The organism is Dyadobacter tibetensis Y620-1 (genome assembly GCF_000566685.1).
Classification (GTDB): Bacteria; Bacteroidota; Bacteroidia; order Cytophagales; family Spirosomataceae; genus Dyadobacter; species Dyadobacter tibetensis.
The window spans coordinates 1-57,671 of the sequence record NZ_AZQN01000005.1 but is presented as its reverse complement, the minus strand read 5'-3'; the positions used below and the strand labels follow the sequence as shown (position 1 = coordinate 57,671).

Annotated in this window: 48 protein-coding genes (1 of these 48 running past the window's edge); 25 read left to right on the top strand and 23 right to left on the bottom strand. The window is 44.6% G+C overall.

The window, feature by feature from the left end:
* The 3 genes from X939_RS0114690 to X939_RS0114680 all read right to left on the bottom strand — a co-directional run.
* Positions 1-498, bottom strand: the start of a protein-coding gene (locus tag X939_RS0114690) for a DUF1553 domain-containing protein (protein WP_025764048.1). Its footprint begins 2,259 nt before the window's first position; only the first 498 of its 2,757 coding nucleotides appear in the window; it begins with the start codon at positions 496-498; its stop codon lies off the left edge, out of view.
* Between the two features lie 134 nt (positions 499-632).
* Positions 633-2,924 carry a glycosyl hydrolase family 95 catalytic domain-containing protein gene (locus tag X939_RS0114685; protein ID WP_025764047.1) on the bottom strand — a complete coding sequence of 764 codons (2,292 nt, stop codon included), beginning with the start codon at positions 2,922-2,924 and terminating at the stop codon, positions 633-635.
* 92 nt (positions 2,925-3,016) lie between these two features.
* Positions 3,017-3,373, bottom strand: coding sequence for a YraN family protein (locus tag X939_RS0114680; protein WP_025764045.1), 357 nt, complete (start codon positions 3,371-3,373; stop codon positions 3,017-3,019).
* Between the two features lie 106 nt (positions 3,374-3,479).
* On the opposite strand from X939_RS0114680, the gene lipB reads away from it, so the two are divergent.
* A complete protein-coding gene (lipB, locus tag X939_RS0114675) occupies positions 3,480-4,217 on the top strand; it encodes a lipoyl(octanoyl) transferase LipB (RefSeq protein WP_025764044.1) in 738 nt (245 codons plus the stop codon).
* Positions 4,214-4,627, top strand: a complete 414-nt coding sequence (locus tag X939_RS0114670) for a hypothetical protein (protein WP_025764043.1) — start codon at positions 4,214-4,216, stop codon at positions 4,625-4,627. Before lipB ends, X939_RS0114670 begins: the two co-directional genes overlap by 4 nt.
* Before the next feature lie 66 nt (positions 4,628-4,693).
* Here the strand turns inward: X939_RS0114670 and nadD are convergent, their stop codons facing one another.
* From nadD to X939_RS0114635, 7 genes are all read right to left on the bottom strand, one after another.
* Positions 4,694-5,266, bottom strand: a complete 573-nt coding sequence (gene nadD, locus X939_RS0114665; RefSeq protein WP_025764042.1) for a nicotinate (nicotinamide) nucleotide adenylyltransferase — start codon at positions 5,264-5,266, stop codon at positions 4,694-4,696.
* Positions 5,267-5,278: 12 nt separating this feature from the next.
* Positions 5,279-5,860 (bottom strand): guanylate kinase, encoded by a 582-nt coding sequence (gene gmk / locus X939_RS0114660; RefSeq protein ID WP_025764041.1) that lies wholly within the window; start codon positions 5,858-5,860, stop codon positions 5,279-5,281.
* Between the two features lie 10 nt (positions 5,861-5,870).
* Positions 5,871-6,161: a phosphohydrolase gene (locus tag X939_RS0114655; RefSeq protein WP_052353474.1), complete on the bottom strand. Its 291-nt coding sequence runs from the start codon at positions 6,159-6,161 to the stop codon at positions 5,871-5,873.
* Between the two features lie 78 nt (positions 6,162-6,239).
* Positions 6,240-6,827, bottom strand: a complete 588-nt coding sequence (locus tag X939_RS0114650) for a sigma-70 family RNA polymerase sigma factor (protein WP_229236068.1) — start codon at positions 6,825-6,827, stop codon at positions 6,240-6,242.
* A gap of 200 nt (positions 6,828-7,027) precedes the next feature.
* A complete protein-coding gene (locus tag X939_RS0114645) occupies positions 7,028-7,531 on the bottom strand; it encodes a hypothetical protein (protein WP_025764038.1) in 504 nt (167 codons plus the stop codon).
* Entirely contained in the window at positions 7,528-8,367 is an 840-nt protein-coding gene (gene mreC / locus X939_RS0114640; protein WP_025764037.1) for a rod shape-determining protein MreC, read from the bottom strand. Before mreC ends, X939_RS0114645 begins: the two co-directional genes overlap by 4 nt.
* Positions 8,368-8,436: 69 nt before the next feature.
* Positions 8,437-9,462 (bottom strand): rod shape-determining protein, encoded by a 1,026-nt coding sequence (locus X939_RS0114635; protein WP_025764035.1) that lies wholly within the window; start codon positions 9,460-9,462, stop codon positions 8,437-8,439.
* Between the two features lie 177 nt (positions 9,463-9,639).
* On the opposite strand from X939_RS0114635, the gene X939_RS0114630 reads away from it, so the two are divergent.
* The 3 genes from X939_RS0114630 (at position 9,640) to X939_RS0114620 (ending at position 12,836) form a co-directional block, all read left to right on the top strand.
* Positions 9,640-11,145: a GH3 auxin-responsive promoter family protein gene (locus X939_RS0114630; RefSeq protein WP_025764034.1), complete on the top strand. Its 1,506-nt coding sequence runs from the start codon at positions 9,640-9,642 to the stop codon at positions 11,143-11,145.
* Between the two features lie 74 nt (positions 11,146-11,219).
* Positions 11,220-12,377 (top strand): 1-deoxy-D-xylulose-5-phosphate reductoisomerase, encoded by a 1,158-nt coding sequence (locus X939_RS0114625; protein ID WP_025764032.1) that lies wholly within the window; start codon positions 11,220-11,222, stop codon positions 12,375-12,377.
* 9 nt (positions 12,378-12,386) lie between these two features.
* Positions 12,387-12,836 carry a hypothetical protein gene (locus X939_RS0114620; protein ID WP_025764031.1) on the top strand — a complete coding sequence of 150 codons (450 nt, stop codon included), beginning with the start codon at positions 12,387-12,389 and terminating at the stop codon, positions 12,834-12,836.
* 83 nt (positions 12,837-12,919) lie between these two features.
* Here X939_RS0114620 and tpiA read toward each other — a convergent pair whose 3' ends face one another.
* Positions 12,920-13,681: a triose-phosphate isomerase gene (gene tpiA, locus X939_RS0114615; RefSeq protein WP_025764030.1), complete on the bottom strand. Its 762-nt coding sequence runs from the start codon at positions 13,679-13,681 to the stop codon at positions 12,920-12,922.
* 277 nt (positions 13,682-13,958) lie between these two features.
* Here tpiA and X939_RS0114605 point away from each other — a divergent pair, with 277 nt between their 5' ends.
* The 5 genes from X939_RS0114605 to X939_RS0114585 all read left to right on the top strand — a co-directional run bounded on the left by X939_RS0114605 (position 13,959) and on the right by X939_RS0114585 (position 20,980).
* On the top strand, positions 13,959-15,227 hold the full coding sequence (locus X939_RS0114605) for an aspartyl protease family protein (protein ID WP_025764029.1): 1,269 nt from the start codon (positions 13,959-13,961) through the stop codon (positions 15,225-15,227).
* Between the two features lie 30 nt (positions 15,228-15,257).
* Positions 15,258-15,911, top strand: coding sequence for a tRNA (5-methylaminomethyl-2-thiouridine)(34)-methyltransferase MnmC2 (mnmC2, locus tag X939_RS0114600; RefSeq protein ID WP_025764028.1), 654 nt, complete (start codon positions 15,258-15,260; stop codon positions 15,909-15,911).
* 12 nt (positions 15,912-15,923) lie between these two features.
* On the top strand, positions 15,924-16,514 hold the full coding sequence (gene lpcA, locus X939_RS0114595; protein ID WP_044199615.1) for a D-sedoheptulose 7-phosphate isomerase: 591 nt from the start codon (positions 15,924-15,926) through the stop codon (positions 16,512-16,514).
* A gap of 43 nt (positions 16,515-16,557) precedes the next feature.
* A complete protein-coding gene (locus X939_RS0114590) occupies positions 16,558-17,001 on the top strand; it encodes an NUDIX domain-containing protein (protein WP_025764026.1) in 444 nt (147 codons plus the stop codon).
* Positions 17,002-17,188: 187 nt separating this feature from the next.
* On the top strand, positions 17,189-20,980 hold the full coding sequence (locus X939_RS0114585; protein ID WP_025764025.1) for an SNF2-related protein: 3,792 nt from the start codon (positions 17,189-17,191) through the stop codon (positions 20,978-20,980).
* Between the two features lie 106 nt (positions 20,981-21,086).
* Here the strand turns inward: X939_RS0114585 and X939_RS0114580 are convergent, their stop codons facing one another.
* On the bottom strand, positions 21,087-21,281 hold the full coding sequence (locus X939_RS0114580) for a hypothetical protein (protein WP_025764024.1): 195 nt from the start codon (positions 21,279-21,281) through the stop codon (positions 21,087-21,089).
* A gap of 451 nt (positions 21,282-21,732) precedes the next feature.
* Positions 21,733-22,134, bottom strand: a complete 402-nt coding sequence (locus X939_RS0114575) for a hypothetical protein (protein ID WP_229236067.1) — start codon at positions 22,132-22,134, stop codon at positions 21,733-21,735.
* Between the two features lie 156 nt (positions 22,135-22,290).
* Here X939_RS0114575 and X939_RS0114570 point away from each other — a divergent pair, with 156 nt between their 5' ends.
* Positions 22,291-22,716 (top strand): nuclear transport factor 2 family protein, encoded by a 426-nt coding sequence (locus X939_RS0114570; RefSeq protein ID WP_025764022.1) that lies wholly within the window; start codon positions 22,291-22,293, stop codon positions 22,714-22,716.
* Positions 22,717-22,798: 82 nt separating this feature from the next.
* Here X939_RS0114570 and X939_RS0114565 read toward each other — a convergent pair whose 3' ends face one another.
* Together X939_RS0114565 and X939_RS0114560 are read right to left on the bottom strand one after the other, a co-directional pair.
* Positions 22,799-23,728 carry a helix-turn-helix domain-containing protein gene (locus X939_RS0114565; RefSeq protein ID WP_025764021.1) on the bottom strand — a complete coding sequence of 310 codons (930 nt, stop codon included), beginning with the start codon at positions 23,726-23,728 and terminating at the stop codon, positions 22,799-22,801.
* A gap of 174 nt (positions 23,729-23,902) precedes the next feature.
* Positions 23,903-25,042, bottom strand: a complete 1,140-nt coding sequence (locus X939_RS0114560) for an acyl-CoA dehydrogenase family protein (RefSeq protein WP_025764020.1) — start codon at positions 25,040-25,042, stop codon at positions 23,903-23,905.
* Between the two features lie 193 nt (positions 25,043-25,235).
* Here X939_RS0114560 and X939_RS0114555 point away from each other — a divergent pair, with 193 nt between their 5' ends.
* Together X939_RS0114555 and X939_RS0114550 are read left to right on the top strand one after the other, a co-directional pair.
* On the top strand, positions 25,236-26,507 hold the full coding sequence (locus X939_RS0114555) for a hypothetical protein (RefSeq protein ID WP_025764019.1): 1,272 nt from the start codon (positions 25,236-25,238) through the stop codon (positions 26,505-26,507).
* Positions 26,504-27,760, top strand: coding sequence for a hypothetical protein (locus X939_RS0114550; RefSeq protein ID WP_025764018.1), 1,257 nt, complete (start codon positions 26,504-26,506; stop codon positions 27,758-27,760). The genes X939_RS0114555 and X939_RS0114550 overlap by 4 nt, the downstream gene beginning before the upstream one ends.
* A gap of 720 nt (positions 27,761-28,480) precedes the next feature.
* Here the strand turns inward: X939_RS0114550 and serS are convergent.
* From serS to glyA, 5 genes are all read right to left on the bottom strand, one after another.
* On the bottom strand, positions 28,481-29,773 hold the full coding sequence (gene serS / locus X939_RS0114535) for a serine--tRNA ligase (protein WP_025764017.1): 1,293 nt from the start codon (positions 29,771-29,773) through the stop codon (positions 28,481-28,483).
* 73 nt (positions 29,774-29,846) lie between these two features.
* Positions 29,847-31,205: an aspartate kinase gene (locus tag X939_RS0114530; protein WP_025764016.1), complete on the bottom strand. Its 1,359-nt coding sequence runs from the start codon at positions 31,203-31,205 to the stop codon at positions 29,847-29,849.
* A 51-nt stretch (positions 31,206-31,256) separates the two neighbouring features.
* Positions 31,257-31,751 (bottom strand): 6,7-dimethyl-8-ribityllumazine synthase, encoded by a 495-nt coding sequence (gene ribH, locus X939_RS0114525; protein ID WP_025764015.1) that lies wholly within the window; start codon positions 31,749-31,751, stop codon positions 31,257-31,259.
* A 97-nt stretch (positions 31,752-31,848) separates the two neighbouring features.
* Positions 31,849-32,550: a tetratricopeptide repeat protein gene (locus tag X939_RS0114520; protein WP_025764014.1), complete on the bottom strand. Its 702-nt coding sequence runs from the start codon at positions 32,548-32,550 to the stop codon at positions 31,849-31,851.
* A gap of 239 nt (positions 32,551-32,789) precedes the next feature.
* Positions 32,790-34,094 (bottom strand): serine hydroxymethyltransferase, encoded by a 1,305-nt coding sequence (gene glyA / locus X939_RS0114515; RefSeq protein WP_025764013.1) that lies wholly within the window; start codon positions 34,092-34,094, stop codon positions 32,790-32,792.
* 374 nt (positions 34,095-34,468) lie between these two features.
* Between glyA and nagB the strand changes: the two genes are divergently transcribed.
* The 11 genes from nagB (at position 34,469) to X939_RS0114450 (ending at position 51,350) form a co-directional block, all read left to right on the top strand.
* Positions 34,469-36,412, top strand: a complete 1,944-nt coding sequence (gene nagB, locus X939_RS0114510) for a glucosamine-6-phosphate deaminase (protein WP_044199649.1) — start codon at positions 34,469-34,471, stop codon at positions 36,410-36,412.
* 516 nt (positions 36,413-36,928) lie between these two features.
* Positions 36,929-38,815 carry a DNA mismatch repair endonuclease MutL gene (gene mutL / locus X939_RS0114500; RefSeq protein WP_025764011.1) on the top strand — a complete coding sequence of 629 codons (1,887 nt, stop codon included), beginning with the start codon at positions 36,929-36,931 and terminating at the stop codon, positions 38,813-38,815.
* Positions 38,816-38,926: 111 nt separating this feature from the next.
* Positions 38,927-39,712, top strand: coding sequence for a rhomboid family intramembrane serine protease (locus X939_RS0114495; RefSeq protein WP_025764010.1), 786 nt, complete (start codon positions 38,927-38,929; stop codon positions 39,710-39,712).
* 3 nt (positions 39,713-39,715) lie between these two features.
* Positions 39,716-40,633: a rhomboid family intramembrane serine protease gene (locus tag X939_RS0114490; RefSeq protein WP_025764009.1), complete on the top strand. Its 918-nt coding sequence runs from the start codon at positions 39,716-39,718 to the stop codon at positions 40,631-40,633.
* A 91-nt stretch (positions 40,634-40,724) separates the two neighbouring features.
* Positions 40,725-42,659, top strand: a complete 1,935-nt coding sequence (gene dxs, locus X939_RS0114485) for a 1-deoxy-D-xylulose-5-phosphate synthase (protein WP_025764008.1) — start codon at positions 40,725-40,727, stop codon at positions 42,657-42,659.
* 74 nt (positions 42,660-42,733) lie between these two features.
* Complete coding sequence (locus X939_RS0114480) at positions 42,734-43,471, top strand: 3'-5' exonuclease (protein ID WP_025764007.1); 738 nt, start codon at positions 42,734-42,736, stop codon at positions 43,469-43,471.
* A gap of 102 nt (positions 43,472-43,573) precedes the next feature.
* Positions 43,574-45,922 (top strand): ribonuclease R, encoded by a 2,349-nt coding sequence (gene rnr / locus X939_RS0114475; RefSeq protein ID WP_025764006.1) that lies wholly within the window; start codon positions 43,574-43,576, stop codon positions 45,920-45,922.
* 235 nt (positions 45,923-46,157) lie between these two features.
* Entirely contained in the window at positions 46,158-47,018 is an 861-nt protein-coding gene (locus X939_RS0114470) for a 3-keto-disaccharide hydrolase (protein WP_044199647.1), read from the top strand.
* A 931-nt stretch (positions 47,019-47,949) separates the two neighbouring features.
* The gene (gene gldG, locus X939_RS0114460) at positions 47,950-49,602 is read left to right on the top strand and encodes a gliding motility-associated ABC transporter substrate-binding protein GldG (protein WP_025764004.1); all 1,653 of its coding nucleotides are present in this window, start codon (positions 47,950-47,952) and stop codon (positions 49,600-49,602) included.
* Between the two features lie 110 nt (positions 49,603-49,712).
* The gene (dnaN, locus tag X939_RS0114455) at positions 49,713-50,840 is read left to right on the top strand and encodes a DNA polymerase III subunit beta (protein WP_025764003.1); all 1,128 of its coding nucleotides are present in this window, start codon (positions 49,713-49,715) and stop codon (positions 50,838-50,840) included.
* Positions 50,841-50,969: 129 nt separating this feature from the next.
* The gene (locus tag X939_RS0114450; RefSeq protein WP_044199613.1) at positions 50,970-51,350 is read left to right on the top strand and encodes a BlaI/MecI/CopY family transcriptional regulator; all 381 of its coding nucleotides are present in this window, start codon (positions 50,970-50,972) and stop codon (positions 51,348-51,350) included.
* Between the two features lie 25 nt (positions 51,351-51,375).
* Here the strand turns inward: X939_RS0114450 and X939_RS0114445 are convergent, their stop codons facing one another.
* The 3 genes from X939_RS0114445 to X939_RS0114430 all read right to left on the bottom strand — a co-directional run bounded on the left by X939_RS0114445 (position 51,376) and on the right by X939_RS0114430 (position 55,785).
* A complete protein-coding gene (locus X939_RS0114445; RefSeq protein ID WP_025764001.1) occupies positions 51,376-52,437 on the bottom strand; it encodes a ferredoxin--NADP reductase in 1,062 nt (353 codons plus the stop codon).
* A gap of 177 nt (positions 52,438-52,614) precedes the next feature.
* Positions 52,615-53,829: a pyridoxal phosphate-dependent aminotransferase gene (locus X939_RS0114440; protein ID WP_025764000.1), complete on the bottom strand. Its 1,215-nt coding sequence runs from the start codon at positions 53,827-53,829 to the stop codon at positions 52,615-52,617.
* 744 nt (positions 53,830-54,573) lie between these two features.
* Complete coding sequence (locus X939_RS0114430; RefSeq protein ID WP_025763998.1) at positions 54,574-55,785, bottom strand: NADP-dependent isocitrate dehydrogenase; 1,212 nt, start codon at positions 55,783-55,785, stop codon at positions 54,574-54,576.
* A 138-nt stretch (positions 55,786-55,923) separates the two neighbouring features.
* Here X939_RS0114430 and X939_RS0114425 point away from each other — a divergent pair, with 138 nt between their 5' ends.
* Complete coding sequence (locus tag X939_RS0114425) at positions 55,924-56,520, top strand: 5-formyltetrahydrofolate cyclo-ligase (protein WP_052353473.1); 597 nt, start codon at positions 55,924-55,926, stop codon at positions 56,518-56,520.
* The last annotated feature ends 1,151 nt before the right edge of the window (positions 56,521-57,671 follow it).

Here is a 57,671-nt window from a genome sequence, read left to right as displayed (position 1 = left end):
GATAAAATTATCAATCGAATTATTGGGCCATGTCGTCTCACCCCGGTTCAATAGTCCGACCAAATTGCCCCAGTAACGAAGCCCAGGCACTTCTGGCCGTTCCACCCATTTATCTGCCCAGTGAGTCTCCCATTCAGCCCCTTCATTGATCCACTGTTTCAAGGTAGCCACCTCATCCTGATTTAAGGGAGGCGCATTTTTGGGCATGCGCTCGTCGGGGTCATGGGTTTCTATTCGGCGAATCATCTCGCTGGCATGGGCGTCTCCTCTTACTACCGCTGGCTTCCCCGATTTGCCGGGCTGAAGCATTTCCTGCTCGAACAAAAAGCTAACTTCCCCAGCCTTTTTGACACCGCCATGGCAACCAATACAATGCTTGTTAATGATGGGTTTCACATCGGCATTATAATCGATAGGATCATTGAAGCCACCTCGCCAGGTCCAGGCAGAAATGGCTAAGATTATGAGTCCTATGCCAATTACTATTTGTTTTTTCATAAGTTATGATACCTAAAGCTTAATCACCAATTAAGAGTTTAAAGGCAAATTCTTGTACTTTAACCCAAAAGCTTTCCAGCTCACGCTTTTCCTTATGAACAACTAAATTTCTTAATTACAGCAGCTTATCAAAATCATTTCCGTACCAGCTGCGCACTTCCTCCTGCCTTAAAATTCAGCTCCAAAAATCCTTCTTCAGTGGACTGCTGCCTGACCCCTTGGGCTGCGTGCAGTTTCCATTCCTCGGGATTTAACTTCAGCATAGCTACCCCGGCCTTTTCTGCTCTGACCCCGACCTCGCTAAGTACTCCACCCTCCATCTTCGCATCCACCAGAAAAGCCCCTTCTGCCCGTAGATTCTGAAATGATACGGTGCCCCAAGTTTCTGGTATTGCTGGCAGAATATGGATATAGCCGGCATAGCTCTGTAGAAGCATCTCCTGAATACCCGCCGCAAAGGCGAAGTTACCCTCCAGGGTGAAGGGACGATAGGTCATTTTGGATAGGCCTGATTTAGATTGATCTCCGTTGGCATGAAAACTGTTTGGCAAGCAAAATGCCTCAGCGAAGGTTCGAAGGGCCTTGGCAGCCCCAGCCCCATCCTTGGCCCGGGCTTTCAGATTCCCCAGCCACGCATACGAATAGCCTGTCCAATAATCGGGTCCTACCGCATCGAGCTTCGCCAAGGTATTGGTAATAATTTTCTGGGACTCGGGACCATCCTCCCAGTTGATGAGTCCCAGAGGATGGAAGGCCATCAGGTGCGAAAAGTGCCTGTGAGAAACGTTATAATCGAGATCCTGCGCGAATTTAAGCTCCTTCTTCTCCGTAAGGGAATAGTCTCCAAACTCATTTTGAAGGTCTTTCCAATGTGCCGCCTCCTGGGCCATTCCCAACTCCAGGGCCATCAGATGCCCATATCCCAAGGCGGCCTTCATTAGTGCCAAATCATAATTGGTATTCTTAGGAAACCAGGCTTCCAGTTTGTTGTCGTTGATTTCGGGACTTGAACTTATGGGCAGTTGTCGCAGTCCATCTTCGTCCAGACTTGTAATATTTTCAATAAAAGTACAAACCTGACGTACCCAGGGATAAGCACGCTTTTTGAGGAAGCCGGCATCCATGCTATAGCGCCATTGCAGGTAATAATGCTGGGACAGCCAGGACGATACTGTAGGCGAAAGGGCATACTGAATCCATCCCCCCATTTCGGTGCCGTCCAGGGTAGTAACCCCCGGCACCGCCAGACCTTCCACCCCGAAATAGCGCTGGGTATAACGCTTATAGTTCTCCGAATTTTGATCGAGATGGTCCAGATAACCCATAGCCTCTTTAAGGTGATTACCACTATAGGCGGGCCAGTAACTAAGCTGTGTATTTAAATCATGATGAAAATCCCCTTTCCAAGGTGGGATTCGTCCGTTGTCTGCCGTCCAGACGGCCTGAAGCGAAATAGGCGGTGCCCCCGCCCTTGCCGCAGAACCAAATTTATATTGTTCTAAATACCATTGCTTTTCTAGCAAGGGGTCAGGAACCTGAATGGCGGATTGAGCCCAGAAGTCCTTCCACCAGGCCTGGTGGCTGTTCCAGTCTTGAAGATAGCCTCTGGCCAGTGCTTTATCCGACCATTGATTGGAGGTAGCCGTAGCAGGCCGATCGGGGAAATGAGACGAGACACTCCATAGCCCTTCTACCTGCCCTTTCCCCAAGGATTTCCAGGATACCGTGATGTCGTAACGGAACCCCCCATAGCCTTCCTGGGTATAGGTGATACTTCCAGGGATTTTTTTAATCACTCCCTGTTTATAGCCCAGGCGACGAAGGTCGTTCCCTACCAAGGAGTTGATAGTACCCGAAGTATCGACGTCCCCCTGATAGCGAGGCGCTATCAGTTCAGGCGTAAATTCACCCTTCAAATTTTGAAACTTAAACCATCCAACCGGCTCGGTGGCATGGACAAAGGTCTGCAAAATAAGTCCTCCCTTCCATTTAACTGTACTCAGTGCCGTAGCTAGATGGAGGTTTACGGATTCTACCTCGCCGGCCTCTGGGATCGAGAATTCGATTGCTCCTGCCGGAATTTTGGATGGTGCCGGTTCCCGGTCATAGGGAGCATCTAAGTAATCCTGCACGGGCTTGTAATCTTTTTTGGCTACCTGCTCCTGAACCCATTTAAAATTAAACTCTTCCCGATGCAGCCCCTTCATTGGTCGTTGATCCCATATATCGGCACGGTCTAATGAGAATCGCAACCTACCTTCTTTTTGCCATACCAAGGCTCCGACCATGCCATTTCCCAATGGAATGGCTTCGTCCCATACTGTAGAAAGCCTGTCAAATTGTAAGTTGTGCTGGGTTTGGGGCTGAGCGTAAAGGGCCTCATGATAAACAAGAACAAATACGATCAGGTATTTATAGAAACGCATATGGCTGTAAAATTTTTTGGAATATCTTTATTGTAAAAGGTATTTTTGGAAAATTCTACCAACTTTAGGTTTCCGGCTTATGAGAACTACCCCTAATAAAACGCGTCCTCTACATGGCGGATGTCCATATGGCCATTGGGAAGTATCAGGATGGCAATGATATCAAAGCGGATGTCATGCTGCCAATCGACCTGATAGATGTAATTTTCTGCCGCTTTTTTAATCAGCTGAGCCTTAGTATAGTTAACAAACTCTTCGGGAAGGCCAAATCCCGTTCCGCTACGGGTTTTGACTTCAACAAAAACCAGCATTTTATCTTTTGTGACAATCAGGTCAATCTCCCGATGCTGATCCTTAAAGTTTTTCTCTAATATTTGATAGCCCCGCTCTATCAGATATTCCGCGGCGCGGTCCTCTCCCCAATGCCCCGTGTCGTTATGTGTTGCCATAAGAAGGAATTAAAATTAGATATTAATGCCCCTGCCTGTTAACTTTGAAAAATTTTTATACTTTAATATCCAACTCAGAAGAGCGAATACCGCCAGTTGTCTATAAATGAATACGGTGATCAATAAAAAAGTAACATTTGATGATTTGGGCCTGATGGACTATCAACAGGCATGGGATTATCAGGAAGCTTTATTTGCCCAAACCATTGCCATAAAGACCCAAAATAGGAGTCGTGAGTCCAACGAGCAGGTACCGACACCCAATCATCTGCTATTTTGTCAGCACCCACATGTTTACACGTTGGGAAAGAGTGGTAAACCGGACCATCTTCTATTGGACCCTTTGCGCCTGGCCGAGAAAGATGCTGTTTTTTACAAAATAAACCGAGGAGGCGACATTACCTATCACGGCCCTGGCCAGTTGATTGCCTACCCCATACTGGATTTGGATAATTTCTTTACCGATATTCATCGCTACATGCGCTTCCTGGAGGAGGCGGTCATTCAGACTCTGGCGGAATATGGACTAGAAGCTGGCCGTATTCCAGGACTTACTGGTGTATGGATAGATGCCGTTGCGCAACGAAATCCCCGTAAGATCTGTGCACTGGGGGTAAAGTCCAGCAGATGGGTAACCATGCACGGTTTAGCACTTAACGTTAATACGGACCTATCTTATTTTGGCAATATTGTACCCTGCGGAATCGCCGACAAGGCAGTTACCTCCGTTCGCCAGGAATTGAATCGAGAGGTTCCTATGGCTGAAATTGCAGAAATACTTAAAACAAAACTAGCTCTACTTTTCGAAATGGAATGGGATAATTCCGACACCAACGTATCATGAAAAAAGACATACCTTTCCATCCTGTCGAGGGAATACAAGTAGCTATCGTACGAAGCTTCAATGAAGAAAACCAGGCTAACTGGGATGTGCTGCTTATCAACCAAAAAGATATTCCCATCAGCAATGTTTTCATTACCTCACAAGGATACAACAGCAGCGAATCGGGCGATCATGAACAGCAAAAAACTTCGACTTTACGGCACTACTTTCCAGAGATACTACCCGGGCAGCATGTGCTGATCGAGCCGATTATGGAAGAAGTTTTTCATATGTACAATCAGTACTGGGTCAGCTTTTTTATAGACTCACAAATTTTCGACAAGAAGTTTATATTTGTTCCTGACAGCATTATCGAGGAGCATATCATTTCGATTCCAGCTCTGGGAAAAGAAGGAATTTTGCACTTATAAAAAAATAGGAGGGGCGAAAATCCTCGTTAAAAAGGCGGTAGTTGCGGATTTCTCCGGACTAAAAGACTATAGATAAAATTTCTTTAACCGAATCAATTGTTCAACGGCCTCCGGAACTACATATCTTATGGATTTCCCTGCCTGGACCTGTTGCCTGATATATGTTGCGGAAATATCGAGTAATGGGGCCTCGACAAATTGTATGGCCGGATGATTCTTAAATTCATGCGGGCGGGAATTGGGCCGCGGGTAAACGTAGATGCCTACATACTCCAGAATTTTTTCATAGTTCTTCCATTTAGGAAGTTGGGCAAGATTGTCTTCACCCATAATAAGCCGGAACTCATGCTGGGGATACTTTTCCTGGATGCGTACCAGGGTATCGATCGTAAAGCTGGGTTTAGGCATCCGAAACTCTACATCGGAGGCTTTCAGAATGGGGTTGTCATCTATAGCCCTGGATACCAGATCGAACCGATCGAATTCATGAAGGAGTGTATTGCTTTTTTTGAAAGGATTCTGAGGACTCACTACAAACCATACCTGCTCCAGGTCAGTGGAAGTGGCCATAGTATTGGCGATAATCAAATGCCCCATATGAATGGGGTTAAAGGATCCGAAGAAAAGCCCAATTTTCATGCTTAAAAGAGATTATTGTTCTGCTGAAGCTCCGACGAAGTCCAGAACGAGCGATTCTGCCTCCTGCAAGGCCTTCTCTAAGTCGTCGTTCATCAGCACGACATCAAATTTGTCTTCGAAGCTTAATTCATAACGAACCTTTCCCAGTCGGGTTTCCAGAGATTTTTCATCTTCGGTACCTCTGCCACTGAGTCTCCTAATAATCTCTTCTTCGGAGGATACTTTCACGAAAATTGCCAGGGCATTGTCCCGATACGTTTCTTTTATTTTCAGGCCTCCTTTTACGTCTACATCGAAAAGAACATGTTTTCCTTCGGCCCAGATTCGCTCTATCTCAGCTTTGTAAGTACCATAATAATTCCCGGCATATACTTCCTCCCACTCGGCAAATTCATTCTGGCCTATCTTGGCTCTGAAATCGTGTTTTTGAATGAAATAATAGTCTTTTCCATCAATTTCATGATCGCGTTTCGGGCGTGTGGCCGCCGAAACTGAAAAGGCTAATAAGTCAGGAAACTTGTTTAATAAATGACGGACTACCGTCGTCTTTCCGGAACCGGAAGGGGCAGAAAAAATGATGAGCTTACCTTTCACGCGAACAGTCTTAGCTGTTTATTTTAGAAATAATTGTATTTAATATATTTTTCGGACAAGGTTTCTTTTGAACCTTTTCTACCAAGGAAGCCTTGATACATTTTTCCAGGTTGTAAGACTCAATACAGGGAATGCATTTATCGATATTTTCCCTGAAATGATCCTTTTCCGCCTCTGTGGCCTGATCGTCCAAAATAGCCTGTATGACTTTCATGCACTCGGCATGATGCTCACATTTGGTCTTCATCTGGGGGGTATGCGCTTCGTCTGTCACCGAAGGCGTTTTGATTGACTCGTTCATCACAATAGGATAAAAATAATGGTATATATGCACGCTTGTACCCTATAACCGAATTGCTTACACAAAAAGTTTCAAAACTTATGAATCATATCCCATGGTATTGGCATAGCTTCTCAGTTTTTCTTTCAGCAAGTTACGCGCTCGGTGTAGTCTGGAGCGCACGGTTCCTATGGGGATGTCGAGAATTTTAGCCATCTCCTCGTAGGTAAAGCCCTCAATGTCACAAAGGATGATAACGGTCCGGAAATCTACTGGCAGGGCATTTAAAGCATTCGCCACCTCATCTCCTATGAGTTCCTGCACGGCATCGGCACGCAAATCTACCGTGTAGGTGGTGTCCGAGGCCTCTTCTGAGTTGTAGGTAGTCTCCACCTCCTGGTAATCTACTTTAGAAGGCTCCTTACTTTTCTTCCGGTAATCGTTAATAAAGCTATTTTTAAGAATACGGAACAACCAAGCTTTGGCGTTGGTACCCTGTTCAAAAGACTTTATAAAACGAAATGCTTTCAGATAAGTGTCTTGCACCAAGTCGTTAGCGTCGTCTTCGTCCATGGTAAGACGAAAGGCGAAGTTATACATGGAGTCAATATGAGGCATGAATTCACGGTTGAAGATATCGTAACGTAGATCATCCGTATTTTCATTTTTCGCGAGTGTTTCTGACATGGCAACGATCATAGAAATGCTGAATTTACAAAGATTAATAACAGCTCCAAACCATACAATCTTAAAATTGATAAATGGTTCGCCTGGCGGTTTGTCCGTCGGAATTTGATGATGAGTAAGATACACCCACTTCAGCAACAATTACGTGTATATACATCAAACATCGAGCCATAGCTTACAGGCACCGCCATAATGTCATATTAACGTTTAGAAAATAGTTCCAGTATTAATATAAATACGATTGTAAGTAAGGAAGTCGCCCCTATTCGCATTAAAGAATAAAGGATCATATTGATGTTGTTCATTTCCAGCAGGAAAAGGACGCTGCTATGGATCAGGATTAAAGGAAATAAATATGCAAGGAAGGACATGAATCCTTGGGCACGAATCCCAATTTCGAGCCGATCTACCCCTTTAGCTTCCATCTGATAGTGCAGTAAAAAGGGACGTATATAGGCCACCAGCACTGTAGCTGCCGCATGCATACCAAGGGTATTGGAAAATATATCGACGGTTATACCCACCAAAAATCCGATTAGTAATACATACAGGCGATCCGTTTCTACTGGGAGTAACAGAATGATCCCAATATAAATAAAACTAAAGGCATAATTGAACAGAACCAGATTGCGCATAAAAAATATTTGCAGCACCAGATAGATCACTACCAGTTGAATGGCTTGTATGGTTTGGCGTAAATTCATTTGGCTTGTTCGATACTGTTTCTAAGTCCCTGTTGTTCCTCAAGTTGATTATTTTTTACCACATACACATATGACAAATTGGGGAAGTCCGTTGCCAGATCGAGGACAATATTGTAAAATGTCTGGTTCTGATTGACTTCTAAGGACTTTACCCGACCTACCATAATTCCTGGTGGGAATACAGCATTTTGGTCGGAAGTCACAGCAGAATCACCTTTTATGATTTTGGTGTATTTAGAAACGTCCACCAAATCTATCTCATTTGGATTTTTGCCTGGCCATTTAGCATAGCCTATCTCGTTGCTTCGCAGCAGCTTGGTGGAAACCATAAACTGGGAGTGCAGAATGGAAGTGACAATAGAATAGTTCTCTGAACATACCCTTACCTTTCCCACTACCCCCGTGGCCGATATCACCCCCATTCCCGGAGCAATACCGTCCTTAGTACCCTTATCTATAGTAATGAAGTTGTTCTGATAATGTGTTTCATTATCTACCACCTTGGCTACGCTGTATGTAAACCGCTCGGCAAAACCAGAGTCGGGCAGGTAACCCGCAGGGGCGTTAGGAGGACTCTGTTGTTGCAAGTCGGTGAGCATGGCCCTTAGCTGGGCATTTTCGTGAGCGAGGTTACTATTAATATCTCCCAGACGGGTATATTCCCGGGCATCGTTAGAGATGGTCAGGGCCTTGGCAACATAATAGTTGGCTGTATTGAAGTAGGTAGCTCCCCAATAATTATTACTGCGCACAACCAGCCACATGCTAAGAATTTCTAGCAATACGAATACCAAGAAAAACCGATTCCTAACAACGAAATCAACGAGTTGGAGCATGTGCTAATCAGATCCATGCAGGAACACAGAAGGCGATTTACCTTCTGTATTCCCCTGAACAATCCAGTATTACGATATTAAAACAGGTTTGTACAATTCAAGATTTTTCAGAACCTCTCCAGTACCACGCACAACCGCCTTTAATGGGTCTTCGGCAATATGTACCGGAAGTTTGGTTTTTTGGGCGATACGACGGTCCAAGCCGTGGATAAGGGCTCCTCCACCAGTCAGGTAGATACCATTTTTAAAAATATCTGCAGAAAGCTCAGGAGGGGCTATTTCCAATGCTTTCATCACGCCTTCTTCAATTTTGGAAATTGATTTATCTAGAGAATAGGCAATTTCGCTATAGGTAACCCGGATTTCCTTGGGAATTCCAGTCATCAAATCCCGCCCTCTGATCAGATAATCTTCCAATGGGACTTCCAGCTCTGGGGAAGCCGAACCTATGGCCATTTTAATTAATTCTGCCGATCGCTCACCAATCAACAGGTTGTGCTCCCGACGCATATAATCTACGATATCTCGGGTGAAAACATCACCGGCTATCCGAACCGACTGCTCACAAACGATTCCAGACAGGGCTATCACGGCAATCTCTGTCGTTCCCCCCCCGATATCAACGATCATGACACCGTTGGGCTGTGTAATGTCTATGCCAATACCGATCGCAGCAGCTATAGGCTCATGAACCATATACACTTCCTTGGCACCAGCATGTTCACAAGAATCCTTCACCGCACGTTTTTCAACCTCAGTAATTCCTGATGGAATACAGACAACCATACGATGTGACGGGGTAAAAAACCTGCTTCCGGTATCGATCATCTTGATCAATCCTCGGATCATCATTTCTGCAGCGGTAAAATCGGCGATAACCCCATCTTTAAGGGGGCGGATTGTTTTTATATTCTCATTGGTCTTCTCATGCATCTGCATGGCGGTGTGGCCTATTGCCAATACTTTGCCTGTGGTTTTATCCATGGCAATGATCGATGGCTCATCCACCACAACCGTATCTTTATAAATGATAAGTGTATTAGCCGTTCCAAGGTCTATTGCTATATCACTCGTCAAAAAATCAAACAATCCCATATATATAGTAAATATTTTAACTAGTCAAGATTAAAAAGTACGCAAAATTACAGATTATTACCCACAAACAAAGGCATTTAAAAAATTTAGCATCACAGGTTTGAATCACAATTTCTGACGTTCCTTCACCCCTGCATTTCTTAGAATTTGTAAAACCTGCGTACCTTTGTTTGTACTATGGGAATCAGAGCACTTTTAAGCCAGCCACTGGCTCAATATATCGTAAATCAACAGCGTAAATGGATCGCTAACAGCATTCAAGTTCAGCACGACTGGATGCAGAAACTGGTGCAAACCAGTATTAAAACGAAGTTTGGCCAAGATCATTTCCTTCGAGATGTAAAAAACTATGAGGACTTTAAGGAGGCCGTCCCCATCCACGACTATGAAGACCTAAAAGACTATATAGCGCTGATCAAAGACGGCGCTTCTGACATCCTCTGGCCAGGCAAACCCTTGTATTTTGCCAAAACCTCAGGTACCACTTCCGGAACCAAATACATCCCTATCACTCATGACTCCATTTCTAACCATATCGACTCGGCGCGAAATGCGATTCTTAACTATGTGCATGAAACGAAAAAATCGGCTTTTCTAGACAAAAAACTGATATTCCTTTCTGGAAGCCCTGTGCTGACAGACACAGGAGGCGTGCTTACGGGACGCCTGTCGGGCATTTCGAACCATCATGTCCCTGCCTACCTGAAATCGAACCAACTGCCCAGCTACGACACCAATTGTATTGAAGACTGGGAAACCAAATTAGAAAAAATTATTGATGAAACACTAGGACAGCCCCTGTCTCTGATATCGGGAATCCCACCCTGGGTGCAGATGTATTTCGATCGGATTATTGCCCGAACCGGCCGCCCTATCAAAGATGTATTTCCCGATTTTTCCTTATTTATTTATGGGGGTGTCAACTTTGAACCCTATCGGGCCAAATTGACAGAGTCCATTGGGCGGCCTATTGATTCCATAGAACTTTACCCCGCTTCTGAGGGCTTTATTGCCTATCAAGACGCTCAAAATGAGCAAGGGATGCTTCTGTTGCTGAACACGGGTATTTTCTATGAGTTTATTCCTGTGGAATCCTATTTCGACGAAAAACCCAAACGTCTCTCCATTGGAGAGGTGGAAACGGGAAAGAATTACGCCTTAGTCATCAACAGCAATGCAGGCTTATGGGGGTATTCTATTGGAGACACCGTCAAATTCGTTTCTACCGACCCATACCGCATTATCGTAACGGGACGCATCAAGCATTTCATTTCGGCCTTTGGAGAACACGTAATCGGCGAAGAAATTGAAAAAGCACTTCTTTATGCGATGGAAAGACATCCTGAAGTAGAGGTTACCGAATTTACCGTAGCCCCCATGGTTAGCCCTAAGCAAGGAGGATTGCCCTATCACGAGTGGCTTATAGAATTCGCACAAGCTCCAATTAATATGGACCAATTTTCAGCCGATCTCGACCGCCGTCTAACAGAGTTAAATGTTTATTACCAAGACCTGATTACGGGCAATATATTAAGACCATTGGTTTTACGACCATTACGGCCCCATAGCTTTATTGATTATATGCGCTCTAAGGGTAAGCTGGGTGGCCAAAACAAGGTCCCACGCCTAGCCAACGACCGCATCATTGCCGACGAACTGTCACGCATAGGCAGCATTCAATAAAACAACATCATCTTCTTTTACCGCGCAAACAAGTTTACAGCGCCTTTAATCCGGCTCTACAGCCCAGGAAAGACATGAATAAAAAAGGAATCGCCATTTTGGGATCTACCGGCTCCATTGGCACTCAAGCACTGGAAGTTATCGCTGCCAACCCCGGTCTCTTCCGGGTGGAAGTACTAACGGCTCAGGCCAATGCCCCATTGCTTATTGCCCAGGCAAGGGCATTTATGCCCAATACAGTGGTGATCGGAAAGGAAGAAGCTTATCAAACTGTTCTAAAGGGCTTGTCTGGACTGCCTGTTAAAGTGCTATGTGGAACTGAGGCACTCACAGAAGTGGTGGAATATCCTGAAGTAGATATAGTGCTCACAGCTATGGTAGGCTATGCAGGTTTGCTGCCAACCATCAAGGCCATAGAAGCGGGAAAATCCATCGCCTTGGCCAATAAGGAAACATTGGTGGTGGCCGGAGAATTAATAACCTCGTTAGCCCGGAAGAAAAAGGTGATCATATTGCCCGTGGACTCGGAGCACTCGGCCATTTTTCAATGCTTGGTAGGTGAAACTGAAAATTCAATTGAAAAAATTATACTTACCGCTTCGGGCGGACCGTTCAGAGGGAAGGATAAGGATTTTTTATCGAAGGTAACTAAAGAGCAAGCACTGAAACATCCTAATTGGACAATGGGTGCTAAAATTACGATTGACTCGGCCACGCTCATGAACAAAGGATTGGAAGTAATTGAAGCCAAATGGCTTTTTGACCTTCAAGCGGACCAAATCGACGTGGTGGTTCACCCGCAGAGTATTATTCATTCCATGGTTCAGTTCGAAGATGGGAGCATCAAAGCGCAGATGGGATTACCCGATATGAAGCTACCAATTCAGTATGCTCTAGGGTACCCCAGACGTATCAAGTCCGATTTCCCCAGATTCAATTTTATGGAGTATCCCGAACTTACCTTTGAGCAACCTGACCTAAACACCTTCCGCAACCTGGGGCTGGCTTATGAAGCCTTGCGAAAAGGAGGAAATTTAGCATGTATAGTCAATGCCGCGAACGAAATTGCTGTGGATGCGTTCTTAAAAGACAGAGTCGGATTCCTGGAAATTTCCGATCTTATCATTGAGGCAATTGCTAAGGTACCCTTTATCAAAAACCCGGCTCTGGAAGATTATATAGAGACTGATGCAGCCACAAGGCGATTGACCTTGTCGGGCATTTCTAGCTAAATTAGAGTCATGAAAAGTGAAATTGTCAAGTATCTGTCTGTAGCTTTCGCTAGTGCACTCAAATTTTTTGGCGGCCCCATTACCGGCGTGGTCTTGGAGCTCAATTGGATTGAAACGGCCCTAGCCTCGGCCACCGGCATGATGGCCATGGTGTTTTTCCTGACTTATGTTGGGAAGTGGGTGCAAAAGAAAATAAACGCTTACCGCAAAACTCCAAGCAAACGCTTTACCAAGTCGAACCGGATGGCGGTACGCATCTGGAAAAAATTTGGGATCATTGGAATCGCATTTTTAACGCCTCCTCTGTTCACCCCGATTTTTGGGCCCCTTTTGGCCGTAGGTTTTAAAGTACCCAGAAACTCCATTTTCATTTGGATGGCCATTAGCGCCATTATCTGGGGGTTTGGAATTTCCTTTTTAGCCCATAAGATGACCTATTTCCAAAACTGGATACGATAAGGCCATTTTAAATAATCAAAAACGCCGGAAGGCTCTGTTCGAGCCCCTTCCGGCGTTTTTGATATCAAGTTATCGAAGAGAACCTATCTAGCCTTAATAATTTCCGTAAATTCCCGGGATTTCAAAGAGGCTCCACCTACCAGACCACCATCGATATCGGCCGAAGCAAAAAGTTCGGGAGCACTTGCTGCCGACACACTACCTCCATAAAGAATAGAAGTTTGCTCGGCCACTTCTGCTCCATATTTGTCGGCAAGATGTGCCCGTAAGGCGGCATGCATCTCCTGAGCCTGCTCAGCTGAAGCGGTAAGTCCGGTACCAATGGCCCAGATTGGCTCATAAGCAATCACTACCGACCGCATTTGCTCAGCCGATAAATGAAAAAGGCTTTCCGTTATCTGGTTTTTTACAAAACCAATATAATCTTCATTCTGGCGTTGTTCCAGGGATTCTCCACAGCAAAAAATGGGAGCAATATCATGTGCTAGGGCCACATTTACCTTCTCGGCTAACATCGCATTGGTTTCATTAAAATACTGGCGGCGTTCACTATGCCCGATCAAGACATACTTAACCCCTATGGATTGTAGCATGGGGGCCGAAATTTCGCCTGTAAAGGCTCCCGACAGCTTGTCAGAAAGATTCTGCGCAGCTACTGCAAAATTGGGAGCATCTGCTATGTACTTCTGAATGGTGGTCAGATATAAGGCAGGGGGACAAAGAATTACCTTGGCATCGTTGCTCACTTCATCTTTAGCCATATTAACAATTTCCGATGTTAAGGCCACAGCCTCATCCATCGTCTTATTCATCTTCCAGTTTCCGGCAACTATCTTATTTCGCATATTTTAATTTTATTGTAGTAAAATCTCATTTGACACAACAAAATTATCATAATTTCATGAGATACCTTATTTAAATTTTCCATTAGAGAATTTCCTAAAAAAACTTGCACTTTTAAAGAAATTTTTGTGTTTAAAATAGAAGGAAAGGGTTAAATTTACCTTGATAACAAATTGATCAGCAATTACTCTGGAAACCCATGGTCTTAGAAGGCTTTCGACCATGTGGGGATTTGTCGAAAAGCCACCTCATGATAAATATCTTCGAAAGCAGAACGCAATGAGAACTTATTTACGATTCTGGCTGGCCATTTTATTGGGCACTTTGAGCTTTAGGGCTCTCGCTTCGGAAACGAGCCCAAAGGTTTCGGAAGAGAAATATGGTTACTTTTTGGAAAAGGATAGAAAACAGGTGCGCATTCCTTTTGAGCTGCACTCCAATTTGATATTACTCTATCTCAAAATCAATAATACTGACTCCTTACGTTTCATCTTGGATACTGGTGTAAGCTCCATTATCGTGACAGATCCTGAAATACTGAAACCCGACAGGCTTCAACTTACCCGGACGGTCAGCTTGGCGGGCGCAGGAGAAGGTGAAAGAATTTCGGCGCATGTGGCCATTGATAATAATATTGTAATGGGCAAACTCCGGGGAAATCACCAGAATATTGTCGTCCTCGAACAAGATTTCCTACGTCTATCCGAGTATGTAGGAGTTCCGATCCATGGCATCTTTGGGTATGATATATTCAATAACTTCGTGGTTACCATCGACTTTGCCAAAAGAGAACTGCTACTTACCCAACATGGCCATTACAAATACAAGCGCTCCAAAGGCGAGAAGTATCCTTTGATAGTAGAAAATACCAAGCCCTTTACCGATGCTGTCACCCTCTTTGCCGATGGCAGAGAGCGTCCCATCAGGGTCCTGATCGACACGGGCGCAGGCCATGCTCTACTGGTCAACAACAGCCCCAACGAAACCTTACGCTTGCCCGACAAAGTCATTCGAGCCCAGCTTGGCCGTGGACTTAATGGGGTAATTAATGGAAATCTGGGCCGGGTTGAGCGAATTCGTCTTGGAAAATACGAGATCGATAATATTGTGGCTTCCTTTCCGGATAGTGTGGCATTCGCCTCCAAACTTCATAACAGCGCCGATCGTCAGGGCAATATTGGCTGTGAGCTGCTTCGTAGGTTCAAAATTACCATGAACTACAAGGAGGGCTATATGGTACTAAAGCCCATCCGGAGTAAAATGAAAGAAAAGTTTGAACACGATATGAGTGGAATGGAAATCGTCGCGGAAGGCAGCAAACTTCGCAACTATTATGTACATCATGTAGCCAAAAACTCTCCCGCTTCTTCAGCAGGCCTACAACCTGGTGACCAGATCCTGTTCTTTGATGACCACTCGGCCTCGGACATTAACATAAGTGAAATTTACAAACTTATGCAGAGGGGCGATGGACGTAGTATAGACCTGCTTGTAAAACGGAACGGTGATATTTTCTTTACCAGAATGACGCTAAAAAGAATGATTTAACTACTTTTAGGCAAATCACTTTTTGAACTCTTGGAACGCCTGATTATCACTGAAGATGGTTCTCACTCCCTGATGAGCCCATTATTTCACCAACAATATCACTCCTTACAGGGAGCCATTACCGAATCGGTGCATATTTACCTTAATCTCGGTCTTAACCCCCTACTCGAGCTGGGTCTGCCTGTCTCGGTATTCGAAATGGGTTTCGGAACAGGCCTTAATGCCTTTTTGGCCTGGCAACGTGCAGAGCAAACCCAGGTGCCCGTACATTATACCAGCGTGGAAGCCTTCCCCATCTCTTTAGAAGAAGCCGCTAGTTTAAATTATCAAGAACGCATAGGGCACCCTGACTTCCTGGAACTCCACCGATGCAGCTGGGGAGAATCCATTGAAATTTCACCTTATTTTACATTTCGAAAAGAAAAGAGCACCTTGCAGGAATACCAGCATCAGCGCATATATGATGTCGTATTCTTCGATGCATTCGACCCCCGGGCTCAACCTGAGCTTTGGACGGCAGAAATTTTTTCTAAAATTGCAGCCCAAACCCGCCAAGGTGGCGTACTTGTAACCTACTCATCCAAAGGAATTGTTAAGAGAGCCCTTCGCGAAGTGGGATTTACTGTCACCAAACAACGGGGACCGGGCAAGAAATTTCATGTTTTGAAAGCATTAAAGAACTAAACACAGATTGTTATGTCATTGAAAGAAATCATTGGCCATGAGTTACAAGAGGCTCAAAATGTATTAAACGAGTTTTTGAACGACCCTGTCCAAATCCAGAAGATCGAGGCTGCGGCCCGACTCATGGCTCAGGCAATTCAGGGAGAAGGGAAAATTATTTCGGCGGGTAACGGGGGCTCTCACTGTGATGCCATGCATTTTGCTGAAGAGTTAACCGGCCGATACCGTGACAACCGCAGGGCTCTGCCTGCCATGGCCATCTCAGATGTAAGTCATATTAGCTGCGTAAGTAATGATTTCGGCTACGAATACATATTTTCCCGATATCTGGAAGGGCTGGGTCGCCCTGGAGACGTCTTCCTAGGACTAAGCACCAGTGGCAACTCTGCGAACATCATCAGAGCGGTGGAAACTGCTAAGAGAAAAGGCATGAAAACCGTCATCCTGAGTGGCAAGGATGGGGGTAAACTGGCAGGTATGGCAGATATCGAAATTAGAGTACCTCATTTCGGCTATGCCGATCGGATTCAGGAGATCCACATTAAAGTAATCCATATTTTTATGTTACTCATAGAAAAAATGGTCATAGAAGAACCTGTTTGATCACAGGAGCAGAGCAAACATATCATTCATTTCGTACAGCACTATGAAAGTAAGACCGTCGGCATTAATAATAGAAAGCAATAGGGTCTTGACCATGCATTATCAATACCAGGGCGTGGATGTTTTTGGCTTGCCAGGGGGTAATCCAGATCCAGGCGAGACATTGGAAAAAGCCCTGATCAGGGAGTTGGAAGAGGAACTGGGTGTATCGGTCCTGGTCAAAAACCTGCTCGTCGCCGGGGAAGTTATCTGGCCGGAGGTCAGCCGGGAGACCTTGCATATGGTGTTCTCAGTTGAAATTGTGGGAGGAGTGCCCAAATTAAATCCGGAGCATACCACAGCTTTAGCAATTGAATGGATTCCTGTCTCCTCCCTACCCGACCATCTCTGCTATCCCAATTTTGGGCATGAACTACTGGCCTGCTATAACAGTGGAAAAGGAGCAGGGTATGTAGGACCGGCCAACCAACCCTATTTGGCAGGATAGAAATATAATTTTCGAAATTGTACTTATTTAGGGAATTATAATAGGGTAACGGTTAAGATTTTAACTTTCTTCCTTCAGAAACGCCATTACCCGGCGTTTCTGACTTTTTTCATGGATAAATGCCCCTTCCATTTCTAAAAAACAGAAACAAGCCGTACTTTTGCATTTTTTAAAGGCAACTGTGTAAATGGAAAACGAAAAGAAGGAAAAGCTGTCGGACTTCCTTATACGGCGGGCGGATAAGGATCGGCTTTCAAGAGGTCGATCGATTTACAGTAGTGGGGCACTTAAAGTATCAAAGCTGGAATACCTTGGATCGGGTTCAGCGGAGTTTAAGATTAAAAGTGACTACTCAATTCACTACTTTATAATCCAGATAAAGGATTTTTTAACCCCTCAAATTATTGCAGAATGTACCTGTAATGACAATAGTCAGGGGCTATGTAAGCACCGCGTCGCCAGTATTCTGTATATTCTCGATAAGATGCCCATTATCAAGCAAATCGTATATGAAATGCAGGATACTGAGGTAGAAATGGCGGACCTGCGCGACTATGTACTGCGTAATCTGGTCTTGGATGAAACTTGGAAAAGCCGGGATCAAATTGGTAATGTAGAGGTGACCATTGCCAGCGAAGGGCATGCAGAATGCCAGGTGACAGTCGAAGAAAAGCCTTACCAGGTAAGTCTGATACGCCCAAAAGGCACCAAAATTCTAAAGACTTCATGTAACTGCGGCCAAGAACTCTGGGTGCCGCTTTGTGAGCACAAATTGGCCGCTCTACTCAAAATCAGAGAAGAGCTCGGAGACAGAGCATTCGAAGTGATGCGCGACTTTTCGACCGACAAAGCGAAACTTTTGGAGGAATATGGCTATGACCTTGAAGATGATATCAAGGACAAATTCGATTTTAAGATAGACGATAATGGAGACTTGGTTCTGATCAGCCTTGATCCTTCTATTCAAAAGGTCGGAAAATACCAGGATTGGGCAGAGCTCCGCTACCAGATACTCCCCTACCAAGCGGAAGAGTTTAGCGTAACCGGCTCTGACAATCATTCTGATGAAGACGATAGAATCACCTTTTTCTCTTTCTGGCCAAAGGGCATAGACAAATTGATGGACTTTGGTTTCGGAGTATTCTCCGGTAAGTTCAATGATAAAAACGAAAAAGTGACGACCATTCGCACCATTGCGGGTGGGAATAGCCAGTATTACGCCGCCGACGAGGTACCGGTTCTTTCTGAAGGAGAGGCTAGGTTGGTACGTATTGCCCGGACGCTTGAAGATGGTTTGCAAAAGTTTACTCGTAAAAAGGGCTGGACCTATAATGCCTTTTTAAACTATAATGACGTTACCCCCCTGCAAAAGACTGATGCACGGAGCTATACAGGGAAACAGGTTCAGAAAATATTTCATGATCTGGGCGATCAGAAAATATACATTACCGACAACGACAACGTTACCAATAATAATCAGTTAGAGGCTATTACGCTTCACCGTACGCCTATCAAATTATTCTTCGCCCTAACAGAAGACAGCGAATTTGTTACCCTAAAGCCATATGTAGAGATCGTTCCTGGATCCCCACAAAACCTGGAGGAAGTAACCAATTTTGACAGTTTCTGGTTAGGCGTTTACCGCAATAAATTATTATTTCGCTGGGCTAGTCTTGGTGATGCAGAAATGGTTCACTACCTGCGTACCAACGGCTATAAAATCAGGGTGCGCAAGCAGCATGCAGAAGACTTCCTGAGCGAATGGGTGATCCCGGTGGCGCAGCAGTTCGATGTGATGTTCCAGACGCGGCATGAGATTCTTAGCAAACCCCTGGAGCTCAAAAAGCCTAAGATTTACCTAAAAGAAGATGAAGCCAATCTTTTAATAGTTCCGGCTTTCGTTTACAAAAACGACCCTAACGACGAAGAACAGGACTTAGAGTTTCATTATAATGGTAGGCGCACGCAAACAGGTTTTGAAGATGGAAAAATTACCGTTTTAGAACGTGACCATAAACAGGAAAATGAAATCTGGAGTTGGATTAAAACCTTAAATCCAGATTTCGGTATTCAAGATGAAGGATCGTTTTTCTACGTTCCCTTCGACCAGGTGATGAAAGATGGCTGGCTATACAAATTCGTAGAAGCCGTCCAGGAAAAGCAATACGACCTTTTGGGCTTTAAGGAGCTTAAGAAAATGCGCTTCAATCCTAACAGGGGAAAGGTGCAGGTAACGGCGACCTCGGGTATCGACTGGTTTGACATGCAGGTACTGATCACTTTTGGTGACCAAACTGTATCCATGGGTGATGCAAAAAAAGCGCTACTTAAAAAACAGAATTTCGTTCAGCTAAAGGATGGCACCTTAGGGGTTATACCCGAAGAATGGATCAAAAAGCTGGAGCCAATTCTCAAGTTTGGCCGGGTCAATGGGAATGGCATTCATCTTTCAAAAATTCACTTCTCGCTTATTGAGGCACTTATTGCTGAAATTGACGATGAAGAAATTGCGAAAGAATTGCAGGAAAAGAAGCAAAAGCTTCTGAATTTCAAAGAAATTCCTAACGTAGCCCTTCCGGCAAATATTAACGCTACCCTGCGTCATTATCAGGAAGAAGGTTATAAATGGATGAATTTTCTCGATGAGTTTCGGTGGGGAGGCTGTCTAGCCGATGATATGGGTCTGGGAAAAACCCTTCAGATTCTTACCTTCGTGCAGCAGCAGAAGAATCTCCACCCCACAGCGACCAATCTGGTGGTAGTACCCACTACCTTGATTTTTAACTGGCAGGCGGAGGCTGAAAAATTCACTCCTGACCTGAAATTATACGTTCATCGGGGTATGACGCGTCGTAAGGATATTGATTTTTTTACCGAATACGATATCATCCTTACCACCTATGGAACCATGCGTAGCGATGTACAGTTGCTACGAAATATCGAATTTCACTACATCATTCTTGACGAGGCACAGGCTATTAAAAATCCTGACTCCCTGACGTCCAAGGCCTCCAGGCTCTTGTTGGCAGGCAACCGCCTAACCATGACCGGAACGCCGGTAGAGAATAACACCTTCGATCTTTACGCCCAATTCGAATTTCTCAATCCAGGTATGCTGGGCAGCGCCGACTTCTTCAGGTCGGAATACGCAACCCCTATCGATAAGTATCAGGACCGGGAGAAGTCCGACGAGCTCAGAAGACTCGTATATCCGTTTATGCTCAAACGCACCAAAGAAGAAGTGGCTACGGACCTACCCGATAAAACGGAAACGATCCTTTTCTGTGAAATGGGCAAGAAACAGCGGAAAGTGTATGACCAGTTCCGGGAAAAATATAGGGCAGAAATTGCGGAAAAATTAGCAACCGAAGGTCTCAATAAGAGTAGCTTCCTGATATTAGAGGCCCTCTTGAAGCTGCGACAAATTTGTGACTCTCCGGCCATTTTGTCCGGAGATGAAGATCATGGCAGCGAATCGGCGAAGTTAGAAGAGATTATACGGGAGATTGAAGAAAATGCGTCGAATCATAAGATTCTTATTTTTAGCCAATTCCTAGGTATGCTCGATCTCATCAAAACGCATTTAGAAAAAGTCCGTATTCCATATGAGTATCTGGATGGCCAGACAGCCGATCGCGCTAGCCGGGTAAACCGTTTCCAGAGTGACCAGTCCTGCCGCGTGTTTCTTATGAGCTTGAAAGCAGGTGGCGTAGGCCTGAACCTTACTGAGGCCGATTACGTGTACCTGGTAGATCCTTGGTGGAACCCCGCTGTAGAACGCCAAGCCATTGATAGAACCCACCGTATAGGTCAGCAAAAGAAAGTTTTTGCCTATAAAATGATCTGTAAAGACACGATTGAGGAGAAAATTTTGCTGCTTCAGCAGAGAAAACAAGATCTTGCAGAAGACTTAGTAGGAGGAGAATCAGGCTTTATTAAGAAGTTAACTCAGGACGATATCATGTCGCTCTTCAATTGATATGTACTGAACGTAAAAAAAGCGTGTAGCTTGGAAATTTTCCTCGCTGCACGCTTTTTTCTTGTGTGTGTATAGGTAAGGCAATAATAAAATGCTTTGAATTACATTAAAACAAATTGGCAAGAACTGGAATTCTTAACCACGAGGTAGAATCTGGTTGCTGAGGCTCCACTGTAGTATCTGCCAATGACAAAGCAGGATCTAGGGTATCGCCAACTGTATCTTTTTCCATGGCTCTTTTCTCGAGAACGCAGAGACCAAAAAGTAAAAGGGCAACTATTAAAGTATATATTGGTTTCATCGCTAATATTTTGTTTCGTGTGTAAAGCTTGGCAAAGCTAAAACTTAGAGTTAAAAAAAGACTACTTGGTTGGAATAAGAAATCTTAAAATGTTTAAAAAGTTATTTAACGGTTAGACCTTCCTCTAAAAATTTTGTGCCAATGGCTCCCTTTTGAGCCAAATAAAAAAAATACTATCCGAACCGGACTAAAATTTATATAAGTAAAATAAAAGTAAATAGCCCAGTTCAAGCAATTGTTATCTTTTTAAGTAAAACTTGCACTAATTTTACAACAGAAGCTTATTATTGAACTATCAAAAAATCCTATTTGCTAAATTTTGTCTCCGCTACTTTCTTTAGATTCAAAGAATATACTGAGGTCACAATTAATTAATAAATTTCAGGCAAAAAGAAGCTAATTCTCTTCACTCCATACCGCAATTTGCATTTATAAAACTGGATTTACTGACTTACTCCAAGGGTCGGTTCTGAAAAGTAATTTCGGTAAGGAGGCCAACTGCATTAAATTTCAGGATGGCCTTTTTTGCGTCTGATTTCACTTTGATATCGTCACAGTGGGGACCTTCCTCCAGAAAGTACACATACAGTTTGATGTTTCGCTCCCCAAGTTGATGAATATCGGGACGACCCAACAGGGTTCCGATATCGTCAATAAACTTACCTAATAATTGAGATTCCTCCTCCTTAAAGGACTCTACCAATAAACTTCGTTTATTTTCACACCCTCCACGATCGGAGCGCCAGGCTTTCAGATCTAAGCTACCCAAATTATCTGGTGCCGAAGAGCAGGCCATCGCCCCGATTAAGGCAAGGCTCAGTGCCAAATTATTTATTCCAGTTAATATTTTCATTTCAACGATTTTAAACCCTGATAAAAAGGCAGAAATTTGTCCTATGATAGTAAATCAGGTAAATACTTTTAGGAAAACCCGCCAACCCATAGCTCCTTTAAAAATTATATCTTAGCTTTGATTAGGAACAACATAACACTCTACCATTTCAAAACTATGAAATCATTATTCATTTTTTGCCTATTGATCGGAATCAATGCCGTAGCTCAGGCACCATTCAGGACTAGTGATGCTACCAATTGCACTGAAGGTTTTTTTCAGGCCATGCTTGATGAAAATACCGACCAGCTCAACAACCTTCTCGCTCCCGACTTCAGTATCATCTCCATGAATGGTCAGGTAGTGGACCGAGAAACGTTTATACAGGCAATCGCTCAGGGCTATGTAGTCATTGACTCCGGCCAAGTGTCAGGCCTGCAGACCAAGGACTATCAGGAGGTGGGCGTGGTGCATGGAAGTTGGAGAGTTAAGGGCTCACTCGAGAACAACACCTTTTCTGAAACGGTCACCTTCATGACCGTCTGTGTTCGCCAAGGGGGAACCTGGCGGCTGTCGGCTGTGCAGCTAACCCCTAGTCGCTGATCACCCGGCATCGTCCATGTTAAGAAAGGCTGACAAACATAATTTGCCAGCCTTTCTTAATTATGATATTCCCGAAACTTTCCTAAACATTCATCAAAGACTCGCGACGACGCATTTTCCCAGCTGGAATACCGAACATCATCTTGAATCGGCGACAGAAATACGCCGTATCCTTGTACCCTACATCGGAGCCGATGGCGCGTATACTTTTCTTAGAAGTCCGTAAAAGATCTACCGCCTTCTCCATCCGCTGATATTCTATATAATCCTGAGGATTAATTCCTGTCAGCATCTTAAAATACTGACCTACATAGTCCTCAGAGACATTGGCGACATTGGCCAAAACTTTATTGGATAGGTCTCCACCCAAATTATCTTTGATATAAGCAAATATATCGATCAAACGAGGATCCTTGAAATAAGTGCTATTGGTAACTAGTTGCTCTACAAATAGCTTGTTCTTAAGGATGTACCGTATTATTTCGATAACTACCTCTTCCGTTTTAATTTTGATTATACGTCCTTTACCAGGAGTATCCAGCATATCCTCAGCCAAAATCTGGTTGATGGTGGTGGCAATTTGATCGTCACGTTTGATCAAAAATGGAGGTACATCTAAAGAGGTAAAGAAGTTTACAGTATCAAAAACCTTGGCTTCGAAAGAAATCAAACCAAAGGAATTCGGCAACTTACCAATCAACGCTGGATCGTGTCCGGCTTCGATATAATTGTCCCGATTGGTCATGAAGTCCTCATTGGAAACTACTTTCGCCGCCTGACTGCTGCCATACGTAACGGTAGCATGCTTACCACCTGGGATAAAAAGCATATCTCCCTCTTCAACTTTCTGAGGTTCTTCACCGCCAAAAGATACTTCTCCGTCATACAGAATAGTTAATGAATTCTGAACATCGTAAAAGTTTTTGATGGTAATGGGCTGTAAAATCCTGATATGCCGTGCTTTGACGAATTTCACTCCCAGGGACTCAATGATCTTATTATAGTCTTCCATAGCTTAAATATATTTTATAGCGAAAATGCCTGTTTTGTCTATTTTTGTACAAATCTAATAAATTGTACAAAACTAATACAAGTACTGGAAGACAATTTTTTAAAAAAAAATGATATTTCAGTCTGATTTTAATCCAAGTTTTAAAAAATATTGGAAGATTGGCCCGAAAAGGCATTATTTAAGGATCTCCCGAGCGATCACTAACTTTTGGATTTCTGAAGTACCTTCGTATATCTGTGTTATTTTGGCGTCGCGCATATGTCGCTCAACATGATACTCCTTCACATAGCCATAGCCTCCATGAATTTGTACTGCTTCAGTGGTCACCCACATAGCCACATCGGAGGCATATAATTTCGCCATGGCAGCCTCGCCAATATAGTCTTTTCCTACATCCTTGGTATAAGCTGCTTTGTATACCAATAGTCGTGCAGCTTCAATACGTGTGGCCATTTCGGCGAGCTTAAACTGTATGGCCTGATGCTCGCTGATGGGCTTACCAAAGGTGCGGCGCTGCTTGGCGTAGGCCAGCGAAAGCTCATAGGCCCCGGCCGCTATTCCCAAGGCCTGTGCTGCAATCCCTATACGGCCCCCGTTTAGGGTATCCATTGCAAATTTAAAGCCGAACCCATCCGGGCCAATTCTGTTTCCTTTAGGGACCATGACGTCGGCGAACATAAGCGAATGCGTGTCCGATGCTCGGATGCCCATTTTATCCTCTTTCCGGCCCACCGTGAAGCCGGCTATTCCCTTTTCCACCAAAAAAACATTGATCCCCTTATGACGCTTTTCAGGATGGGTCTGCGCCATAACCAGACATATCTCCGAAAGATTTCCATTGGTAATCCAATTTTTGGTACCGTTGAGTATATAGTAATCTCCCTGATCAACAGCCGTAGTATGCTGAGAAGTAGCATCAGATCCCGCTTCTGGTTCTGACAAACAAAATGCCCCAATTTTTTGGGCCGAAGCCAAATCAGGAAGATATTTTTGTTTTTGTTCTTCCGAACCATACTGCTGAATACCCCAGCAAACCAATGAATTATTGACCGACATAATGACACCTGCAGAAGCATCGATTTTACAGATCTCCTCCATGGCTAGTACATAAGACAGCGTATCCAGCCCTCCACCACCATACTGCTCCTCCACCATCATGCCCATTAGTCCCATCTCGCCCATTTGCCGGACTAGAGAAGGGTCGAATTTCTGGGCATTATCCCGTTCTATAATACCAGGGAGTAATGTCGTTCGAGCAAAATCTCTTGTAGCTTGCTGGATTGCCTTATGCTCTTCTGTTAATTCAAAATTCATGTGTACAGTCGATTCGTGTGAAACCTGTTAATTACAGTCACAAATTAAAATATTAATAGAAAGTATGCAAGCATAACAACGAGAGTACTTGCAAAACAGGCAACGAATGACCCAATCTGGAAAAACTTGATTAAGTTTGCGTCTTAAATTCGACCATAGCGCTTAGCACACGATTAGCCAGTACGCCAATATAATGTCCATCAATACTATATTTTACATCAAGCTGATTATCAACACGGCCCTAACCCTGGGGATTCTATGGACAGTCAGCCAGTCCACACACTTTAAAACCTGGCAACAAACACGGGAAAAGCTAGTCTTCGGACTTGGCTTTGTACTGCTTCGCCTCCTTCCCTGGGTAGCTATTTTTCTGGTGCTCAACCAGGATCCTCGGGGCGACATTCCTTTTTTCTTTTATAAAGCCGAAGCCGCCAAGGCAGGCGGATTCGTTTATCGGGATTTCTGGTCCTACCATGCCCCCTTATTTGCATATATCATCAGTATTCCCGTCTGGATCTGGCATAATGCCCGGGCCATCGTGCTGTTTATGGTACTGATGGAAAGTGCCATTCTGTGGCTTACCTACCAAACCTACAAGCAGCGGTCGGAATATGCTTTGCAATACGCCATCCTCTATCTCTTGCTGCCTGCTGCATTTATGTATATCCTGGTCGACGGGCAGGAAGAGGTATGGTTTTGGGGCGCAGGACTCCTCCTTTGGCGCTATACTCTCAAACACAAAGAAAACCATGAGATAGGTCTAGGGCTACTCTATGCCCTGGCCTTACTCACTATTAAGGTAACGTTCATTTTTCTATTGCCCGCCGTACTGGTCATGGTGAAGCGCCCGGTAAAGATGTTGCTGGTGATGGCTGCTATCGGACTTCCTGCCGTTGGCTTTTTGTATTGGCAAATTGGAGATTTGTTCCTAATGCCTATCCAGCATACTGAGCAGCTGATGACTCCCAATCTGTTCTCTGTGAGCCGCCCGTTTGTCGAGCTCTTTGTGCATGTAAACGAAAAGAAATCTACCCTGATCAACTGGGTTGGACTTCTATTTACGGTATTTGTACCGGTATACTTTGCCATGAAAGGCAGAAAAAGAGGGATTAGCGAAATACTGCCCGCCGTGTTCATTTCCAGCTTTGCCTGTATGATGATCTTCCAGGCCAGTGCTATGGGCGCTTACCTGATTGCCTACCTGATGGCTGTGGTTTTTGAAATCATTGATATTCGCCAAACGCGACACTTGGTGATCCTTATTCTGCTCAACTGGCTAACTGTGGTGCAACCCTTCGTATGGGTGACGCAAGGGCAGCCCGCCTATACCTCTTTTGGCATGTTTAGTAACCTTGCATTCCTATTCGAATATATCTTACAAATCCTTAACCTGGGTTGTTTCGTATGGATCCTGATCAAGACCTATCAACATATCGATTCCCCTACTAAACCCGTGGTAGCATGAGCATCGTTTATGGAAAGTTGGCCATTAGTATGGCCTGTACCCTTTTGGCACTATTTATGCTGGTCCGTCGCCAGTCGTTTACGGCCTTGCTGGAGGGACGCTCAGCTGTAGGAACCATGTCCGTTGGCTGGATCCTTTTTCGTCTTCTGCCATTTGCTGCGGTATATCTGTTGGCCGACATGGCCCCTACCTCCGACGTCAATGGCTTTTGGGACGAAGGCAGCAAGGCCTCTATGGGACAGGTGGTATACCGTGACTTTTGGTCGCCCTACTCCCCACTCTATGCCTATTTCCTGGGCATCTGGCTCGAACTCTGGTACGACCCGAAAATGATTGTACTTACCATGACGGTGATGGATGGGCTGGCCTTGCTCCTATCGGCTGCCTTTTACAAGCAGTTTTTCTCCAATGGCCGATTCCTATTCACCGCCCTGCTCTACCTTATTCTACCGGGCTCTCTGGTGCTATGCGTCATAGGTGCACAGGAAGATGTCTGGATGTGGCTCTTTGTACTGCTGGCTTATCTTGTGCGCGAAAAAACCCGAAACGTATATTGGTATTCCCTTGTACTGGCCCTGGGCCTGCTCTTCACCAAGGCCATTTTCGTGTTGATCCTGTTCCCGCTCTTTTTACTGGAAAAAGATAAGGTCAGGTTTATGATTCCAATGATCGCAGTGGGTGTTGCTTCCCTAGCTATTCTATATCCCTTGGTAGGCTGGGAGTTTATGCAACCCCTGGACGAGGCCAAGACCCTTCGTGCCCCCAATATCCCTTCCATCATCAATCCCTGGTTTAACGACCAGATTGGGGTGGGTGAAAAATTCTGGAACTGGATAGGCTTGGTCATTTCCCTAGGCCTTGGAACCGTAGCGGCCTTTCGCTTCCAGCATAGCAGTGTGCAATTTATGCTCTCCCGCACCTGGGTGGTACTCTTTGCCACCATGATGATCGTTCAACAGAGCGCCTATAGCAATTACATTTTCCTGTTTTTGATTCCGCTTATGTTTGGGGTGGTCGACTGGACCAGCAAAAAACAAGTAGGGATACTACTGCTCTATAATATACTCTGCGTGGTTCACCCTTCCGTCTGGTGGAGGTTGGGAATGCCCAAATACCTATCGACCGCCGACATACTGGTCAATAACGCCGCCATTCTGGACTATGCCCTTCAAGTCGGGATTATCGTGCTTACGATCTATTTTGTAAACCTCGCCTTTAGAAGAGAGCCTTCCGTTTCCATAGGAGATCATTGAAGGGCTAAAAATATGCTCAGGTGTTTAGTCATGGTCTAAATCGTCTTTGGTGGTTGGAGATAGCTTCGAATCTGAAGTATTATTTACTCTGAACCTTCTTCCATTTCCATCACTTATAGCATTTTGATTGATTCGATCCTGGTCTTTAATGTCCCCCCCCTCCACCCAAGGTACTGTCGGGAAGAAACCTCCGGTTTTCTAAAATTTCCCATTTGGCATAATCCTTATCTTTCATAAGGTACATGCGTTCAAATCACCTCCTGAGACTTAACAGAAATGGGGGACTCCCCTGGTATGCAGCAGAAATATCCAAAGGCAAACCAACAAATAGTGATGTACTTAATCAGATCTTTAGCAATAACTTTTCTTTTGTTCAGAAAAATTGTTTTTTGTTAGTAGTTGATATTCAACAAACCTAATACAAAAATCAATAAAATTTATATCACAACTCTATAAAAATAAATACATTTTTATATTATGATTGACTTTATCACGACCGATATTGTATGATGAATATGCTAACCAATACTCAGTAACAATCAGCTCGAAAATAATTTCGGGAAGAATTTGACGGCCGAAAGCCGACTGCCGATTGCAATACTAAACAAGTCGTGATAAAGTCTAATATTTACGTAATATCCAAGAATGACACTAGAATATATACAAAGAGCCCTGAATTACTTCAGAGCTCTTTTTGTTCATTTTTGGAAGATCAATAGTCTACGCTATCACATCAAACCCGCAATAGGGCACCAAAACGGCCGGGATCTTTACAGTTCCGTCGGCTTGCTGGTTGTTTTCCAACATGGCAGCAAGGATACGGGGAAGGGCCAATGCCGACCCGTTCAGGGTATGCAGAGGATGCGTTTTCTTATCGGCGTTTTTGTAGCGCAACTTAAGGCGTGCAGCCTGATAAGTTTCGAAGTTAGACACGGAGCTACACTCCAGCCAGCGCTCCTGCCCCGCAGACCATACCTCAAAGTCGAGCGTAATGGCCGAGGTGAAACCCATATCCCCAGCGCAAAGGCGAAGGATCCGGTAGGGAAGCTCCAGTTTCTCGAGCAGGCTTTGTACATGCGTTACCATACCATCCAGAGCCGCATAGGAATCCTCAGGTTTGGAGATTTGCACGATCTCCACCTTGTCGAATTGGTGCAGACGGTTCAGCCCGCGCACATGGGCACCCCAGCTACCGGCTTCTCTACGAAAACAGGGCGTGTGGGCGGTCATCTTAATGGGCAGCTCGGCCTCTGTCAGTAACACGTCGCGAAAGAGGTTAGTAAGCGGTACCTCAGCAGTAGGGACCAGATACAGGTCGTCGGCTGTGGCGTGGTACATCTGCCCTTCCTTGTCGGGCAATTGCCCGGTACCAAAGCCAGAGTCCTCGTTAACCAGAATGGGAGGCTGCACCTCAGTATAACCCGCCTTAGCGGCCTCGTCCAGAAAGAAGGCGATCATGGCTCGTTGCAAACGAGCCGCTTTCCCTTTATAAACCGGAAAACCTGCGCCGGTAATTTTATTACCCAGCTCAAAATCGATCATCGGCGCCTGAGCCTGGCCAAGCTTTTTGATAAGCTCCCAGTGCGGCAGGGCACCTTCAGGTAGCACCGGCTTGGCGCCCACTTCCAGAATAGTGATATTATCATCGGCATTGCGGCCTTCAGGCACGCTCTCATGGGGCAGATTGGGAAGTTTCACCATCTCTTCGTGCAACTCCTGCTCCACCACCTTATGCTGCTCATCCAATGATTTGGATTTTTCTTTCAACTCGGCGGTTTCAGCTTTGGCAGCCTCGGCTTCGGCTTTTTTGCCCGCTTTCATGAGTCCACCGATCTCCTTGGCCTTCGCATTGGAAGCGGCCAATACATCGTCGAGCTCCTGTTGCAGCTCTCTTCTCTTTTTGTCCAGAGCCAATACCCGATCTACAGCTTGTGCTGCCTCGGGGAAGCCTCTTTTCTGTAAACCGGCAATGGTAAGATCCCTATTGTCGCGTATAAATGCTGTTTGTAACATATTAATTATTTTCAGGCATTCGCAGCCCGAAATATTAAGTGTGATTCAAATTTTAAGTCTTATTCCCTCCGACTCAGGGAGCCGTAAAGATGTCCTTCATGGTATCCTCATAAAAGAACAATCGCTCGTTAAGCACATTCAAAGCTTCGGCCTTGTACTTCGAGTGAATAAGGATCGAAAGGTTATGTTCCGAAGCACCATAGGAAATCATTCGGATGGGGATATGCTTCATGGCCTCCAGCACCTTCAGAGCAATGCCTTCCTTATCCGCACTGAAGTTACCGACTACACAGATAATATTCTGGTCGCGGTCGTGTTCCTCCAGATCGGCAAACTCGCGCAATTCTGCCGTAATGGCCTCCAGATTGGTATCGTTGTCGATCGTTACCGACACCGACACTTCGGAGGTCGTAATCATATCGACTGGAGTCTTGTATTTTTCGAAAATTTCGAAGACACGGCGCAGGAATCCATACGCATTTAGCATACGGGTCGAATGAATATATATGGCCGTGATATTGTCCTTAGCGGCTATAGCTTTGATCTCCCGGTCGCTGGACTGATTGGCAATAAGCGTGCCGGGCGCTTCTGGCTGCATGGTGTTTTTCAGACGCACGGGCACATGCCTCAGTTTGGCTGGCGTGATGGTGCTGGGATGTAGGATTTTAGCTCCGAAATAAGCTAGCTCAGCCGCCTCTTCGAAGGTAAGCTCCCGAATAGGGAAAGTACGCTTCACAATACGCGGATCGTTATTATGCATTCCATCTATGTCGGTCCAGATCTGGATTTCTTCGGCACGAATGGCGCCTCCAATCAGCGAGGCGGTATAGTCCGACCCTCCTCTTTTCAGGTTGTCGACCTCCTCGCGGGGGTTGCGGCAAATAAAGCCCTGGGTTACGATGATCTTCTTATCGGTATGCTGCTCCAGCATGGCCGTCAAACGTGTCTCGATCTGAGCCATTTCGGGTTCACCATCCGCATCGATCCGCATAAACTCCAAAGCTGGGAACAAAACGGAACTATCGCCCTGCTCAGCCAGATAAGCCTGAAACATTTTGGTACTTAATAGTTCTCCTTCGGCTACGAGCTCCTTCTCATGCTTCGGTGCAAAAGGACGTATGCCGATTAGCGAGGTGATATAACCAAATTCACTTTCTACGATTTTTTTTCCCTTCTCTAGTCCGGCATCGGTAGAATAAAGTTCCTGTATAAATGCATCGTAATGCGCCCGTAAATCGGCCAGCAATTGCATTGAAAGGTTCGTATCATTCGCCTTGGCCGCCTCACCTATGGCAATCAGCGCATTGGTACTTCCCGACAGGGCCGATAAAACGACAATTTTACGATTGGAATCGTCGGTCAATAGTTGACGAATTGAATGCATGCGCTCCGGCTTACCTACCGAAGTCCCACCAAATTTCCAGACTTGCATAAGGGAATATTAAATATATAAATGTGAATGACTATACATGAAAAGCTTGCTTTAGGATAGAACTTGCTCTTTGAGTCCTACCATCTTGATGGCCGTTATGGCCGCTTCATCGCCTTTATTGCCATGAACCCCGCCTGCTCTGTCCAGGGCCTGCTCCATGGTATTGGGGGTGAGCACGCCGAAAATGATGGGCTTATTATTGGCGATACTAGCGTTGGTTATCCCCTGAGCCACGGCATGATTGATATAATCATTATGCTTGGTTTCTCCTTGTATTACTACCCCTAATGCGATGACGGCATCTATCTCGGGGCGTTGGGCATACCAATGAGCAGCCAGGGATAGCTCGAAGCTCCCTGGGACATTACCTCTGACAATGTTTTCGGGCAGCGCACCGTATTGTATCAGGGTGTTATAGGCCCCTTCAAAAAGTTTCTCGGTGACCTCCTCATTCCATTCGGCCACCACGAGGGCAAATTTGCGGGAACTGATGTTGGGAAGCGCTGCAGTAGAAAACACACTTAAATTTTTATCGGCAGTTGACATATCGATTTTTAAATAAATAGCTTATACAAAAAACAAAAAAAGGATAAGACCTCGGTCGGCCTTATCCTTTTTAACTAGAGACAGCAATGATCACTCATTATTTGCCGACCTGTCCCTCAATTAATCCCATATATTTCTTCGCGTTCACCACTTCCGAGGAAAGAGGGAATTCGTCTACAATCCGTTTATAACTGGAGGCGGCGTCGGCCAGCTGATTCGCTTTTTCCTGAGCCAAAGCGAGCTTCATCAAATAAACGGGAGTAAAATATTGATTCGATTTGCTATCTACAGCCTTCTTATAGGCAGACACTGCTTCGGCAAATTGATTTTTTTCCATATAGGCATCACCAATCAAGGCCTTGGCACGTGCCTCTACCAATAGGTCGGATGAACCGAAAGCCTCTAAATGGCTAATAGCTTCATCATATTTCCCTTGCTTAAGAAGGGCTACACCGGCATAAAAATTTGCCAGATTACTAGCATCTGTCCCCTTATAGCTATCGGCAATCGAGAGCAAACCTTCGTTTCCTCCACTTCCGTTCAAAGCCGCTTGTAAAGAATCAGCCTCAAAATCGTAAACTACATTAGAAAGAGCAGCCTGTGCAGTATCTTCCTGGCTGTCAATATAAAACCGGTAGGCACCAAAAGCCACGATAGCTAACAAAATGGCACCGCCTACGCCCATTAGCACTTTGCGGTTCTTCACAAAAAAGTCCTCGGCCTTATTTATCTGGCCTGCTAGTGCTTCAGGAGTTTCTATTATTTCAAGCCCGGAAGTATCCGTATTTTTCTTGCTCATATCAATTAATTCAATTTTGGAGTGCAAAGTTATGAAAACTTTATTAAGTCAAAACAAGTTAGCGCACAATTCTTTAGGGCAAATATGATACGAAATTGGCCTCAGCCAAAATTGCTAAGGAATATCCTCACCATAATAGGCTAGCTTTCCCTGATTATATTCCCACATAAAACGGATAGACTGCGACTCAATAGCATATTGAAAACGCAGTCTATCAGCTATTTAAAACCTATTTCCGATTAAACGTATAAGGGAAATTGCTTCATCCAACTGTTTATTTCCAGCTTAACTGCAGCAATTTTGTTATCCTGATCATGGTTCATCAATACAGTGTCGATCATCTCTACGATGCGTCCCATATCGCTTTCTACCATTCCCCGGGTCGTTACAGCGGCAGTACCTACGCGAATACCAGAGGTTACCATGGGTGATTTATCGTCGAAAGGAACCATATTCTTATTAATGGTGATATCGGCTTTAATCAAAGTATTCTCAGCCAAGCGGCCAGTCAGACCGGAGTCCAAACCGTTTTTGGTACGAAGATCGATCAGCATCAAATGGTTGTCGGTACCGCCAGAAATAATCTTATACCCTTTGTCAACGAATGCAGAGGCCATAGCCTGCGCATTTTTGGCTACCTGATGAGCATAATTAGAATATCCGTCGGAAAGCGCCTCTCCGAAAGCGATGGCCTTCGCCGCAATGATATGCTCTAATGGCCCTCCTTGAGTACCTGGAAAAACCCCAGAATCCAAAAGCGACGACATCATACGGATCTGACCTTTGGCTGTGGTAATACCAAATGGATTTTCGAAGTCATTACGCATCATAATTACTCCACCACGAGGCCCTCTCAGGGTTTTATGTGTAGTGGTGGTAACTATATGACAATGATCGAAGGGGTCGTTAAGAAGGCCTTTCGCTATAAGTCCTGCGGGGTGAGAAATATCGGCTAAAAGTAAGGCTCCAACTTGATCGGCTATGCTCCGCAGACGGGCATAGTCCCAGTCACGGCTATATGCAGAAGCCCCACAGATCAGCAACTTAGGTTTTTCCTGTATGGCCTGCTGCTCTACCTTGTCCCAGTCTATCAAACCTGTTTCTGCCTCTACCCCATAAAATACGGGCTGGAAATATTTTCCTGAAATATTCACCGGCGAACCATGTGACAAGTGGCCTCCATGTGCCAGATTGAATCCCATAATTTTATCACCAGGATTCAGACAGGCAAGAAAAACCGCCGTATTAGCCTGAGCTCCTGAATGGGGCTGAACGTTAGCCCAAGTGGCGCCAAATAAGGTCTTCAAGCGATCTATAGCGATCTGCTCTATTTCGTCTACTACTTCACAGCCACCATAATAGCGCTTGCCTGGTAGTCCTTCGGCATATTTATTGGTAAGAACGCTTCCTGCAGCTTCCATAACCTGAGGCGACGTGAAGTTCTCAGAAGCAATCAGCTCGATACCAGACTCTTGCCTGTGCTTCTCTCTATTAATTAGATCAAAAATAGTTGTGTCACGTTCAACGCTTATGAGTGTAGACATGGGATTGACGGGATGTTAAAAATTGTTTTCTACTTTAAAGTGCAAAAATACGTGCATTTCTTCGGTAATGAAAATTCCCTTCTTATAATTATTGCCAAGGAGCCGTATTGTAATCAAGGCCCGCCTTTCATATATTTACCTGGAATGCGCTAAATAAAAAAAGCTCAAATTTGGTTATTTTTAAATTTTTTTAATAATATTCGAATTGAATCGTATTTTTGTGCTGTTAACGAAGAGCATATCTTCAAAATAAGCCCTGGAGACCCATTGGAAAGGGGATTTTGTCGTAGGGAAAAACTATTCTTAAACTCTGAAACATATTTTCATTTCAAAAAACTATGGACCAACAAGCGCTCAACCCGCAAACTATTCTGATGCAAACGGCAAGCAACGTCGACAATCCTACTAGTGGCACCATCGGGCAACCCATCACTTATGAAAAAATTGCAACCCGAATCTTCGCCAATTCCAAAGAGGCCTCTGCGGCTGTAGCCAAGGAGATTGCCGATTTGATTCGCAAGAAACAAAAGGAAGGCAAGCCTTGCGTCCTAGGATTGGCCACCGGCTCATCCCCCAAAACGGTATATGCCCTTTTGGTCAAAATGCACCAGGAAGAGGGATTAAGTTTCAAAAACGTAATCACTTTTAATCTGGACGAATACTATCCTATGGAGCCTGACTCCATCCACAGCTACCACCGCTTTATGAAGGAGCAGTTGTTTGACCATGTGGATATTCCGAAGGAAAACTATTACCTCCCTTCTGGCACCGTTCCAGGAGAGTCCATCGCCGATTTTTGCACCTCATATGAAAACAAGATCAATGCGGTAGGAGGTCTGGACTTCCAGCTGCTTGGAATAGGGGGCAACGGCCATGTGGGCTTTAATGAGCCAGGAGCCTTAATCAACTCCCGGACTCGTCTGATCACTTTGGACCATTCCACAAGGTCAGCCGCCTCAATGGAATTTGGAGGCCTTCATAAAGTTCCTCGTAAGGCCATTACCATGGGTATCACGCCTATTCTGAATGCTCGCCGCATTGTGTTACTAGCCTGGGGTGAACGCAAAGCTACGGTAATACGCCAGTCGGTGGAAGGGCCCGTAACAGAGCATGTACCGGCATCTTATCTACAGGCTCACCCTAACGTTTCCTTCGTTGTAGACGAGAGTGCAGCTTCCGAACTTACCCGCGTAAAAACGCCTTGGGCCGTTGACACCGTGGTATGGGACAACAAGATGATCAAGAAAGCGGTAACCTATCTTTCTGCAACCCTTCGCAAACCCATTCTGAAACTGACCGACAAAGACTATAACGACCATGGTATGAGCGATTTATTAGCACAACATGGTTCTAGTTACGAAATTAACATAGATGTTTTTAACCAGTTGCAGCATACCATTACTGGATGGCCAGGTGGCAAGCCTAACGCCGACGACACCAATCGTCCGGAGCGAGCCGAGCCGGCGAAAAAGCGTGTGCTTATTTTCAGCCCCCATCCCGACGACGATATTATTTCTATGGGTGGTACCTTCCAGCGCCTGGTAGACCAGGGTCATGAAGTACATGTAGCCTATCAGACCTCTGGAAATATCGCTGTAGCCGACGATGAAGCGCTGCGCTTTATGGAGTTCGTTGTAGACTTCGACCAAAACTTTGAAGTCAAAAGTGCCAAATCAAAAGACTTATTCGGAGAAGCTAAAAACTTCCTCCGCCATACTAAGGACAGCGAAATCGATACACCTGAAATCCGTCAGGTAAAGGGAATCATCCGGAGGGGTGAGGCTAAGGCTACTTGTCGGTTCGTGGGCATTCCTACTGAGAATGCTCATTTCTTGAACATGCCGTTCTACGAAACAGGCACCGTACAGAAAAACCCTATTTCCGATGCCGATATTAAAATTATCGAGGACATCATCGAAGAGATCAAACCCCACCAAATCTATGCTGCAGGTGATTTCGCCGATCCGCATGGCACCCATAAGGTATGCTGGGACGCCATCGAGGCGGCCCTGGAGCGGTCGAAGCACAAGACATTTATGAAAGACTGCTGGGTATGGCTATACCGTGGTGCCTGGGCAGAGTGGGACATCTACGAAATCGAAATGGCTGTTCCTATGAGCCCCGACCAGGTGCTTAAAAAGCGGCAAGGAATTTTCAAACATCAATCGCAAAAAGATGGGGTGGTATTCCAGGGTGAGGATTCCAGAGAATTCTGGCAACGCGCTGAAGAGAGGAACCGCGGTACCGCACAACTTTACGACGATCTTGGCCTGGCCGAGTATGAGGCCATGGAAGCCTTCGTAAGATGGAAATTATAAATCATAGATAACGACAAAAGGCTGCTTATGGCAGCCTTTTGTCGTTTAATAATATAATACATCTTTGAAAAAATTTAATAAAGGTTTAACCTGCTCCAGACGGCGTTGGCTGTATATATCAGACTTCTATATCTTCTCTCATACGGAGAGCCATTTTTTCTATCATACGCCCCACCCCCTCAATTGCCCCGAAAACAATGCATAACGGGAAAATGATAGGAAGGAAAATGAACCACTGAAGGGCCATTGTAAGATTAATTTTTTTTACTAAGGGTGCTTTCATAAATTTAACTAAAGGCTAAAGGGAGGAGGAAAACAAAAAATTGGTTTGGTTATAATCTTCAATATTAATGAATAAAAAGGAATTTTAGTAAAAATTTCAATAAAAAATATCATTATTCAGCTCAGATGGACAGAATCGGGTTTTCTATCGTGAGAGCAGTACCTTTACATGTACTGAAGCTCTTGAAAAAAATTTGTTAATTTGTTACAGCATACCAATTCTACTCTTTCATCATGCCATCGTCGGATATCATACAGTTATTACCTGATTCAATCGCCAACCAAATAGCGGCCGGTGAAGTGGTGCAACGCCCCGCATCGGTGGTGAAAGAATTGCTTGAGAACGCCATCGATGCCCAAGCCACTAGCATTCAAGTGATCCTAAAAGAAGCAGGCCGCACACTAATACAGATCATTGATAATGGGGCAGGTATGACACAGACGGATGCACGCATGTCCTTCGAACGTCATGCCACTTCCAAAATACGTCAATCCGACGATCTGTTTAAGATCCGGACCATGGGTTTCCGAGGAGAAGCCCTCGCTTCCATTGCTGCAGTAGCTCAGGTGGAGCTCAAAACCAAAACGGAAGAGGATGAATTGGGAACCTTAATCCGCATAGAAGCTTCGGAAATAAAGGCTCAGGAAGCCATCGCCTGTGAGACTGGGACGAGTTTTTCGGTGAAAAATTTATTTTTTAACGTTCCTGCCCGCCGCAACTTTTTGAAGTCTAACTCTGTAGAAATGCGTCATGTGCTGGACGAGTTTCAGCGGATTGCACTGGCCCATCCCGATGTGAGCCTCACCTTATTTCATAACGATACCGAAATTTTTAACCTTCAGGCAGGAAAGCTGGTCCGTAGGATTATAGATATATTTGGCAAAAGCTATAGGGAACAACTGGCCTTTTGCCAGGAAGAGACCTCCTATATTAATGTACGAGGCTTTATAGGGAAGCCCGAATATGCCCGTAAAACACGGGGGGAACAATATTTCTTCGTCAACGATCGATTTATCAAGCATAGCTATATGCACCATGCGGTGCTCAATGCTTTCGATGGGACCATCCCCGATGGAAGTCATCCATTTTATGTGCTATTCATTGAAATTGATCCCGCACATATTGATATTAATATACACCCAACAAAAACAGAAATAAAGTTCGACGATGAGAAATCCGTCTATGCAATCCTGATGGCTGCTGTAAAAAAGGCAGTAGGGGTTTACAACCTTTCTCAATCTATAGACTTCGACGATAATATTAACTTCTTAAATCCAGGCAGTACCGAGCCATCGCAAGGCTCAGCTCCTAGGGCGGTGACGCCAGACTGGGCCGCGCAGTCGCATAAACCAGGTGATAGTCATTCTAAAAGCAACCTTACCAACTGGAATAAATTATTCGAGGGATTGCAGAGTACCGATGGTAGTGCCGGGGATATTAGTTCCTTTGAGACCAGTAGCTCGGGTGGCTCTCGCCCGTCAGCCTACCTGGAACAATCCAGGACTGTAGCGAGTAAGGTCAATCGCATGGCTTCTGAAGTCATTGCAGCCCCCGAAAGCGATGCCATCACCTTTCAGCTGCACAACCGCTACATCCTTTCCCAGGTAAAAGATGGCATTATGCTGATCGACCAAAAGGCCGCCTACGAGCGAATACTTTTTGAACGCTACCGAAGAATGCTCAGCAATAGAAATGGGGCCTGCCAGCAACTGCTATTTCCAAAAACGATCCGGGTATCTCCATCTGATATGCAACTGGTTCAGGAAACCCGAGAACAAATCCGGAGTTTAGGATTTGAATTTGACGAATTTGGAACGAATCAGCTGATCATTCGGGGAATTCCAGCCGATCTTCCCGAAGAGAGCGAACAGGATCTTTTTGAAGAGTTGCTGGAACAGCTCAAACAAAGCTATTCCGACTTAAAACTAAAGAAGCTGGAAAGCTTATCGCGCTCCTTAGCTAGGCGCTTTGCCGTTCGCTATGCCGTAAAACTGTCTACATTAGAGATCCACACCCTGATCAATCAGCTTTTCGCATCTACTGACCCCAACCGGACACCGGGAGGAGAAGCCATCATCGTATTATTGACTATGGATAAGCTAGCCACCATCTTTAAATAGTGTTTAGGAAAATAGAATTCCGTTCTTCTTCGCACTTTAGTAGGCTCCATTTGAAACAAAAATGGAGGAACGGAGGTTATAATTTAAATTTTATTGACTCAGAATTCAACTATGCTTAGCCTTACACCAACGGTCAAGAACCTGCTAATAATCAATATCGTTGTATTTATTATCAATGCCTATATTATTAACCTAACCAATGCCTTCGCATTAAGGTCACTGTTATCTCCCGACTTTGCTCCTTACCAATTTGTAACTTATATGTTCTTACACGGTGGTTTTTCGCACTTGTTTGGGAATATGTTCGGTCTGTTTATGTTTGGCCCCATGCTAGAGCGCATGTGGGGGCCTAAGAAATTTCTGATATTTTATATGTTTACAGGCATTGGAGCGGGTCTATTATTCTCGGGTATCGATTATTTTGAAAACAGTCAGATAAGAGAGGCTGCAGCCCTATATACGCAGTACCCCACCCCCGATGGTATGGTAGACTTTATGAGCCAGCACGCAAAGGGCTTATACCAATCCAGTTTAGAATTTTTAAATAAATTTGAAGAGAATCCAAATGATTCTTCTTATATTCAGTACAGTATTGATTTTGTGCAGAGTTACTACAATCGTCTGATAAACACGCCAATGGTGGGTGCTTCGGGGGCTATATTCGGTATTTTAATGGCTTTTGGTCTGTTATTTCCTAATACTGAACTTTTTTTACTTTTCTTTCCGTTCCCAATCAAGGCTAAATATTTTGTTACTTTTTACGGACTTTATGAATTATATGCCGGCATACAAAACGTTCAGTCAGACAACGTGGCCCACTTTGCTCATATTGGAGGAATGCTTTTTGCCTATATACTATTACGCTACTGGAACACGCAAAGAACCAATTTTTACTAAATAATGAGCCACTTTGTTAATGATATAAAAAGGGAGTTTTCCAAATCGGAAAATGCGTTGGTTAAGATTATCCTCACCAATACGGCCGTATTCCTCGTGCTGTTGTTGGCCAAAATTATATTGACCCTTTCGCAGGCCTCAGGCATATATGCCTGGATATTGCAACAAGTACAGCTACCGGCTGACTTGTCCGTACTAGCTTTTAAGCCCTGGACGATAATCACCTACTTTTTTGCCCATGAGGATATTTTTCATATCCTTTTTAATATGCTTTTTCTCTATTGGTTTGGCAGGCTGATTGATGAGTATCTGGGAGCCAAGCGAGTAGTGGCACTCTACCTGTTAGGGGGTATTGCCGGCGGCCTGGTCTATATCGTTATCTACAATTTACTACCCTTTTTTCAAAATAGCATTCAAGGATCTGGCATGTTGGGGGCTTCTGCAGCCGCATTTTCAGTTGCTGTTGGCGCAGCCACCCTGCTGCCCAATTATACTTTCAACCTCATTTTCCTGGGCCCTATAAGGATCAAATTTATCGCCCTTTTTTATATCATACTTTCGTTGGCACAAACGATTGGCCCCAATGCAGGAGGGAACTTGGCCCATTTAGGTGGTGCTTTAGTAGGTTTTATATTCGTGAAAATGCTACAAAATGGAACAGATTTGGGAACACCCATCTACTCCTTAATGAATTTTTGGAGTAATTTATTTCGAAAGAAACCCACCATGCGCGTTACTTACAGGCAAAAAGAAGTCCATAGAGCGACGAATGTATATGCAGAGACTACTAGCTCGGCCAGTGTTGAGATGCCCAATCAAGGCGAGATCGATCATATTTTGGATAAAATTTCGAAGTCAGGTTATGAAAGTCTTACTAAAGAAGAGAAGCAAAAACTCTTTAAGGCTAGTCAACAAAAATAATACCCGAACAAATTACCGAATTCCTTACTTTTGTGAGGAGAGGTTTAAAAAAAGTATAGGATAAAATATTCATTTGAATAGAAAGCACATTATGCTCATAACCCCAGGAAAATTACTGGCCCAAATAGATTCTCCCGCCGATCTCAGGAAACTGGACCAATCGCAGTTGCCGCAAGTCTGCAACGAGCTAAGACAATATATTATCGATAATGTGTCCGTTTACGGGGGGCATTTCGGGGCTAGTTTAGGGGTGGTAGAGCTGAGTGTGGCCCTTCATTACGTTTTTAATACACCCGACGACCAGTTGGTATGGGATGTAGGCCACCAGGCCTATGGCCACAAAATATTATCTGGACGAAGGGATAACTTCCACAGTAACCGCGTCCATGGAGGACTCTCAGGGTTCCCTAAGCGGAAAGAAAGCATTTACGATGCCTTCGGCGTGGGCCATTCCTCGACCTCCATTTCAGCAGCATTAGGAATGGCTGTTGCCTCGGCTATAGAAAAAAATTTCCAAAGACAACATATCGCGATTATTGGTGACGGGGCCATGACTGCCGGCTTAGCCTTTGAAGGCATGAACCATGCCGGTACCACCGACTCCAATATGCTAATTATCTTAAATGATAACTGCATGGCCATCGATCCAAATGTTGGGGCACTTAAGGAGTATTTAACAGACATAACCACTAGCCATACTTATAATAAGTTCAGAGATGAAGTATGGAACTTGTTGGGCAAGATGAGCACCTTTGGAAAAAGTGCCCAGGAAGTTGTTTCGAAAGTAGAAGCTGTCATGAAGACGGCCATACTGAGACAAAGCAATATGTTCGAATCGCTAGGCCTTCGTTATTTCGGCCCAATCGATGGAAACGACATTAGCCATCTAACAGAGGTTCTTAAAGACCTTAAAGACATACCGGGGCCCAAACTGCTCCACTGTCTTACCGTAAAAGGCAAAGGTTATGGACCTGCAGAGAAAGACCAAACCAAATGGCATGCACCTGGAGTTTTTGATAAGATCACTGGAGAAATCAAGAAAAAAGTTTACGACGGTCCCCAGCCGCCCAAATATCAGGACGTTTTTGGGCATACCTTAGTAGAGCTTGCCGAAAAAAATGAAAAAATTGTAGGGGTTACCCCCGCAATGCCTTCAGGATCTTCACTTAATATTATGATGAAGGCTATTCCGGAACGTGCTTTCGATGTGGGCATTGCCGAACAGCATGCCGTGACCTTTTCCGCTGGCATGGCCACCAGAGGCAATATTGTTTTTTGCAATATCTACTCTACGTTTATGCAAAGGGCCTACGATCAAGTAATCCATGATGTTTGCATACAGGAATTGCCCGTGATATTTTGTTTGGACCGAGCAGGTTTGGTAGGCGCCGACGGGCCTACCCATCATGGTCTATACGACCTCGCTTACATGCGCTGCATCCCCAATATGGTCATCGCATCTCCTATGAACGAACAAGAGCTTCGCAACCTCATGTTTACGGCTCAATTAGAAGATTTTCAGAAAGGCAAGAATGCCTTCACCATTCGCTATCCAAGAGGAAACGGTGTAATGCCTGAGTGGAAAACACCTCTGGAAGAAATAAAAATTGGTACGGGAAGGCTGGTGCAACCGGGAGAATCGGCGGCAATTCTTACCATTGGCCCTTTGGGCAATTTCGTTGCTGAAGCGAATACTATCCTCGAGAAAGAAGGCATCTCTCTGGCACATTACGATATGCGCTTTGTGAAACCACTTGACGAAATGTTGTTGGCTCATGCTCTGAAAAATTATGACAAAATAATTACTTTGGAAGATGGCTGCCTGCCTGGAGGGTTTGGCAGTGCTGTAATGGAATACATGTTAGAAAACGGCTATACTAACCAGATCAAGCGACTGGGTGTGACCGACATGATCGTGGAACATGGGGAACCCTCGGAACTTTACAGAGAGTGTGGCTTGGATGCTGAAGGCATTGTAACGGCTACCCTGTCCATGATGCAGCCCACCCTGCAGGCTAGTCTGTAATTCTGGATGACTGTATGGACTAACAGGTAAATAGGGAACGCAAAATCCACTACCACCGTTTATAAGTTCAGTATATGACTGCAGAATTCCGTAAGAAAGCCCGCAGCCTTCTGCTGCTCGATATAGAAACGGTATGCTCTCCTGGTACATACCATGAACTTCCTGAGCGCCTACAATCACTTTGGGACAAAAAGGCCGCAAGTCTGATCCGGAAAGAGGACCAGGGAGCTAGTCCGGCCGACCTGTTTTATGAGAAAGGTGCCATCTACGCAGAGTTTGGCAAAGTTGTATGCATCGCCTTTGGCGCTTTCTTTTGGAACGAAAAGGAGGAAATCAGCTATAAAGTGCGCTCCTTTCAAGGTCATGATGAAGCCGTTCTTCTTCAAGAATTTAAAGCCCTAATTGAAAAATATGCGCCCGAAGAACTGATTCTCTGTGCGCATAATGGCAAGGAATTTGACTTCCCCTATCTCTGTAGGCGCATGCTCATCAACGATATTAGCATTCCGAAGGCTTTACAAATAGCTGGAAAAAAACCCTGGGAAGTCCACCACCAGGATACCATGGAGCTTTGGAAATTTGGAGATTATAAAAGTTATACCTCCCTGGATTTGCTTGCCGCCGTTTTTGATATTCCAGGAAGCAAAGTCGAAATGAGCGGGGACCAGGTAAGTAACGTTTATTACCAAGAAAAGGGCCTAGAAAAGATCAGCAGATACTGCCGCGAAGATGTGGTTGTGCTAGGCCAAATCTACCTCAGACTGCATAACATGCCTTTGGTATTGCCCAGTAATATTTCTCGCCACGATTAACCATCTGCAAATCATAAGCCCAAGAGGCAAAAAATTGGGATAAACCCAATTAATATGCGATATTTAGCTGATTAGCTATACGCATTCCCTAATAATGAATACATGAAAAAGAAGAAAATTAATAAAGAAAATAGAAGTACCAGCGTGGCTCATCAGCCCCATCATATCCTCTCTACGGTCGACGAACTAAAAGCGGATATTGCCGCTTTTTTCGACCTCAACGCCGACCACACCTTTAGACCCTACGACGTACATGACCATTTTGGCGTTTCGGACCGTAAGGTAAGACAGCTGTTTAATGAAATCCTGCATGAGCTGGAAGAAGAGAAGCGGATACAGGTATTACCGGATGGATCCTATCGGGCCAATATGGAAAAGCCTCATGAAAATACGCTGACAGGTCGAGTGGATCGGGTGAATAAATCCTTTGCCTTTGTGGTGGTAGAGGGCCGGGACGATGATATTTATGTAGAAAGCGAGCTGCTGGCCAATGCTTGGGACGGAGATATTGTGGAGATACAGCCTCTCAGCAAGCAACTGGGCCGAAGAAAGGTGAAGGGAGATACGGGATCTAAACGCATAGAAGGTAGAGTTACTCAAATAATTACCCGGAAAAACGACGGTATAGTCGGGATTCTGGAGATAACGGCTCGGTACGCAATTGTGCAACCGGATAACAAAAAATTGTTTGACCCCATCTATCTAGAAACCGATGAGTTGTTAGATGCGGAAGATGGAGACAAGGTAATTGTAGAAGTAGTGGAATGGCCTACTCGCCGTAGCCAAGCCACAGGGAAAATTGTGCAGGTGCTGGGCAAAGCGGGAACTAACGACGTTGAGATGCACGCTATTTTGGCTGAATTTGGGCTCCCTTACCAATTTCCTGAAGAAGTAGAAGCGGAAGCGGACAAAATTCCCGTCACCATCTCCAAAAAAGAAATCGCCAACCGCAAGGACCTCCGCAAGGTTTTGACATTTACCATCGACCCTGCCGATGCCAAGGATTTTGACGATGCTTTATCCCTTCAATATCTGGAAAGCGGAAATATGGAGGTGGGCGTACATATTGCCGACGTATCGCATTATGTAAAACCTAATACCGAGCTAGAAAAAGAAGCTTACCGCCGGGCTACTTCGGTGTATCTGGTGGACCGTACCGTACCCATGCTTCCTGAAAAGCTCTCCAACAACCTATGTTCACTACGCCCTAATGAGGACCGGCTGGCCTTTTCAGCAATATTTGAGATCACCGCAAGAGGCCGCATTGCAAATGAATGGTTTGGACGGACCGTTATTCATTCCGACAGGCGCTATGCCTATGAAGATGCCCAGGAAGTTTTGGAGTCGGGTCAAGGGGAATATGCTCAGGAGCTGGCCGACCTGAACAAGCTTGCCAAGGTATTCAGAAAAGAAAGATTCCGAAAAGGGGCCATTAATTTTGAAACGCCAGAAGTGCGCTTTAAGCTAGACGAAAGTGGTAAACCCTTAGGCATATATCAAAAAGTGCGATTCGACGCTCACAAGCTTATTGAAGAGTTTATGCTGCTGGCCAACAAACGAGTGGCCGAATATGTTTATGGACTCTCTAAAGGGGCTAACAAAAACACGATGATCTACCGGGTCCATGAGGCTCCAGATCCTGATAGGCTTAAGACTTTTGCTAATTTCGTGGCGAAACTGGGCCATAAACTCAATGTAGAGGATGAGGACCAGATAGCGAAGTCGATGAATGGCATGCTTAAAGAGGTCGAGGGAACCCCGGAGCAGAATTTAATAGAGCAACTGGCGGTACGAACCATGGCCAAAGCACGCTATAGCGTGGACGACCTAGGTCATTTTGGTTTGGCATTTAAGCGTTACTCACATTTTACATCTCCCATCCGAAGATATCCGGATGTTATCGCACATCGCCTGCTCCAGCATTACCTAGATGGTGGCAAGTCGGTAGATAAAGAGCTATACGAAGATGCCTGTAGACATTCCTCCGATCGGGAGCGACTGGCTTCCGAAGCCGAAAGGGCCTCTATCAAATACAAGCAAGTCGAATATATGGGCCTCATGGACCATGATCAGGAGTATGAAGGCATTATCTCCGGAGTTACCGAATTCGGAATATTCGTAGAGATAACCAGCACCGCCTCCGAAGGCTTAATTCGTATGACCGACCTCGGGGACGATTTCTACGAACTCGACAAGGAGAATTACCGGGTGGTAGGTCAACGCACGAAGAAAATATATGCATTTGGAGATAAAGTAATGGTCAAGGTTAAAGAAACTAATCTGGCTCGACGGAGCATGGATCTTTACTTAGCGGGAACCACCCCTTCCAAATCACGCTCCCGGCCTCGCCCCGATCAGAATCCAGGTAAACAGTCCAGCAATCCGAGCCACAGCAGATCCCGGTCCGGAGCCTCTTCACGAAAAGGAAGGGCACGGAGCAAACGTAAATAAAATATGTCTTAGACTGAAAAGCACCTTTTCGCTAGCGGAAAAGGTGCTTTTCGGTTTTACAATCCCGCTCCTTAACCTTGACTAAGTAAGTCAGTGTATACAAAAACTATATCCTGGTCCAGATTAAAAAGGAGCAAATCATTAGATCAGACCTTAAACATACTTATTACTTAGTATGTAACAACCAGCCCTACAAAAGATGATCAAATTTACCTTATTCGCCTATCTTCTATTGATGCTTTTAGGCTTTGCCTCCTGCTCGAAAACCACCAATCAAAACAAAGAGGAATGGAAAGCCCTGTTCAATGGCAAAGACCTCGAAGGTTGGGATATTAAAATAGCGGGCTATCCCTTAAATGAAAACTATAAAAACACCTTTATCGTCCAGGACAGCATGATCCGGGTAAATTATATGGAATATGATACCTTTACCACTCAGTATGGGCATATGTATTATCAGAAACCATATTCCCATTACAAGTTACGGATGCAATATCGATTTACCGGAGAGCAAGTTCCTGGCGGTGCCTCCTGGAATGTTCGCAACTCAGGGGTCATGATGCATTCTCAGTCCGCGCAAAGTCTAGGGCTCGAACAAGACTTCCCTATATCCCTGGAGATGCAGTTTCTGGGCGGGTTAGGCTCTGGCGACCGCTCTACAGGAAACCTCTGCACCCCCGGCACCATTGTCGATATCAATGGTGTATTGACTGAAGCGCACTGCATCAGCTCTAGCTCAAAAACCTACCATGGTGATCAATGGGTAACTGCAGAGGCCATTATGCTAGGCGACTCTATAGCACATTTTCTTATAGAAGGAGATACCGTACTAACTTTTACCAATCCTAAAATTGGAGGAGGATACATAGGCAAAAGCCGGAGCTTTAAGGAAGGAAAAGTAGCCGGAGAAGCGGAGTGGCTGAAAAAAAACAATTCCCTATTAGGCACAGGATATATCGCTTTACAAGCGGAAAGCCACCCCATAGATTTTAAAAATATAGAATTGTTGGAGTTGAAAGGCTGTATGAACCCTAAGGCTAAAAACTATAAATCTTATTATGTAGTGTCCGATCCTGAAAGCTGCCAAATGGAATAACACGCATACCCACAAAAAAAACAAATCCCAGCCTGCTAATAGCATTAGATCGGCTGGGATTTATTATTTGCTCAGCTATATCAAACAGCAATTTCATTATCCTTCAGCCCCCGGCGGTCCTCTTTGCTGGGGCTAGGGATAGGCTTGTTACCCGATTCTAATCAACAATTTTGCAAAAAAAGTACGACAAAGTCTGATATCTATGTCCCCACTTCCTGGCGGGACTCCGTTTCGCTCCTTTTAAAAAGCCAATGCGCTTACTGAATCATCATAAGGTTATCGGAAAGCAATTAAGTCTACCCGCTGGACACCCGGACTGAGTTTTAGCGAATCAGAACTTCCAATCACTTCAGGTCTGTGACCATATTCCTTCTACTTTCTTTGCCCACCCAATACTACAAGTTTGAAATATCCTATAAAAATTTGACCAGCCGATTCATAGAATCGATTTTCATAAAAAATACTTCACCACATTACAAATTTTATAGATCAAGAGTATAATAATCCACATACCCCTAACTATCAACATATTGCAAAACAAAATATTAGAATAGCTGACATCAGAAAAAGAGCATTTCACCCCAAATCAATTGAAAATCCTAGGAATGAGCCCTAGTTTTGAATCATAAATATACAGACCATAAGACCGGTATAATACAAAACTAAGAATCTTGTAATATTAACTTTCCATTACAGCAGGTGAGACCTCTAAGGCGAAAATGGTCATAAAAAAATAGTTGTATCAGCATTTATTAATCCTCCTTTCAGTCAGTAGAATAACCCCGGGGCAACTCGGGGTTTTGTATTATTAAGCTCACTCATGCAAATGAACGTCTGGCAAAAGGATTAGCGTCGTCGAAGGAATTACTTTTGAGCTCTATACCTCCCTTTTTTTTTATAATATTGCAGATAATACCCATCGAATGAACTAATGAAGAAAGCACTTTTTCCACTTTTAATCCTGATCTGCGTTTTAGCGGGCATCAATTGGTGGGCATCCAATAGCCATTTACAATGGGACCTTACTGAAGACAGGCGCTATTCTATTTCAGATGCCACCATTTCCATGTTGGAATCCTTAGACCAGGACATTCAGGTTAACGTGTTTCTTGCAGGTTCCTTCCCCCCGGGATTTGAACGGCTGGAGCGTGCCACAGCCAACACCCTAGAAGCTTTCAAGAAATATTCTAATGGGAGGGTTCATTTTCAATTTACCGACCCATCGGATGCGAGTAGCGAGACACAACGTCAGGAACAATACAAAAGTCTGATTGAACAGGGCCTTATGCCCACCAATTTATTCGCTAACGAAGAAGGAAAACGGACAGAAAAAACCATTTTTCCCGGAGCCATTCTGAAGATGGATACTCTGTCTGTAGCAGTGCAGCTTTTGAAGGGCAATAAATCGGCTAGTGCAGAGGAGCAACTCAATCAATCCTATGAGGGAGTAGAATTTGAGCTAGCCTCAGCCATACGAGTTCTAATGAATCCCGAAAGAAAAAAAGTAGGGCTTATTGTCAGCCACACCCTCATCTCCCCCGCACGACTCAGTGACCTGATTGCTTCCATTCAGCAGCAGTTTGATGTATTTATGGATATGAACAACCCGGAGTCTTACGATGGCCTGGATGCCATTCTGGTACTGAAGCCCGACAGTGCTTTTTCAGAGTCTGACCTTTATAAATTAGATCAATATATTGTGAACGGTGGTAAAGCAATATTCTTTACCGACGGAGCGCGGGTTGACAGCGTAAGCCTGGAAGGCACCTACGCCCAACCCCTCCAGCTCAATCTGGAAGCTTTATTTTTTAAGTGGGGCCTCAGGGTTAACTATGACCTAGTAAAAGACTTGAATGCGTCACAGATATTGTTAAACACAGGAAATATGGGTGACAAGCCTCAGCTGGAACCGCTACCATGGCGATTCTACCCCCTGCTCAATCACTTTGGCGATCATGTTATCAGCAGTAATATCAATGCGGTATCTACCCGCTTCCTTAGCTCTATAGACACCGTTGGCGGGGCGGATGGTATCCTAAAAACACCCTTGCTTATGACTTCAGAGTATACCCAAACCGTTAATACCCCGGCCTTGGTGGGGTATAATGAAGCCAGAAAACAACCAGACCCTTCCGAATATCGGGGAGGTAGCAAACTTGCCGGACTACTCCTAGAAGGCTCCTTTTCTTCTATATTTGAAAACAGAATCCTCCCCCAAGATCCCCGTTCGGCGACTTTCAAATCTAAGGGGGAACCCGGAAAAGTCATCGTCTGCTCGGATGGAGATATCGTGGTCAACGACATCGACTACAAACGCAACGCACCCTTACCCCTGGGTTACGACCGTTTATCAGGCAATACCTACGGCAATAAAGACTTCGTAATGCTAGCTTTAGACTATCTTACAGATGCAAACGGCCTCATTTCGGCGCGAAATAAGGATGTTGCCATACGCCCCCTGGACCGGATAAAAATTCAAGAGTCGCGACGGAGCTGGCAAGCCCTCAATATCGCAGTTCCATTGCTACTTTTAGCCATTTTCGGTGCAATCCGCCACTACTTTCGTATTCGAAAATTTACTTAAAATCTCGGCTTGTCCCATATTTTTGTTACTTTTGTTCCCTACAAAACGGATAATACAAAAATCTGTCCTTGCTTTAATCAATTTAATTTTAAATACTTACGTCACGAATTATGAAGTTTGTCGTTTCGTCATCAGTACTTCTGAAACAGCTATCAGCTATAAATGGTGTCGTTTCTACGAACCCTATTGTACCCATATTAGAGAATTTTCTACTAAGCTTAGAAGGAAACCACCTCAGCGTGACTGCCTCTGACTTACAGACCATTATCGTCACCGATATTGAAGTTGAGTCCCAGGAAAAGGGGTCTATTGCTATACCGGCCAAATTGCTTATGGATACCCTACGAGGCCTTCCGGAGCAGCCTATAACGATACAAGTGAATAATGAAACTTTTGGCATTGAGATTATAACCGACAATGGGCGTTACAAGCTTTCAGGCGAAAACCCGATAGATTTCCCTAAAACACCTATCGTCAATCGCGGGCAGGCCGTGGAACTATCTTCAACGGCAATATCTGCTGCCATAGCCAACACATTATTTGCCACCAGTACCGACGATCTTCGTCCGGCAATGACAGGGGTGTTCGTGCAACTGGGAGCCGAGAGTGCTACCTTTGTTGCTACTGATGGCCACCGGCTGGTAAGATATCGCCGTACTGATATTAAGTCGGACATCGATACGTCCATGATCATCCAGAGAAAAGCACTTAACTTACTCAAATCCTGCTTGCCTGCCGATGAGGTACCCGTCCGAGCAGAGTTTACCACATCTAATGCATTCTTTAGCTTTGGAAATATACGGATGATCTGTCGCCTGATAGATGAGCGCTTCCCTGATTACGAAAACGCAATTCCTTCGCATAACCCCAATACCCTGACTATAAATCGTATGGATATCCTGAACTCCTTAAGAAGGATCTCGATTTATTCTAATAGGACCACCCATCAGGTGCGGTTAAAAATGACGCTGAACGACTTAGTCGTTTCGGCAGAAGACTTGGACTATGCCAATGAGGCCAGCGAAACTTTGATGTGCGAATATAATGGCGATGATATGGAAATTGGCTTTAATGCCAAGTTTCTGGTAGAGGTATTGGGCAACCTTACCAGCAAAGTTCTAACCTTCGAGCTCTCAGCACCCAATAGGGCGGGCCTTATTATCCCAGCAGACCAAGAAGATAATGAGGATATTCTCATGTTGGTAATGCCAGTTATGTTAAACTCTTATGCGAGCTAAGTGCCTGTATCAATAAATAATATAAAAGGCTGCTTCATTTGTTATGAGGCAGCCTTTTTTAACTATTTTAATATTCGCTTAGACCTTCCGTTTAAGTAGGGAATAATATCTTCATAGCCATCATAAAATATGTATATCAGACCCACTGATGCCGAACTAGAAATTTTGAATTGCCTGTGGTCGCAGGGTCCCCTAACAGTCAGACAGGTACATACCTTACTGGCCGCCACCAAAGAGGTAGGCTATACGACTACCTTAAAACTGATGCAGATCATGCATGACAAAGGCTTACTTTACAGAACAGAAAAAGGCCGCTCCCATATTTATGTCGCCCTTTTAGGTCAACAGGAAACTCAGGAACATCTGGTTTCCCGCCTCCTTCAAACAGCCTTTCAAGGATCGGCAGCCTCTGCCATTGAGGTTATACTTAAAACCAACCGATTCTCTATTTCTGAGTTAAAACAATTACAGTCTCAAGTGGAGGCCAGCCTGAAGGGAAGCGTAAACTAAGAACTATGGCACCCAGATCGCTGCCTTATTCCACCTCTATCACTACACCATCGCTCATCGGATGACTCACACAGGTAAGTATAAATCCCTCTTTAAGCTCCGCTTCCGAAAGGGCATCTTCCTCATCCATATGAATTGTTCCTGATACACATTTACCCATACAAGCGGTACACATTCCCGCCTGGCAAGAATAAGGCAAATCAATATCGAGATTTAGTGCAGCCTCCAATATTGTCTCATGGGGTTTTACTTCGAGCTGGTACTCCGTACCCTCATAAAATAAGGTGATATTACGCGTCTGCAGTTCATCGTCAGATTCTTCCAGCACTATGCCTGTAGAAGGACCAGCAGTAAGGAAACTTTCCTTCCGAACTTGTGAAGTAGGAACACCAATTATGGCCAGGGCCCTGTCAGCCTCCGCCATCATGTCCTCGGGTCCGCAGAGAAAATATTCGGCCTGCTTGCTGTCAAATTCAGGATGCTTCTCCAGCATTTTGAGAATATGTGATTTGTTCAGGCGCCCTCGCTCCCCCGTCCAACCCGCTGAAGGCTGACTCAGGCTGTGAATAATCTTCAGGCGAGAACCATATTTACTCTGAAGAGCCTGCAACTTTCTATCAAAAATAATACTTTCTTCATTCCGGCTTCCATAAATTAACAACACGGTACTTTCTGGCTCTACCATTAGGACCGATTTTAGAATAGAAAATAAAGGAGTGATGCCGCTGCCAGCACCTATAAATACGACCTGCCTGGTTTGATCGTCGCCCTGTTTAGGAAGAAAATTACCAGCAGGCTCCATTACCTCTACTACATCTCCCTCTTTCAGACTGTCCAGTAAAACATTGCTAGCAAACCCACCAGGCAGCCGCTTGATGGTAATCGCTGGAGACACATCGGTATATGGAGAACTTGAAAGTGAGTAGGAACGGCGGATTTTATGTCCGTCCTGTTCTAACAAAACCGTCAAAAACTGTCCGGGCCGATAGCTTAACACCTCATTAAGAGGGTGCCAAAAATGAATGGTAGACGCCTCATCAGTTTCCCGCTCTATTTCCTTTACTTTCAAAAAATAATATTTGCTCATAGGTATCTTATAGAATTGGATGCCCTGGGTCACCCTTATCAGTATCTGTTATTTCGATAATCGCTTGAATTACCAGAAAAACAAAAGCTCCATGGATTAATTCAACCAAGGAGCTTTTGTTTTGAAAAAATATAGGGCAACAGCTAATTAAGCCAGGCCTAATCCCAGCTACCTTGCTTACTTAAGGGTAGCTACAGCGGTTTTGATACGCTCTACGGCTTCTACCAGTGCCTCGTCGGCAGCAGCTGTTGAGATGCGAATGCAGTTGGGTGCTCCAAATCCCGAACCAGCTACAGTTGAAACGTAGGAATTATTGAGAATCCAGTTTGAGAAATCGTCGGAGTCTTTAATTACCGTCACCCCGTCCGTTTTGCCAAAATAATAGCTCACATCAGGAAATGCATAGAAAGCTCCATCGGGCATATTAACTTTAAAACCCGGAATTTCTCTCAACAGACCTACCACCAAATCACGACGTCGCTGATAAGCCTCGGCCATTTCTTTGGAAGCATCCAAGGGTCCCGTAAATGCGGCTGTTGCCGCCTTCTGAGCAATAGAATTGGTTCCAGATGTTACCTGCCCCTGAAGCTTTTCGACGCCATCTGCGATCCATTTGGCAGCCGCTATAAAGCCAATTCTCCAGCCTGTCATTGCAAACCCCTTAGCGACTCCATTAACGGTGATCACCCGATCTTTAATAGCCGGGATCGATCCGATGCTAAAATGGCCCTCTGGAGTAAAATTGATATACTCATAGATTTCATCTGCAAGTACGTATACTCCTTCGTGTCTTTCTATGACTGCTGCTATTTCTCGTAATTCCTTTTCCGAATATACTGACCCAGTTGGATTGTTAGGAGAAGCGAACATCACGATGCGAGTACGAGGTGTGATAGCCGCTTCCAGCTGTGCCGCTGATACCTTAAAATCGTTTTCAAAGGCCCCATCAACGATCACCGACTTACCTTCGGCTAGCTTAACCATTTCAGAGTAGCTTACCCAATAAGGAGCAAAAATAAGTACTTCGTCACCCGGATTCACCAAGACTTGAATGGCATTGGCCAGTGAATGTTTGGCACCCGTAGATACCACAATGTTCTCAGGCTTCCATTCGAGGTTATTATCTCGTTTCAATTTATCTGCAATGGCCTTTCGAAGGTCAGGATATCCGGCAACCGGGGAGTATCCATGGAAACCATCGTCAATCGCCTTCTTGGCTGCTTCACAAATGTGAGCGGGTGTCTTGAAATCAGGCTCCCCTACGCTCAAACTAATCACTTTATGGCCTTGGGCCGCTAATTCGCGGGCCATTTTTGTCATGGCTAACGTCGAAGATTCTTCGAGTGCTATGATGCGGTCGGCCAACCGGGCTTGCTCTGTTACTGCGGACATTGCAAAAATTTTGGTTTAATGAAAGTTATTTCAATCTGTTTCAACAAATTGCCGGCAAAGGTACGGGTTTTTAAACTTGTTTGGAGTATAAATGACAGGATTTTAAGATTATTTTGCCTTATGCTGCTTTCTCCCTTGCTTCGACTGTTATCAAAGAATAGAAGGGAGCCATTTACGAAGCATTTGAAGCGAAAAAAAATCGGTCTTATAATAAAAATGGTCGGTCTCCATTTATTAAAACTTCAATTTGGTATAATGTCTCCGGCTATTGGCTCAACGGTTAGATGTAGGAGCAATAGTGAATTTTATGTCCTTATTGTTCGTTTAAAGACCAAGAAAGATAAGTAAATGGTAGAAGCTTTGTTTGGTACATAACCCACTATTATTTATCCACATTGTTCGCGATAGGCGGCTTTCTGTTATCTACTGTGTCTGCTGGAAAAAAGTCGAGAAGGAAACATTTAATTAAACGATTGCCTGATCCTATCCATTACATCATTACCCACACGAATGGGATGACCCCTGGGAACGAGGCCTAACATACTTGGAGCAAATAAATGATTTGGTCCAGATAATAAGTTTAAAAGAAGGGCGTTTTGATCCCAAATTATTTCATGGCTTGACGGCTCAAAACAAAAAAACAGACTAATATTAATCCCAAATTCACATTTCTAGTTCTGGTATAAAATGCAAAAGAGGCTGCCCTTTTGAGACAGCCTCCTCCATTAAGTTCCTAAAGCACCCTTATGCAAGGGCTGCCTGAAGATTATTATCGATAGCTTCCAAGAACTCTTCTGTATACAGATAGTGCTCTCCATGTTTCACCTTATTTCCATGGATACATACAGCCAAATCCTTAGTCATATGTCCACTTTCAACTGTTTCAATACAAACTCTTTCCAAAGTCTGGCAGAAATCAATAAGTGCTTGGTTACCGTCTAATTTACCACGGAATTCCAGCCCACGAGTCCAAGCAAAGATAGATGCTATTGGATTGGTAGAAGTTGGGTTTCCTTTTTGATGCTCGCGATAATGACGAGTAACCGTTCCGTGCGCTGCTTCTGCCTCAAGGGTATTTCCATCGGGAGTAAGCAAAACAGAGGTCATCAAGCCAAGGGATCCAAAGCCTTGCGCTACGGTATCAGACTGAACATCTCCGTCATAGTTCTTACATGCCCAAACGAAGTTACCTTCCCATTTCAAAGCAGAAGCTACCATGTCATCAATTAAGCGGTGCTCATAATGCACCTTCCCCGAAAACTCTTGCTCGTAAACTTCTTGGAAAATATCCTTGAAACGACCGTCGTATTTCTTAAGAATTGTATTTTTGGTCGACAAATATAAAGGCCAGCCTTTCCCCATAGCCACGTTAAAACATGCCCGTGCAAATCCACGAATAGACTCATCCACGTTATACATAGCCATGGCTACACCGGGACCTTGGAACTGGTAAACTTCACGCTCGATTACTTCTCCATCTTCCCCTTCAAACTTGACAGTCAACTTTCCTTTTCCAGGAACGACAAAGTCAGTTGCGCGGTATTGGTCTCCAAATGCATGACGACCTACAATGATTGGTGCCGTCCAGTTGGTAACCAGGCGGGGAACGTTTTGCATTACGATAGGCTCACGGAAAACTGTACCATCCAAAATATTACGGATAGTTCCGTTGGGTGAACGCCACATTTGCTTCAGACCAAACTCTTCTACACGATCTTCGTCAGGAGTAATGGTAGCACATTTGATACCAACTCCATATTTTTTTATGGCATTAGCGGCATCAACGGTTACCTGATCGTCGGTTTGATCACGGTATTCTACACCTAGGTCATAATACTTAATATCTACATCCAGGTAAGGTAAAATTAGCTTTTCCTTAATAAACTTCCAGATGATTCGTGTCATCTCATCCCCGTCAAGTTCTACAACCGGGTTCGCAACTTTAATCTTGCTCATGTTTGTTTCGATACTATAGTTAAAGATTTTACAATCAGATCGTGAAAGTACAAACATTAGATTAAAATGGCGAAAAATTAGAGCATGTATACCACATTTATCGGAATAAATTTTTCAATTTGTCAATAAATAATAGAAATGGATAGCAATATTACCATGAATAAAGCGGTTTTAAGGACAGTTTTTCAAAAGAGAAGAGATGCCTTATCGCATAAGGAATTTGAGGTTCTTAATAAGGCAATTGGCGACCATGTAATAGGACTTTTGGAGAAATATACCCCGAAAATTATCCATACCTTTATTTCATTGCCCCGTTCAAAAGAGCCGGATACCACCGCTATTATACGAGAAGTTAGAAGGTTCGCGCCAAATACCCGCATAGCAGCCCCCTATATGATACCGGGCACCAAACGACTAGAACATTATTTCCTTGAAGCAGACAGCGCCTTAATAGCCAATAAATGGGGTATTCTAGAGCCAGATCCGGCCCATTCCGAATCGGTAAGCGTACATGACATAAATTTTGTTCTGCTCCCCCTCCTGGCGTTCGATGAACAGGGCTATAGAGTTGGCTATGGAGGAGGATATTACGATCGCTTTTTGGCAACCTGCAATCCTGAAACAAAAAAAATAGGCATATCCCTATTCGGACCCGTAAAGAAGATTGAGGACCGAAACGAATTTGATATAAGAATGGATTACTGTATTACGCCTAAACAATGCTTTGCATGGTAATATACCACCCCTAACGGGGCGGAAATAATGAAAGGATGGCGATTTAGGCGTTAGGTTGTAGGCGTTAGGTTGTAGGCGTTAGGCTTTAAGCACAGCGCTGTAGGCGTTAGGTTGTAGGCGTTAGGTTGTAGGCGTTAGGTTGTAGGCGTTAGGCTTTAAGCACAGCGCTTTTAACCGCCTGGCGAACCGGCTTTAACCTTTAACCTTTAACCTTTAGGTTATAGGCGTTAGGTTGTAGGCGTTAGGCGTTAGACCCAGCCCATTTAACCGCCCGGCGAACCGGCTTTAACCTTTAACGCGTTAGCTTTTTAACCTTTAACTCTCAACTTTTAACGCTTTAGCTAATTTCTATAATCGGTATTAATGACAGCATCTCGAAGCCTACTGCCCAGGGCCGACCGACGATAACCCAAGCCGTTTATGATAACTAAGATGTCACCCCGATGGGGCTCTAATGTCAACCGGTCATTTTTTTGCTACTAAGATACCACCCCTAACGGGGCGGAAATAATGAAAGGATGGCGATTTAGGCTGTAGGTTGTAGGCCTTAGGATGTAGGCGTTAGGCAATAGGCTGTAGGCATTAGGCCCAGCGCCTTTAACCGCCCCGCGAACCGACTTTAACTTTTAACTTTTAAACTTTAACGTTTTAACCTTTAAATTCTAACGCTTTCTCTAATTCCCATAATCGGCAATAATGACAGCATCTCGAAGCCAGGGCCGACCGACGATAACCTAGATACCACCCCTAACGGGGCGGAAATAATGAAAGGATGACGATTTAGGCGTTAGGCAATAGGCTTTAGGCGGTAGGCGTTAGGCTTTAAGCACAGCGATTTTAACCGCCCGGCGGACCGGCTTTAACCTTTAACGCTCAACTTTTAACGCATTAGCCAATTCCCATAATCGGCAATAATGGCAGCATCTCGAAGCCTACCGACCAGGGCCGACCGACGATAACCTAAGCCGTTTATGATAACTAAGATGTCACCCCGATGGGGCTCTAATGTCGACCGGTCATTTTTTTTGCTACTAAGATACCACCCCTAACGGGGCGGAAATAATGAAAGGATGACGATTTAGGCTGTAGGCATTAGGCGGTAGGCTATAGGCAATAGGCTGTAGGCGGTAGGCGGTAGGCGGTAGGCGGTA

Coding starts and splice junctions, on each gene's coding strand:
- X939_RS0114685 (WP_025764047.1), bottom strand. CDS start 2,924: ATGCGTTTCTATAAATACCTGATCGTATTTGTTCTTGTTTATCATGAG.
- X939_RS0114680 (WP_025764045.1), bottom strand. CDS start 3,373: ATGGCAACACATAACGACACGGGGCATTGGGGAGAGGACCGCGCCGCG.
- lipB (WP_025764044.1), top strand. CDS start 3,480: ATGAATACGGTGATCAATAAAAAAGTAACATTTGATGATTTGGGCCTG.
- X939_RS0114670 (WP_025764043.1), top strand. CDS start 4,214: ATGAAAAAAGACATACCTTTCCATCCTGTCGAGGGAATACAAGTAGCT.
- nadD (WP_025764042.1), bottom strand. CDS start 5,266: ATGAAAATTGGGCTTTTCTTCGGATCCTTTAACCCCATTCATATGGGG.
- X939_RS0114655 (WP_052353474.1), bottom strand. CDS start 6,161: ATGAACGAGTCAATCAAAACGCCTTCGGTGACAGACGAAGCGCATACC.
- X939_RS0114650 (WP_229236068.1), bottom strand. CDS start 6,827: ATGTCAGAAACACTCGCGAAAAATGAAAATACGGATGATCTACGTTAC.
- X939_RS0114645 (WP_025764038.1), bottom strand. CDS start 7,531: ATGAATTTACGCCAAACCATACAAGCCATTCAACTGGTAGTGATCTAT.
- mreC (WP_025764037.1), bottom strand. CDS start 8,367: ATGCTCCAACTCGTTGATTTCGTTGTTAGGAATCGGTTTTTCTTGGTA.
- X939_RS0114635 (WP_025764035.1), bottom strand. CDS start 9,462: ATGGGATTGTTTGATTTTTTGACGAGTGATATAGCAATAGACCTTGGA.
- X939_RS0114630 (WP_025764034.1), top strand. CDS start 9,640: ATGGGAATCAGAGCACTTTTAAGCCAGCCACTGGCTCAATATATCGTA.
- X939_RS0114625 (WP_025764032.1), top strand. CDS start 11,220: ATGAATAAAAAAGGAATCGCCATTTTGGGATCTACCGGCTCCATTGGC.
- X939_RS0114620 (WP_025764031.1), top strand. CDS start 12,387: ATGAAAAGTGAAATTGTCAAGTATCTGTCTGTAGCTTTCGCTAGTGCA.
- tpiA (WP_025764030.1), bottom strand. CDS start 13,681: ATGCGAAATAAGATAGTTGCCGGAAACTGGAAGATGAATAAGACGATG.
- X939_RS0114605 (WP_025764029.1), top strand. CDS start 13,959: ATGAGAACTTATTTACGATTCTGGCTGGCCATTTTATTGGGCACTTTG.
- lpcA (WP_044199615.1), top strand. CDS start 15,924: ATGTCATTGAAAGAAATCATTGGCCATGAGTTACAAGAGGCTCAAAAT.
- X939_RS0114590 (WP_025764026.1), top strand. CDS start 16,558: ATGAAAGTAAGACCGTCGGCATTAATAATAGAAAGCAATAGGGTCTTG.
- X939_RS0114585 (WP_025764025.1), top strand. CDS start 17,189: ATGGAAAACGAAAAGAAGGAAAAGCTGTCGGACTTCCTTATACGGCGG.
- X939_RS0114580 (WP_025764024.1), bottom strand. CDS start 21,281: ATGAAACCAATATATACTTTAATAGTTGCCCTTTTACTTTTTGGTCTC.
- X939_RS0114575 (WP_229236067.1), bottom strand. CDS start 22,134: ATGAAAATATTAACTGGAATAAATAATTTGGCACTGAGCCTTGCCTTA.
- X939_RS0114570 (WP_025764022.1), top strand. CDS start 22,291: ATGAAATCATTATTCATTTTTTGCCTATTGATCGGAATCAATGCCGTA.
- X939_RS0114565 (WP_025764021.1), bottom strand. CDS start 23,728: ATGGAAGACTATAATAAGATCATTGAGTCCCTGGGAGTGAAATTCGTC.
- X939_RS0114560 (WP_025764020.1), bottom strand. CDS start 25,042: ATGAATTTTGAATTAACAGAAGAGCATAAGGCAATCCAGCAAGCTACA.
- X939_RS0114555 (WP_025764019.1), top strand. CDS start 25,236: ATGTCCATCAATACTATATTTTACATCAAGCTGATTATCAACACGGCC.
- X939_RS0114550 (WP_025764018.1), top strand. CDS start 26,504: ATGAGCATCGTTTATGGAAAGTTGGCCATTAGTATGGCCTGTACCCTT.
- serS (WP_025764017.1), bottom strand. CDS start 29,773: ATGTTACAAACAGCATTTATACGCGACAATAGGGATCTTACCATTGCC.
- X939_RS0114530 (WP_025764016.1), bottom strand. CDS start 31,205: ATGCAAGTCTGGAAATTTGGTGGGACTTCGGTAGGTAAGCCGGAGCGC.
- ribH (WP_025764015.1), bottom strand. CDS start 31,751: ATGTCAACTGCCGATAAAAATTTAAGTGTGTTTTCTACTGCAGCGCTT.
- X939_RS0114520 (WP_025764014.1), bottom strand. CDS start 32,550: ATGAGCAAGAAAAATACGGATACTTCCGGGCTTGAAATAATAGAAACT.
- glyA (WP_025764013.1), bottom strand. CDS start 34,094: ATGTCTACACTCATAAGCGTTGAACGTGACACAACTATTTTTGATCTA.
- nagB (WP_044199649.1), top strand. CDS start 34,469: ATGCAAACGGCAAGCAACGTCGACAATCCTACTAGTGGCACCATCGGG.
- mutL (WP_025764011.1), top strand. CDS start 36,929: ATGCCATCGTCGGATATCATACAGTTATTACCTGATTCAATCGCCAAC.
- X939_RS0114495 (WP_025764010.1), top strand. CDS start 38,927: ATGCTTAGCCTTACACCAACGGTCAAGAACCTGCTAATAATCAATATC.
- X939_RS0114490 (WP_025764009.1), top strand. CDS start 39,716: ATGAGCCACTTTGTTAATGATATAAAAAGGGAGTTTTCCAAATCGGAA.
- dxs (WP_025764008.1), top strand. CDS start 40,725: ATGCTCATAACCCCAGGAAAATTACTGGCCCAAATAGATTCTCCCGCC.
- X939_RS0114480 (WP_025764007.1), top strand. CDS start 42,734: ATGACTGCAGAATTCCGTAAGAAAGCCCGCAGCCTTCTGCTGCTCGAT.
- rnr (WP_025764006.1), top strand. CDS start 43,574: ATGAAAAAGAAGAAAATTAATAAAGAAAATAGAAGTACCAGCGTGGCT.
- X939_RS0114470 (WP_044199647.1), top strand. CDS start 46,158: ATGCTTTTAGGCTTTGCCTCCTGCTCGAAAACCACCAATCAAAACAAA.
- gldG (WP_025764004.1), top strand. CDS start 47,950: ATGAAGAAAGCACTTTTTCCACTTTTAATCCTGATCTGCGTTTTAGCG.
- dnaN (WP_025764003.1), top strand. CDS start 49,713: ATGAAGTTTGTCGTTTCGTCATCAGTACTTCTGAAACAGCTATCAGCT.
- X939_RS0114450 (WP_044199613.1), top strand. CDS start 50,970: ATGTATATCAGACCCACTGATGCCGAACTAGAAATTTTGAATTGCCTG.
- X939_RS0114445 (WP_025764001.1), bottom strand. CDS start 52,437: ATGAGCAAATATTATTTTTTGAAAGTAAAGGAAATAGAGCGGGAAACT.
- X939_RS0114440 (WP_025764000.1), bottom strand. CDS start 53,829: ATGTCCGCAGTAACAGAGCAAGCCCGGTTGGCCGACCGCATCATAGCA.
- X939_RS0114430 (WP_025763998.1), bottom strand. CDS start 55,785: ATGAGCAAGATTAAAGTTGCGAACCCGGTTGTAGAACTTGACGGGGAT.
- X939_RS0114425 (WP_052353473.1), top strand. CDS start 55,924: ATGGATAGCAATATTACCATGAATAAAGCGGTTTTAAGGACAGTTTTT.